This is a genomic window from Streptomyces sp. NPDC018693, from assembly GCF_044391385.1.
Taxonomy (GTDB): Bacteria; Actinomycetota; Actinomycetes; order Streptomycetales; family Streptomycetaceae; genus Streptomyces.
Genome location: NZ_JBIRZZ010000004.1, coordinates 226,857 through 283,723 on the forward strand (window position 1 = coordinate 226,857; position 56,867 = coordinate 283,723).

The following is a 56,867-nucleotide window of genomic DNA, read 5'->3' on the forward strand; positions in this document are numbered from 1 at the left end:
AGCTCAGCGTGACCGGCCGGGCCGAACTGCCCGCCGGCTACCAGTGTTTCGCGGAGGACGGCCCGTAAGCCCAGCTGCTCCGGTGCGACCGGCGGTCCTCACGGGGAGAGTCCGGCCTCGGCGCAGGCGGGCCGGAGCTTTCGGGTGCAGATCTGGTCGACGGTGTACACGCCGTCCTCGACCAGTGTCCGCTCGATGGTGTCGACGGTCACCGCGCTCGGAGTGAGCAGCACGGAGGGGATGCGCCGGGTGGTGGGGCTGTCGATCGTCGTCGTGGCGACGTCGTCGACGTCCTCGCCCCGCCCCAGGGCCACGGCCATGCCGGCGGCCGCGGCGGCCTGCTCCCGGAACGGCTTGTACACCGTCATGTACTGCTCGCCCTTGACGATGCGCCGTACGGCCTCCAGGTCGGCGTCCTGGCCGGTGACCGGGGGAAGGTCGCGCAGACCGGCGCGCTTGAGGGCCGAGATGGCGCCGGCGGCGATGGCGTCGTTGGCCGCCAGCACGCCCTCGATGCGGTACGGGCCCAGGGCGGCGATGGCGGCGGACATGTTGGCGTGCGCGCTGTCCGTGCTCCAGCCGCGGGTGTCGTACGACCTGCCGATCGTCACCTTGCCCTCGATGACGGACAGCGCGCCCTCGCGGTACCAGGCCGCGTTGGGGCTGGCCGGATCTCCGTTCAGCATGACAACGGTCCCGCCGGTCGCCTTCTCGCCCATCGCCCTCAGGAGTGCCTCGCCCTGGAGCCGGCCGACCTGCTCGCCGTCGAAGGAGACATAACCCGAGATCGGGCCCTGGGCGAGGCGGTCGTAGGCGACGACGGGCACGCCCGTCTCGCGTGCCTCCTGGATGGAGGAGCGGAGCGCCTTGTTGTCCACGGCGTCGAGGATCAGCACCCGGACCCCCTCGGTGATCATGGAGAGCATCTGCTGGCGCTGCCGCGTCGCGTCGTTCCCGGCGTTGGCGTACTCCAGGGTGCAGCGCGGGCACAGCTGCTTGAGCCGCTCCTCGATCAGCGGCTTGTCGGACTGCTCCCAGCGCGGCAGCTCCCGGCTCGGGAGCAGCAGGCCGACGGCGAAGCCGTCCTGGTCCGCCCCGCCGTCGTCCGGCCCGCCGTCCTCGGCACAGGCCGTCAGAAGCGTCATGACGAGCCCGGCGACGAGCGCCGCGACGACCTGCCGTGCACGGGTCGGGGTCTTCATGGCCGTTCCTCCCGATCCGTGGCACGAGCGGTCCGTGGCACGCGGATCTCGCTCCACACCTGTTTGCCGCCGGCCACCGGCACCGAGCCGAAGGACTCGGACATCGCCTCCACCAGCAGCAGGCCACGGCCGCCGGTCGCCTCCCAGCCCACGACGACCGGTTTGGCGGGCGCCCGCGGCGAGGAGTCGTTCACGCACACCCGCACCCGGTCCCCGCGCAGGATCAGGTCGAGGCGGACCGGTCCCTGGGTGTGCACCAGGGCGTTGGTGACCAGTTCGGACACGACCAGCAGCACGGCGTCGGCCGCTTCGGCGGCCTGCCACCGCCGCAGCGTGCGCGCGGTGAAGCGGCGGGCGTGCGTGACGGCGTCGGGCAGCCGCCACACCACCCAGCCGGCCCGGGTCGGCCGGGTGCGCATGCCGTCGTAGCGCAGCAGCAACAGCGCCACGTCGTCCTCGCGCCGGCCGATGTCGCCGAGCAGCTCGTCGGCCATCCGCCCGGGATGGGCGGGGTCGGCCGCGGCGAGCGCGCCGCGCGTGCGGTCCATGCCCTCGTCCAGGGGCAGGTCGGCGGCCTCCACCAGGCCGTCGGTGACCAGGGCGAGCACCGTGCCGGGGGTCAGTGTCACCGCGGTCATGGGGAACTCCGCCTCGGCGAGGATGCCCAGCGGGAGCCCGCCCTCGACCTGCACCTCCTCGGCTCTGCCGTCGGGATGGCGCACCAGCGGGGCGAGGTGCCCGGCCCGCACGACCAGGGTGGTGCCCTCCTCCATGTCCAGTTCGACATAGCAGCAGGTGGCGAACAGATCGGTCTCCATGCCGACGAGGAGCCGGTTGGCGTGGGAGACCACCACGTCGGGCGGGTGGCCCTCCACCGCGTAGGCCCGGACCGCGGTGCGCATCTGCCCCATGATCGTCGCGGCGGCGGCGCTGTGTCCCTGTACGTCGCCGATGACGAACGCGACCCGGTCCTCGGAGATGACGATGACGTCGTACCAGTCACCGCCGACCTGCAGTCCGCGCCGGGCGGGCAGATAGCGGGCGACGGCCGTCCCGCCGGGCAGTTCGGGCAGGCGCCGGGGAAGCAGGCTGCGCTGAAGCATCGTCGCGAGTTCCTCCTCGGCGTCGTGCGCGTGCGCCCGCTGCAGGGCCTGCCCGACCAGGACCGCGGTCGCGGTCAGCACGGCCCGCTCCTCGGGGGTGAACTCGTGCGGCTGGTCCCAGCCGACCAGACAGACACCGACCGCCCCGCCCTTGGCGGGCAGCGGCAGGACGGCGAGACCTCCGTCGCCGACGCCGGCGAGCCCCGGTTCGAGGGGGGTGCCGGCGGGCCACAGGTCCATCCGCCCGTCGCGCAGCGCCAGCTGAAGGGTGGGCAGGGCGCCGACCGGGGCGTCGGGCCACTCCGTGCGCCACTCGGCACGCCATACCTCCGGCCAGGCGGAGGGCTGCGGCGGGTCGAGCAGCGTGACCACGAGCCGGTCGTCGCGCAGCTCGGCGAGCGCCACCCGGTCGGCGCCCAGCGGCTCCCGCAGCGCGGTGACCGCGATGCGGCCGACGTCACGGACCGTGGTGGCCTCGTCGAGTGCGGCGGTCAGCCACTGGATGCGGGTCACGTCGTCGGAGCTGCGGCGCTGGACCGAGGTCGCCGTGACCACGCCCAGCACCTGCTCCGGCCGGTCGTCGGTGCCCGTCAGCGCCTGGCAGCTCAGGCTCAGCCAGCGGGTCTCGCCCGTGGGGCAGCGGACCCGGAACTCCAGTTCCCGCCGGCCGAAGGCCGGGGTGGTGGGTTCGAGGACCGCCATCAGCGCGTGCATGTCCTCCGGGAGGGCGTTCACCAGCAGGGTGTCGGCCTTGCCGTCGAAGTCGTCCGGTGTGATGCCGACCAGTTCGAGCAGCGTCTCGTCCGCCTGGATGCGGCCCGTGTGCGGGACGAGGACGAAGGAGCCGGTGCGCAGCGTGCGCAGGGCGGGCCCCAGCAGGGAGGCGGGGCGCGCGGACACCAGCAGGCCGGCGACCGAGTCGGCGTACTTCTCCAGGAAGTGGCGCTGCTCGGCCGCGAAGCCGTCGGCGGACGCCCCGACGACGACGAGACAGCCCAGGGGCGTGCCCTCCGCGCCGAGGGGCAGCACGCCGAGTGATGTCTCGCGGGGCGTCGCCGGCCGGCCCTCCGCGCCCGCCATGTCATCCGGCAGGAAGGTGAGTCCCTCGGGGATCAGCCACAGCGGCCGGTTGGTGCGGAACGCCCGCGCGGCAGGGGATCCGCCGGACAGGGGCACACGCTCCGGCAGCCCGTACCGGGAGGCGGGGCCGTGACCCGCCGTCTCCAGCAGCCGAAGCTCGTCCTGCCCGGCGACCGGCACATAGACAGCCGCCAGCACCGCCCCGGCGAAGGTCAGAGCCCGATCACTTCGGGCGTTCTGCCACGTCGACGGCGGTGAACCGGTGTCCGCGGGACCGGGACCGGTCCGGGTACGGCCGTCATGAGGCACGTCCGCAACTACCTCCTGCCCAAGCCCACAGGCGCCGACGGCTGGGATTCGGGGCACCCGGCTACCAGCGTCTCTCATATGGGGCAAAGTGCAATGTATCGCCTTATTTACTGCCCGTACCCGGTGCTGCCGCCACTACCCGGTGCGTTCGCGGATCACCGCGGCCGGTGCCACACTGACGACATAGTCGGACTCCTTCGCGAGGTCCCCGATGAAGACCTGCATACGAGGCGCGGTGATCGCCGTGGCCGCCGTCTCGACGGCCGTCGCCCTGTCGGCCTGCGGGCAGGGTGCCGGCGACGACTCGGGCGGAGCGAACTCCCCGACGATCGGCGTGCTGCTGCCGGACGCCACCACGGCGCGCTGGGAGACACACGACAGGCCCCTGCTCGACCAGAAGATCGAGGAGCTGTGCGACGTCTGCCGGATCAAGCACGCCAACGCCAAGGGCGATGTGGCCATCCAGCAGGAACAGATGCACTCCATGATCACCGAGGGTGTCGACGCCATCGTGCTCGTGGCCGTCGACGCCCGCTCGCTGGGCCCCGCCGTCAGGAGCGCGGACGAGGCGGGCATCCCCGTCATCGCCTACGACCGTCTCGCCGCGGGCCCGGTCTCGGGGTACGTCTCCTTCGACGGCGAGGAGGTCGGCAGGCTCCAGGGGAGGGCTCTGCTGGACGCCCTGGAAGGCCGGGGGGCCGACCCCCAGATCGTCATGATGAACGGTGATCCCATCGACCCGAACGCGGTGGCGTTCAAGAAGGGAGCGCTGTCCGTGCTGGAGGGCAGGGTGAAGATCGGCAAGGCGTACGACACCCGACTGTGGCGGTCGGAGATCGCGCACCGGAACATGACCGGCGCCATCTCCTCCCTCGGGGCCGAGAACATCGACGGGGTGTACGCCGCCAACGACGGCCTCGCCGCCGGCAGCATCTCCGCGCTGAAGGCGCAGAAGGTCGCCCCGCTGCCCCCGGTCACCGGGCAGGACGCCGAACTGGCAGCCGTACGGCGCATCGTCGCCGGTGATCAGTACATGACCGTCTACAAGCCCTTCGGGCCCGAGGCCACCTCCGGCGCCGCGATGGCCGTGGCCGCGGCCCGTGGTGAGAGCCTCGACCAGGTCGCCACGGACACGGTGCGGACCGCCGACGGCGAAGAGGTTCCGGCCGTCCTGCTCACCCCGGTGTCCGTGACGTCCGGCAACATCAAGGAGACCTTGGTCAGGGACGGTGTGTACACCGTCCGGCAGATCTGTCCCTCCCACCTGGCCGCCGCCTGCGACAAGGCCGGACTCACCTGACGGGCCGGTCACGGGAAGCGGGAAGGAGATGGTCGGCGTGCCGACTCCCCCCTTGCTGGCGCTGCGCGGCGTGTGCAAGCGCTTCGGTGTCGTCGACGTCCTCACCGACGTCGAGCTGGAGATCCGCGCCGGGCAGGTGGTGGCGCTGCTGGGGGACAACGGGGCCGGCAAGTCCACCCTGGTGAAGGTGATCTCCGGAGTCGCCCCGGCGGACAAGGGGGTCATCGAGTGGGAGGGGCGGGCGGTCCCCATCCGGCGTCCCCACGACGCCCGGGACCTGGGCATCGCCACCGTCTACCAGGACCTCGCACTCTGCGGGAACCTGGACGTCGTCGGCAATCTCTTCCTCGGCCGGGAGATCAGCCGGTTCGGTTTCCTCGACGAGGTCGAGATGGAGCGTCGCACCCGACAGCTGCTGGGCCGCCTGACCAGGGGCATCCCCGATCTGCGGGCCCCGGTCGTGTCGTTGTCCAGCGGTCAGCGGCAGACCGTCGCCATCGCCCGCTCACTGCTCGGCGGCCCCCGGGTCCTCCTCCTGGACGAACCGACCGCGGCCCTGGGGCTTGAGCAGACCGGTGAGGTCCTGGACCTGGTCGACGAGATGCGCGACCGGGGTCTCGGTGTGCTGCTCATCAGCCACAACATGGGCGATGTGAAGGCGCTCGCCGACCGGGCCGCCGTGCTCAGACTCGGCCGCAACAACGGCTTCTTCGACGTGAACACCACGCCCCAGGAACAGATCATCTCCTCCATCACCGGTGCCACGGAGAACGTGCCCCGGCAGATGAGCCATCGGGACCCGGGATGGTGACCGCGGGATGGTGAAGGGGATGCGCGACAGGCTGGCGGGCGGGGCCGCCGTCCTCCGCCGCAAGCTGGTCGCGGGCGAACCGGGCTCGCTGCCCGTCGTCCTGGTCCTCGCCGCGGTGTGGATCACCTTCCAGTCCCTCAACGAGAACTTCCTGTCACCGCGGAACCTGTCCAACATCAGCGTGGACATCGTGGGCACCGGTCTGATCGCGGTCGGCATCGTGTTCGTCCTGCTCATCGGTGAACTCGATCTGTCGGTCGGCTCTATCAGCGGCCTCGCCGCGGCCGTGTTCGCCGTGCTGAACGTGAACAACGGCGTGCCGGAGTGGCTCGCCGTCATCATCGGCGTGTGCGTGGGGACCACGGCGGGAGCCATCCAGGGCTTCTCCTTCGCCAAGACCCGGGTGCCCGCCTTCGTCATCACCCTCGCGGGGCTGCTCACCTGGAACGGCCTCATGCTCTACATCCTCGGGACCAGCGGCACCGTCAACCTCGACGAGAACGGACTCGTCGCCAAGCTGACCAGCCACTACTTCACCCATGACGCCGTCGCCTACGGTGTGGCGGCACTCGGCACGGGCCTGGTCTTCCTCGTCGCGCACCAGGACCGGCGGCGCCGCAAGGCCATGGACATGCCGCACCGCACGCTGCGCGCCATCATCGTGCGCACCGGGTTCCTCGCGGTGATCGCCTTCACCGCCGCCTACCTGCTCAACCGGTTCCAGGGGCTGCCGCTCGCCCTGCTGATCTTCCTGGTGGTGGTGGCGGGCCTGGACATCGTGCTGCGCCGCACGCACTACGGGCGGCAGGTCTACGCGCTCGGCGGCGGCGTCGAGGCGGCCCGTCGCGCCAGCCTCAGCGTGGTGCGGGTGCAGACGGCCGTGCTCGCCGTCTCGGGCACCCTGGCCGCGCTCGGCGGTCTGTTCCTGGCCTCGCGGATCACCTCGGTGAGCCAGGGATCGGGGCCGGGCGTCCTGCTGCTCAACGCGATCGCGGCGGCCGTCATCGGGGGCACCAGTCTGTTCGGGGGGCGCGGTACGACCTGGTCGGCGGTGCTCGGCATGCTGGTGATCCAGTCGATCGCCTCCGGCATGGTGATCACGGACACCCCCACCGCCGTCCAGTTCATGATCACGGGTGGGGTGCTCTTCGCCGCGATCGTCATCGACGCGCTGGCCCGGCACTCGCAGCAGGCCCACGGGCGGGCCTGACACGACGGGCGGGCACCTCGCCCCTGACCGGGAATCCATGAACGCCGGGCCCCGTCAGGGGCGGGCCAGCGGGTTGGGCAGCGGCAGGTAGCGGGCGGCGGCGCCGTCCGCGCCGGTCCAGCGCAGCAGCAGGTTGGTCTTGGCGGGCAGGGTCGGCGCGGTGAGCAGGGCGGTGGCCTCGGGGAGGTCGTGCCGGGCCAGCTCATGGCGTACGGCGGGCCACGCGTCGAACCCCGGGTGGTGCTCGGTGAGGGCGCCGGCGACCTCGACGAGGTGGTTCACGACCAGGCAGTACACCAGCCGCTCCCAGCCGGCCGCACGGGACACCTCCGGCAGCAGCTTCACGCCCTCCGCGTCGCGGAACAGGGCCTGCGCGGGCAGGCCGTCGGCGTCGACGGCGACCAGGGTGTTCTGCAGGTGCGCCTCCAGGACGACCCCGTGATCCGCGAAGGCGGTGAGGGCGGGCGGTACGACCGCGCGCAGATACGCCGCCCACCAGGCCGCCGGGTCGGCGGTGGCCGGCAGCGGGCTGCCCGCGAAGCCCTCCACCAGCCCGGCCGCGAGCAGCGGCGTGGTGCCGGGCCGGGCGGGGCCGCGCAGCCCGTCGCGGACCAGGACGGCGAGTTCCTCGAAGGCGAAGCGGGCGGTGCGGTAGCCGCGGTCACTGAGCCAGGCCGCGCCGCCGGGGGCCGCCGCGAGGGCGTGCGCGGCGGCCTCGTCCGTACGGCGGAGTCTCAGCAGGTCGTGGCGCCACAGCCGGCGTACGTCATTGGTGATCCGCACATCGAGGCTGAACTTCAGGAACAGGTCGGCGTCGGGTGCGTACACGGTACGGATCGCGGCCGTGGGCCAGGTGCTGAACGTGCTCTCGCCGAGGCGGACGAGGCGGCCGTCGGCGAAGGCGGGCGCCAGGTCGGGGCCGGTCAGGTCGAGCTGCCAGGGGTGGGCGGGCAACAGCCGGTAGCCGGGCGGGGCCGCGCCGAGCGCGTCGAGCGCGGACACATCGCCCTCCTCGACGACCTGATCCTCCCGGACGCCCAGCAGGGCGAGCGGAAACCGGGCGTGCGCCTCGGGCGCGTACGGCAGCCACCCGGCGACCGGACCGCCGCCGCGCGCCTTGGGGGCGGGGTGGTGGGGGTGCCCGGTGACGAGGGCCTGCTCGGACCGCAGATAAAGGTCATCGGGCGGAACGGCACGCGCGCGTGCGGCGAGGATCGCGGTGAGCGCGGCCCTGCTGTCCAGCATCTCGGCGGGCAGCTCATGGTTGGACATCCCCGTGTGACGGCGCAGCTCCTCGGCCACGAACTTGACCAACTCGGCATGCCCGAGCCGACACCACCCACCCCCCGCCCACACCTCCGGCTCAACGGGCCGCCGCGTGCCCCGCACCCGCAACAACCGCCCGGTGCCGGGCAGCCGATACACGCACCGCCCCCCACCCCCGAACCCCACCCCGACTACTCGGGACCGCGCCTCGACACCTTCGAACCCCGCCCCGGCACCTTCCGACCCCACCCCGGCACCCTCACACCGCACCTCGGCACCCTCAGAGCCCACCCCGGCACCTTCCGACCGCGACTCGGCACCCTCAGACCCCACCCCGGCACCGTCGCACCGCACCCCGGCACCTTCCGACCACACCCCGGCACCCCCGAACCGCACCCCGGCACCCTCAGACCGCACCCTGGCACCTTCCGACCGCGCCTCGGCAACCTCAGACCGAGCCCCGGGACCTTCCGCCCCCACCCCAGCGCCCCCGAACCGCACCCCGGCAACCCCGGACCGCACCCCGGGACCTTCCGACCGCGCCCCGGCAACCTCAGACCGCACCCCAGCACCCCCGAACCGCACCCCGGCACCCTCAGACCCCACCCCGGCGCCCTCGCACCGCGCCTCGGCACCCTCGGAACGAGCCCCGGCACCTTCCGACCCCACCCCGGCAGCTACGGACCGCGCATCAGCGGTTCCGAGTCGGGGCGCGGCTCCCGACCGCGCATCGGCGTCCCCCGGCAGCGACACAGCCGCTACCGGCCCCCCGTCCACGGCAAAGCCCGCGCCGCGTGGCCGACCAGCTCCCGACCCCTCATCAGCAGCCCCCGACCGCGACCCGGCGACACCCGACCGCGCATGGGCGGCAGAGCCCGCGCCATGCGGCGCAGCAAGCCCCGACCCCCCGTCGCCGGCCCCCAGCCGCGACCCGCCGGCACCCGACCGCGCGTCGGCAGGGCCCGGGAGTGACCCAGCCGCCGGCGACACCCCCTCAGCGGCCCCCAGCCACTCGCCGGTGGCGTCCGGCAGTGGCTCGGCGACCTCTCGTAGCAGGCAGTTCAGGAGCGGGGCCGTCGCGAGGGTGGCGGCGTCGTCAGGGGGTGGGGGGAGGTCCACGCGTTTCACTCGTTCCCTACGGTTCAGTCAGGCGGAGACGATCAGTATCGCTGGCGTCACGACCCCGCTGCCCTGCCCTACTCGTACCCGAGGAGCCCGCCCGTGCACCGTCCCCCCACCGCCGAGGCCGAGGTGGCCGCCGAACTGGCCGCCCTGCGTCCCGCTCTCGGCCCGCGGTACGCGGCCGCGCTGCCCGGGGCCCGGGCGGGCGTGCTGAGCCGTCTGTGGCGGGCGCTGGCCCATGAGCCCCTGCCGTGGATCGGCGGACGGGAGACCGGCGGGGAGGGCATCACGCTGCGGCTGACCGACGGCCGCCTGCTGCACGGCCCGCGCTGCGACCCGTACGCGACGGCCGACTACGTCACCGCCGTACGGCTCGGCGACGAGGTGTACGAGGACCCGGCGCGACTGATGACAGACCTCCGGGTGCCGCACGGCGCGGGGTTCGCCGCCGAACTGGGCCACAGTGTCGCCTCGTTGGCGCTGTCGCGGGCCGCTCAGCAGGACCCGGTGAAAGAGTGGCCGACGACCGACTGGGAGTGGGAGCGGCGGGTCGTCGACGGGCATCCGTTCCATCCCAACTGCCGTTCCCGGCCCGGCTTCTCGGTGGCCGAGCAGTTCGCCTACGGGCCGGAGCACGGGCCGGTGGTGCGGCTCGGGCTGCTGCCGGTACAGGAGGCGGAGTGCCAGGTGGCGGGCGGATGGCCGGAGGAACTGCGGGACGGGACACGGCTGTTGCTGCCCGTGCATCCGTGGCAGGCCGCGCACGTCCTCAAGCGGCCCTGTGAGGAGGGGATCGCGGCGCATCCGCTGATGTCGCTGCGCACGCTCGCGGTGCCGGACGGGCCGCACGTCAAGACCGCGCTGAGCGCGCGCCTCACCTCCTCGGTGCGGGACATCTCCGTCGCGTCGGTGGTCAACTCGGCGGCGCTGTCCGCGTTCGCGGAGACACTGGCGGCCCGCACCGACGGCCTGCTGCACATCACCCGCACCCTGGGCGCGGCCACGGCCGACTCCCCCGACCTGGGTGCGGTGTGGCGAGAGTCGCCACGCGTGCACGCGGGCCCGGGCGAGCACGTCGTACCGGTGGCCGCTCTCCCCACCACGGGGCTTCCCCGCGACCCCGCTTGGTCGGCGGACTTCGCACGCCTCGCCCTCACCGTCGGGCTGCGGCTGCTGGAGCTGGGCGTGGCGCTGGAGGCGCACGGGCAGAACCTGCTGGTCGTACTGTCCCCGTCGGGCGCGGTACGACGGCTGGTCTACCGCGACCTCGCCGACATCCGGGTCAGTCCGGCCCGCCTCGCCCGCCACGGCATCCCGGTGCCGGAGCTGCCCGCGCGGATCGTGACGGACGACGACACGGCCCTGCGGCGCAAGCTGTTCGGCTCGCTGGTGGGCGGCGCGCTGGCGGCCACGGCAGGCGGCCGGCCGGCGCTGCGGGCGGCGCTGGAGACGGCCGTACGGGAGCTGGCGCGCACACCGGACGTCGTGGCGCTGTGCGAGGAACCGCTCCCGGTGAAGGCGCTGACGCTGATGCGGCTGTCACCGGGAGTGCCCGGGGACCAGTGGACGGTGCTGCCGAATCCGCTGGCGGACACCGCTTCCTGATGCCGTTTCGAGATACTTCCCGACCCGTTTTGGAGCGGGACACCTCTGATCAATAGGATCCGCCGATGATCAGAACACAACGGCTGGCGGCGGGCGTGTGCGCCCTGCTCGCCGCGCTCGCGGCCGGGATCGCCTTCCCGGCCGGGGCGGTCGCCGACGAGACCACCGCCGCCGCGCCGAAGGTCAACCTTCTCCTCGACGTGAGCGGTTCGATGCGGGCGACGGACATCGACGGCAAGTCGCGGATGGCCGCGGCCAAGCAGGCGTTCAACGAGATCCTGGACGCCACGCCGGAGGAGGTCCAGCTCGGCATCCGCACCCTCGGCGCCAACTACCCGGGTGACGACCGGCAGACCGGCTGCAAGGACACCGCGCAGCTGTACCCGGTCGGCCCGCTGGACCGCACCGAGGCCAAGACGGCGGTGGCGACCCTCCAGCCCACCGGCTGGACGCCGATCGGCCCGGCGCTGCTGAAGGCGGCCGACGACCTGGAGGGCGGCACCGGCACCAAGCGGATCGTCCTGATCAGTGACGGTGAGGACACCTGCGCCCCGCTGGACCCCTGCGAGGTGGCCCGGGAGATCGCGGCCAAGGGCATCGGCCTGACCATCGACACCCTGGGCCTGGTGCCCAACACCAAGATGCGCGTGCAGCTCAGCTGTATCGCCGAGGCGACCGGCGGGACGTACACCTCGGTCGAGCACACCGACGAACTCACCGACAAGGTGAACCAGTTGGTGGACCAGGCGGCCAAGCCGGTGGTGACGCCCGTCGCGGTCGACGGCGCGACCTCCTGCGCGAAGGCGCCGACGCTCAAGTCCGGCCTGTACACCGACCGCGAGGAGTTCGGCCAGGAGCGCTGGTACCGGGTGGACGTCGAGCCCGGCCAGGAACTGCGCGCCTCGGTGAGCGTCTCGTCGGACCGCGCGATGAACCCGGACTACGGCGTGCTGCTGCGCGCGATCACCACGCACGGCCGGGAGATCGTACGCGGCGAGGCCGCCGGAAACGGCCGTACGGACGTGATCTCGACCGGTCTGCGCTACCCGCGCCCGGAGAGCGACGACGACGACGCGCCCGCCGAGACGGTGTGCCTGCTGGTGACGAACTCCTTCTCCGCGGCCTCCGGGGTGAAGACCACGCCGGGCATGCCGGTGGAGCTGACCGTGGACGTGGTCGACGGCCCGTCACAGGCGGACGACGTGGCGTCCTTCGGCCTCGGCCGGGGCTGGTGGCTGCTCGGCCTCCTGGTGCTGGTCGGCTTCGTGGCGGGTCTGTTGTGGGGCTGGCTGTCACGCTGGCGTGTCGCGGTCTGGAGGACCAACTGATGCGGATCACACGTGCGTTGGGCGTTGCCCTGCTGACGCTGGGACTCGCGGCGTCGCCCGCCGCGGCCGACTCGTCCCCCTCCCCCAGCCCTTCGGACGACGCGCCCAGGTCGGCGGGCACGTCGTTCCGTACGGCGGCCGAGATCGACCAGGGCGAGACCGCCACGGCGAGCGCCTCCACCGGCGACTACCTGTACTGGTCCTTCCCGGCGGACACGGGTCAGCGGCCCACTGTGAAGGCGACGGTGAAGCTGCCGCAGGCTCACGCCGCCCAGACCTGGCAGATCGACGTCTACGACGGTCTGCGACGCCGCCAGGCGTGCCAGTACGGCGCCCAGACGCGGACCGCGGCGCAGGACGCGTCCGCGGTCGAGCTGGCGTGCGTCCTGCGGACCGTGCGCGCCTGGTCGGAGCCGTGGGCCGACGACCCGCTGCCGGGCACGTACTACGTCCGACTGACCGCGCTGCGCCTCCGGACGAGTGACCTGGGACAGCCCGTCGACGCCGAGATCCGCGTCGACTCCAAGGACATCGGCGGCGCGGCGGCGGTGGACGGCTGGCTGGCGGAGCCCCTGGTGCCGGGTGTCGCGGTCAAGTCGGATGCCGAGGGCGACGATTCCAAGACCTCCGCCGTACTGTCGAGCATCGAGCCGGACGGCGGCTGGTCGTCCGGCTGGTGGTCCGACCGGTGGGTGTGGACGGGGATCGGCGCGGCGCTGGCCGCGCTCGCGGGCATCGGCGGCTACACGCTGACGCGTGGCGCGGGCCGACCCCGGCGGGTGCCTTCAGCGGGCTGAGAGTTCATCGCGGCCCGCCGTGCGCGCGCAGCGTGCGGCGGGCTGATGTGCGTTTGCGGACGGCGTCGCCGTTGTGCACGAGCAGGATCTCCCCGCCCGAACGCGGCAGTGGAATGCCCGGGTCCGGCGGCACCGGCCGCGTATGTCCGACGTGATGCGCCATCAACTCCGCACCGTGGTCGATATGTACGCCGGCGTTCGGGGGTCCTTGGCGGACCGTGTCGGCCACAGCGCTGGCCTGGTACGACCGGTCTCACGAGTGGGCGCTGGAGGCCACAGACGCCAACATGGCGGCCATGAGAGGCTCAGAGCCTCACATGGCCGCGCTGCATCTGCGTGACGGGCAGGGCGCCGTCGGACATCTGACCACCGGTCTCGGGGCGCTGCCGGACGAGTACCGGCGCGACAAGACCTGGTACCGGGCACCGGGAACGCACGACTGAGGAGTCCGGGAGCGGTGCCTGAAGAACCCGACCAGAACCACATGCTGCGGCGGTCCGGCCTCTGTCAGGCTGACGAGCCATGACTGCTCATGAACTGTTGCTCATCGGTGGTGGTGCGGGCGTAGGGAAGACGACCGTCTCATGGGAGGTGTCCGCAGTGCTGCAGGAGACGGGCACTGCGCACTGTCTTGTCGAGGGGGACTACATGGACCAGATTCATCCCGCCCCCGAGGGCGATCCTCACCGCACAGCGATCACCGAACGGAATATTCACCGTCACTCACATCCTGCTCACGGCCGAGGAAGCTACCGTGCGACAGCGGCTCGCCCAGAGGGAAATCGGATCGCAGCTATACGCTCACATCGAGCGAAGCCTGCGGATGGCACGGTATCTGGATGAGGGCGCACCCACGGGCACGGTCCGTATCCCGACGGACGGCCGGCCGGTTCGGGACATCGCCCTACAAGTTCTGCAGGCTGCCGCTTGGTAGAGGCGTGCAGAAGGGTCAGCTGCCTTCCATCCCCGTGGAACGCTCTTTCAGGATCTTGGCCAGCGTGCCCTCGCCGGTTACCTCGACGAGGCCGGCCCGCACCGCCTCCTCCAGGGTCGACTCCCCCCGGCTTACGGCCTCCCAGGTGCCTACGTCCAGTACGAGCCGCGCGTCGGGCTCGCCCGGGGCGGGGCCCTCGCCGTAGACGGGGCCGTCCTCGGCACCCACGTACAGGTGGAAGTCACCTTCGTCCAGGCTGACTTCGACGACTCCGTGCCCCTCGAGCGAGCGCAGCAGGGGCAGGGCGAACCAGTGTGCTCGTACGGCGTCGGTGGGGCGTCGCTCGCCCAGCTCGGCCTGGCCCCACGCGCCCAGGGCCTGCAGGACGGGCAGCAACTGCCGTCCGCGCGGGGTGAGTTCGTAGACGTAGGCGGCGCCCGGCGGTGGCAGCTTGCGGCGGGTGCTCAGGCCGTCCCGTTCCATGTCCTTCAGCCGTGAGGCGAGTACGTCCGTGCTGACGCCCGGCAGGTCGGCGTGCAGGTCCGTGTAGCGGCGCGGGCCGGCGAGCAGCTCCCGGACGATCAGCAGGGTCCAGCGGTCGCCGACGACGTCGAGGGCGCGGGCGGCGGAACAGTACTGGTCGTAGCTTCGGCGAGGTGACATGGCACGCAGTCTAGACATGTCGTTGGACTTTCCAAGCTCACACTTGGTAAAACCAAGCAACCCCAGTTACCGGAGGGACGCATGGAGTTCCGGCAGTCGAACAAGCTCAGCGAGGTCTGTTACGAGATCCGCGGCCCGGTGATCGAGCACGCGAACGCGCTGGAGGAGGCCGGCCACAGCGTGCTGCGCCTCAACACCGGCAACCCGGCGCTGTTCGGCTTCGAAGCGCCGGAGGAGATCCTCCAGGACATGATCCGGATGCTCCCGCAGGCGCACGGATACACCGATTCCCGCGGCATCCTCTCCGCCCGCCGCGCCGTCGCCCAGCGCTACCAGACGCTGGGCCTGAGCGTGGACGTCGACGACGTCTTCCTCGGCAACGGCGTGTCCGAGCTGGTCTCGATGGCCGTACAGGCGCTGGTCGAGGACGGCGACGAGATCCTGATCCCTGCCCCCGACTTCCCGCTCTGGACGGCCGTGACGACCCTCGCGGGCGGCAAGGCGGTCCACTACCTGTGCGACGAGCAGGCGGAGTGGTACCCGGACCTCGCCGACATGGAGTCGAAGATCACCGACCGCACCAAGGCCGTCGTGATCATCAACCCGAACAACCCCACCGGCGCGGTCTACCCCAGGGAGATCGTCGAGGGCATCCTCGACCTGGCCCGGCGCCACGGCCTGATGGTCTTCGCCGACGAGATCTACGACCAGATCCTCTACGACGACGCCGTGCACCACTCGGCCGCCGCGCTCGCCCCCGACCTGGTCGTCCTCACCTTCTGCGGGCTGTCCAAGACCTACCGCGTGGCGGGCTTCCGCTCCGGCTGGCTGGTGGTGACGGGCCCCAAGCAGCACGCCCGCGACTACCTGGAGGGCCTGACCATGCTGGCCTCCATGCGCCTGTGCGCCAACGCGCCCGCCCAGTACGCCATCCAGGCCGCGCTCGGCGGCCGCCAGTCCATCCGCGAACTGACCGCCCCCGGCGGCAGGCTCCGCGAGCAGCGCGACATCGCCTGGGAGAAGCTCAACGAGATCCCCGGCGTGTCCTGCGTGAAGCCGAAGGGCGCCCTCTACGCCTTCCCGCGCATCGACCCCGCGGTCCACAAGATCCACGACGACGAGAAGTTCGTCCTGGACCTGCTGCTGAGGGAGAAGATCCAGGTGGTCCAGGGCACCGGCTTCAACTGGCCGACCCCTGATCACTTCCGCATCCTCACCCTCCCCCACGCGGACGACCTGGAGGCGGCGATCGGCCGGATCGGACGGTTCCTGAGCGGATACCGGCAGTAGCCGGCCCTTCCTCGGCCGCCACCGGGCGCACACTGGAACCAGAAGGCTTCATGCGCCGACCCCGGAGGTAGCCATGAGCACCCTCGAAGAACACGTCGACGTCGCGGTGGCGGTGGACAGGGCCTGGGACAGCCTGCACCGGGTGGAGGACTACGCCCGCTTCATGGCCGGTGTGCGCGACGCCCGTACGGAGGCGGGAGGGCGCGCGCATCTCGACGTCGAGGCGGGCGGCGGGACCCGGGAGGTGGAGGCCGAGGTCTCCGACCGCGCCGGGGAGCGCGTCATGGAATGGCGCACCACGGGCGCCCCCGAACTGAAGGGTTCCTTCTCCCTCCACCCCATCGACCAGGGCCACACCCGGGTCCAGGCCCGCGTCGAGTACGACCCCGACACCGTCCGCGCGACCTTCGGCGGCCCCAGGGGCTTCGCCCAGGCCAACGCGATCGAACGGCTCGTCCGCAGCGATCTGGAGCACTTCAGGGAGTACGCGGAACACGGCCGCTGAGTTGCGCGCCCGAAGGGAGGGTCCCAAGGGAGGGAATGCCCGGCCACCGTCCCCGCTGGCCCTGCTGGCCCTGCTGGCGCGCGGAGGCGACGCTCGACCCGGATTGTGAAGTGGCCTCCTACTGACCGGAGTTCGCCGCCGAGGGCAGGGACCGGCTCATGGACCCGCAGGCTGTGACGGCCGGGTGTCAGTGCCTCGGCGTAGCCTTCCCGGCAGGCAGGGAGGAGCACGCCGTGACGCGACCGCCGACCGCCGCTCAGCGGCGGCTGATCGATGCCGCCGATCCGGTGACCGGGCGGGTGAAGGGGACGCCGGCGCAGTTGGAGGGGCTGGTCAGGCGGGGGCTTGCCTTTCGGCATCCTCGGCCGCCGCACGATCACTTCCTCACGCCCGCCGGGCATCGGGTACGGGACGCGGCGCCGGAACCGGAACCGGAGCCCGCCGGGCGGACAGACGTGTTCGCGGCGCGGGTCGGTGGTGAGGAGGCCGCGCCGGTCGACGCGGCGGCCCGGCTGCGCGAGGTGCGCGGCGCCTGGCAGGGGCTGCTGGAGCTGCGGCGGATGACCAATCCGGACGGGGCCATGGACCGGCCCTGCGGCTGGGAGCGGACGCATCTGGTGCGGGCGGCCGCGCTCGCCCTGGAGGCGGCCGGGCACCGGCCCGCCGGGCCGGAGGGCGAAGGGTACCGCGTGCGGGCGACCCCGCAGCCGGAGGCCGTGGCGGTCGGCGGGCCGGGCGGGGAGTTCCTGCGGGCCTGCGCGGTCACACTGGAGGCGGCGGGGTGGCAGGTGGGCGAGCATCTGGATCACCGGACCGGGCGGGCGTATCTGCTCGCCTCCCCGCGCCGGGCCTGACCGGCATGCCAAGATCGGTGGGTCATACATCGACCGTGATGAGAGGTAGCAGTGAGCGAACCGTTTTCCGTCCGGGTCACCGTCCGCGGGTATGAGACGGACGTCCAGGGCCATCTCAACCAGAGCGTCTACATCAACTATGCGGAGCACGCCCGCTGGTCGCTGCTCCAGGCCGCCGGTGTCAGTCAGGCCAGACTGATCGGCAGTGGTGTCGGACCCGTCGCGCTGGAGACCACCATCCGCTACCAGCGGGAGCTGCTCGCCGGTGACGAGGTGGATGTGACGTGCGTCTTCGAGTGGGGTGAGGGCAAGACTTTCCGCATCCACCAGGTGATCAGCAAGACGGACGGCACCGTCGCGGCCGAGATCACGGCCGTCGGCGGGCTGTTGGATCTGGAGAAGCGGCGGATGGTGGCCCATCCCCAGGGCTACTTCAAGGAACTGGCCACGGATCCCGCGCTGTTCGGGCTGTAGGCCGGCCGGTCAGGCGTCGACCAGCTCCGGGTCGTGCTCGGCGTCGTAGGCGGCGCGGGACTCGGCGATGTAGACCCTGTTGCGCTCGGCCCAGCCGGTCAGGCGTTGCAGGGTCTCGTGCAACTCCTCGGCCACCGGTGTCAGTTCGTACTCCACCTTCGGCGGCACCGTCGGATGCACCGTGCGGGTGATCAGGCCGTCGCGCTCCAGGTTGCGCAGGGTGAGGGTGAGCATGCGGCGGCTGATGCCCTCGATGCCGCGCTCCAACTCGGTGAAGCGGATGGGGCCGTGCGCGGCCGCGACCAGGATCTGCACGCTCCATTTGCCGGAGACCCTGTCAAGAACTTCGCGGACCGGGCACGCGTGCGCGTTCACGACCTGCGAGGTAACACCGGTGTTCCTTCGGGACATCGAACTGCCTCCTTACGCCGCCCTCCATGGTCAACCACGATGAAGCCCGTTACAAGTCGTGCACCTTTGGAGAACGCGGAGGCACCGCCGCCATGACGGCCATCATCGAGTCCCCCACGAGGACACCTCACCGAACGCACCGAACGTACTCCCGTTGGGCGTCGCTCGTCGTCCTGTGCGCGGGGACGCTGATGACGATCCTGGACGGCAACATCGTCACCGTAGCCATGCCCGCCATCCAGAACGACCTCGGTTTCAGCGGGCCGGGGCTGGCCTGGGTCGTCAACGCCTATCTGATCCCGTTCGGCGGGCTGCTGTTGCTGGTGGGCCGGCTCGGTGACCTGGTGGGGCGCAAGCGGATGTTCACGGTGGGCCTCGCGGTGTTCACGGCGGCGTCCGTGCTGTGCGGTGTGGCGAACGACCAGGGCCTGCTGATCGCGGCCCGCGCCGCGCAGGGCGTCGGCGGGGCGATGACCTCGGCGGTGGTCCTGGGCATGCTGGTGTCGCTCTTTCCGGAGCCGCGTGAACAGGCCCGTGCCATCGCGGTGTTCAGCGCGGTCGGCGCGGCGGGCGGTGCGCTCGGCACGTTCCTCGGCGGGGCGCTCACCCAGCTGCTCAACTGGCACTGGATCTTCCTGATCAACCTGCCGATCGGTGTGGTGGCGCTGGTCGCGGCCGTCCGTGTGCTCGCCCCGGACAGCGGCGCCGGGCTCGGCAAGGGCGCGGACTACCCGGGCGCGGCGCTGATCACGAGCGCCCTCATGCTCACGGTGTACGTCATCGTCGGCTCCGCCGGCCGTCCGGCCTCGGCCACCGCCCTCCTCGCCCTGCTCTCCGTCGCCCTGTACGTCACCTTCATCGCCCGGCAGGCGCGGGCCGCCCGCCCTCTCCTGCGGCTGCGGCTGTTCGGCTCGCGGCTGCTCAGCGGCGCCAACGCGGTCCAGGTGCTGATGATCGCGACGATGTACGGCTTCCAGTTCATCGGCGCGCTCTACGTCCAGCGGGTCCTCGGCTACGACGAGCTGACGACCGGCCTGGCCTTCCTGCCCGCCCCGGTGGTGATCGGCACGCTGATGCTGGGCCTGTCGGCGCGGACGGTCGGCCGGTACGGGCCGTACCGGGTGCTGCTCGCCGGGCTGGTCCTGATCAGCGCCGGCATGGCCCTGCTGAGCCGCGCCCCCTCCGACGGCACGTACGTCAGGGACGTCCTGCCGCCCCTGCTCCTGCTGGCCGTCGGCTTCGCCGCGGCGATGCCCGCGCTGACCGGGCTGGCGATGACGGGGGCGCGGGAGGAGGACGCGGGTCTGGCGTCCGGGCTGTTCAACACCACACAGGTGGTGGGCGGTTCGCTCGGTCTCGCGGTGCTGTCGACCCTGGCGGCGAGCCGCACCGACGAACTCGTCGGCCGTGGCACCGAGCTGCTCCCGGCCACGGCCGAGGGCCACCGACTCGCCTTCCGGATCGCCTCGCTGATCGCCCTGGGAGCGCTGGTGCTGGCAGCGGGCGTGCTGCGGAGGAAGGCGGACTGAGCCGGTACCGCACGGCGGTGCGGGTGGGCCTCGCCGGTCCCGCCCGCACCGCCGCGTCACGTCATGTCATGCCTGATCGAAAACCGCCCGGTGTGCCCGCGCCCACTCCCGGTAGCTGCGCGCCGGACGGCCGAGCACCTTCGCCACGTCGTCCGTGACGACCGCGTTGCCGCCCCGGCGCACATAGGCGGTGGCCGTCAGGAACCCGTCGGCGGCGCCGGGTGGTGCCGCTCGGCGACCTGCCGGCCGTGACGGCCCGCCAACTGGGCCGCGAGCTGTGGCAGATGGGCTCGGCGGAGCTGGTGACCCACCTGGCGCACCGGCTCCCCGACCGGCCGGCGGCCGCCCCGGACCGCTCGCGCGCCGCACTGCTGAGGGCCGGTGTCGCCGCGCTGTCGGTCCGGTCGGGCCGCCTTCCCGTCCAGGTGCGGGATGTGGCACGCGACCTCGCGGTCAGTGAGCGCCAACTGCGCTACCTGTTCGCCGAGGGCGTCGGTCTCTGGCCCAAGCACTACGCCCGCATCGACCGCGTACGAGCGGTCCTCGCGCACGCCACCCGCCTCTCCTGGGCCGAGCTGGCCGCAGTGACCGGCTACTACGACCAGTCCCACATGACATCCGATTTCCGCACCCTGATGGGCGTACCACCCCGCTCCTTCTTCACCGGCCGTCGCCCCGACGCCCAGCCCTGCCGGCCGTTCACCCACCGCTGACGTACGACGGCTCCCGGGCTGCTGACGGCGACCTCTTTTCGCAGACCTCTTTTCCGGGGGTAACGGTGACCGTTCCGGAGCGCGCGCACGTACGCGCGCCCCGGAGACGGCCGCCATGGACCCCGATGGGATCCACGGTCACCGGCCGGGAGCCGTCCCTCCCGGCCGGAGTCCTGCGGGCGGCTCAGCCCTCGGCGGAGATCTGCGCCAGCCGCCGCGCCTCCTCGCGCGTGGCGCGCGCGATCGCGTCCTCGTCGGCCGTCAGCAGCCGCCCGTCCTCGACGATCTGACGGCCATTCACGAAGGACGCGGTGACCGGTGCCGCCGCGCCGAAGACCAGCGCGGTCACCGGGTCGGCGATGGACGCGTGGGCGAGGGTGTCCAGCTTCCACAGCACCAGGTCGGCGAGCTTGCCCGGCTCCAGGGAGCCGATCTCGGTGGCGCGGCCCAGCACCTGGGCGCCGCCGTACGTGCCGAGGCGCAGTGCCTGACGGGCGTTCAGCGCGGCCTCGCGGTGCGCGCCGAGGCGGTTGATGAGCAGGGCGTTGCGCAGCTCGGTGTGCAGTTCGCCGGACTCGTTGGACGCGGTGCCGTCGACGCCGAGGCCGACCGGGACGCCGGCCGCGAGCATGTCGGGGACGCGGGCGATGCCGGCCGCGAGGCGGGCGTTGGAGGAGGGGCAGTGGGCGACGCCGGTCTTCGTGCGGGCGAAGGCGGCGATGTCGGAGTCGTTCATGTGGACGCAGTGCGCCATCCACACGTCCTCGCCGAGCCAGCCGGTGGACTCGAAGTAGTCGGTGGGGCCCATGCCGAACAGCTCGTGGCAGAACTTCTCCTCCTCGACCGTCTCCGAGCCGTGGGTGTGCAGCCGCACCCCGAGGCGACGCGCCAACTCGGCGCCCTCTCGGAGGAGTTCGGTGGAGACGGAGAAGGGCGAGCAGGGCGCGACGGCGACCTGGGTCATGGCGTCGAAGGAGGCGTCGTGGTGCTGCTTGACGGTCTCCTCGGTGGCGGCCAGGGCGCCTTCGAGGGTCTCGACGGCGAAGTCCGGGGGCAGGCCGCCGTCCTTGACGCTGCGGTCCATGGAGCCGCGGGCCAGGGTGAAGCGGACGCCCATGTCGCGGGCGGCGCGGATGATCGCGCCGGACAGGTCGCCGGAGCCCCGCGGGAAGACGTAGTGGTGGTCCATGGCGGTGGTGACGCCGCCGCGGGCCATCATCGCCAGCGAGCCCTGGGCGGCCGCGCGGACCATCGGCTCGTCGATGCGCGCCCAGGTCGGGTAGAGCGCGACGAGCCAGTTGAAGAGGTTGTGGTCGGTGGCCAGGCCCCGGGTGATCCACTGGTAGAAGTGGTGGTGGGTGTTGATCAGGCCGGGGGTGACGAGGTGCCCGGTGGCGTCGATGCGGCGTACGACGTTCTCCAGGCCCTCGGGGGCCTTGCCCGCGCCGAGCGACTCGATGCGGTTGTCCGCGATGACGATGTGACCGGTGGCGTACTCGGTGTCGTTCGCGTCCACCGTCGCGACCGCAGCGTTCTCGATGACGATGCGCTGGGCTGCTGCCATGATTCGTCCCTTTTCAAGGAGATGTGCTGGGTGGAGAGGGCACGGCAGGACCCTGGGGGATTTGAGTGCCGCGGCCGGTGGGGATCCCTCCGGCCGCGGGTGCCGAGATTCAGGTGTGGCCTACAGGTTGGTCATGTCGACCGGGATGAGCTGCTCGGCGCCGTCCCGCAGGATGGTGGCCTCGATCAGGCCGTAGGGGCGGTCGGCGGCGTAGTAGACGGCGCCGTCCTTGGCCTCGTTGTCGATCCCGAAGGGCGACAGGTCCGAGCGGAAGTGGTGCTTGTTGGGCATCGAGAAGCGGATCTCGTCGACCTCGTCGCGGGAGTTCAGCACCCGTACGCCCATCTCGAAGAGGGTCTGCTGGAGCGAGTACGAGTAGGTTTCGGCGAACGCCTGCAGCGCGTGCTCGCGCACCCCGTCGTAGGAGCGGTCCCAGTCGGGGGCGTGCGAGTCGACGCCGTCCCAGTTGTGCCGCCACCAGGTGGAGACGGTGGTGGCGAGGATGCGGTCGTAGTCCTCCTGGAGGGTGGTGTACTTGTCCTTCAGGAAGCCCCAGAACTCGGAGTTGGTCGAGTTCATGACGGTCAGGTCCTTGAAGCCGGAGAGCACCTGGATGCCGTGGCCGTCGTAGGTGATCTGCGCGACGCGGGTTTCCTGGCCCTTGCGGACGAAGGAGTGGGCGATCTGGTCCGCGCCGTCGAGGCGGGCGCCGTCCCGCGAGGTCTCGATCCGCTCCCAGGCGTACTCCTCGACGCGGATGCGGGCCCGGTGGATGGGCTCGTTGTCGTCGACGAAGTGGCGGGCGAGCTTGATGCCGAAGTCCTCGGCGCTCTGGATGCCGTGCTCCTTCGCGAAGGCGTACACCGTGTTCTTGGTGGTGTCGGTCGGCAGGACGTTGGCGTTGGCACCGCTGCGGTGGACCTCCTCCATGTCGCCGGAGAGGGCGACGGAGACGTTGAGGTCCTTGATGTGGTGGGTGTCGCCGTCACGCGTGATCTTGACGACGCGGTTCTCTGCCTTGCCGTACTGGTTCTGTCCCAGGACGAAACGGGTCATGTGTCGGTCAGCTCCCTCGGTAAACGGAGTAGCCGAACGGGTTGAGCAGCAGCGGAACGTGGTAGTGCTCGCCGGGCACCACCGCGAAGGCGATGGTGACCTCGGGGAAGAACACCGGCCGGCCGTTCTCGCTGTCCCGAAGCGCGGGGGCGTCCTGCTGGGCCGCGGCTTGCTTGTGGGTGAAGTACGTCTCGGTGTCGAAGCGGAGTCGTACGTGGGTGGTTCCTTCCGGCAGGGCCGGCAGGTCCTTGCACCGCCCGTCCGCGTCGGTCGCGGAGCCGCCGAGCGCCTGCCAGTCCGCGCCCCGGCCGCCACGGGCGGAGAGCTGGACGGCGACGCCCTCGGCGGGGCGGCCGAGGCTGGTGTCCAGGACGTGGGTGGACACGGATGCGGTGGTGCTGGTGCTCATGGGGTCAGGCTTCCTCTTCGACGAGCCGTGCCAAACGGATCCGGTTGATCTTGCCCAGCTCGGTGCGGACGATCTCCCGCTCCTGCTCCGGCGCGTTCCCGATCCGCTCCTTGACCGCGTCCCGCATCTGCTCGGCGCTTCTGCCGGTGGCGCAGATGAGGAAGACATGGCCGAACCGCTCCTGATACGCCAGGTTCAGTTCGAGCATCTCCGCCTTGAGCTCCTCGGAGGCGTCGGCCATGCCGCGCTGTTCGCGGGCGGAGGTCGGGTCGCCGGGCTTGGGGCGGCCGATCGGCGGGTGCCCGGCCATCGCCTCCTGAAGGTCCGCCGTGGACAGTTCGGCCATGGCGGCGTCGCTCGTGGCGTAGAGGGCGTCAGCGGTGGCGTAGGGGCGGGCGGCGAGCAGCCGGTTCGCCCATGCGGTGGAGGCACACGCCTCGTGGAGGGCGGCGAAGGCCGCGGACTCCTCCAGGTCGTTGAAGCGGGCCAGGCCCGGGGGCGTGGAAGTCGAAGTCACGGGTGCCTCCGTGGCCGTCTCGGCCTTCGTGCTGAACGGGCTGCGGTCAGCTAACGCCCCAGCGCGACCTTCCGTCAACACTTTGTTGAAAATTCGGGGTAACAAACCCCGGGCACTCAGCCCTCTTTCTCCCGGTTGAGGTAGTTGTAGACCGTGAAGCGGCTGACGCCGAGGGCGCTCGCCACGGTCTCCACGCCATGCCGCACGGTGAAGGCGCCGCGCGCCTCCAGTATCCGTACGACCTCCTGCTTGGACTTGCGGTCGAGATCGGCGAGGGGCTTGCCCTTCCGGCGCTCCATGGCGGCCAGGATGTGGTCCAGGGAGTCCGCGAGCTGCGGCAGGCGTACGGCGACGACATCGGCGCCCTCCCAGGAGAGCACCACGTCCTCGGGGCCGGCCTCGTCCGGCGGGAGCATCATCCCGCCCATGGCGTCGACCAGCGGTTTCACCGCCGTGATGAAGGGCTCGTCGCCGGTGCCGGTCACGCGTCCTCCTCGATGACGTTGACCTGCAGCGACACCCGGGTGGCGCCGGCCTCCAGGGTCTTGCGCAGCAACGCGTCCACGGCGGTCAGGACGGCGTCGGCACCCCCCTCGGCGGTGTTGCCGAACGGGCCGACGTCCACCGCGTCCAGCTCGGCCGCCTCGACGACCTCACGGGCCACCAGCGCGTGCGCGGGCGCCTCGTCCAGGTCGAAGGGCTCGGTCGTGAACTCCACTCTCAATCGCACGTGCTCAACCTAACTCGACATCTCTGCGACGGAATCTCCACGGAGGAATCTCTGCGACGGAATCTCCGCGACGGACCCGGGTCCTGTCGCCGTAGAGCAGACGAGGAGACCACACAGGGAGGGGCTGCGCAGGTGGCAGGGCACCAAGCGATCAGAGGGGCGAGGGGTACGGCGGCCGCGGTGGCCGCGATGGCGGCGCTGACCGCGTCGCAGGCGCCCGCGGCGATGCCGGCGCGGGCGGCCGCCGCCGAGCAGGTCCGGCAGGCGTCCGCCGAGCAGGGGCCGAGCGTGTCCGGCGACAGCCCGTACCGCACGGAGTTGCCGCCGCTGGGCCTGGAGGGGACGGCACCGGTGGCACGCGGGGCGCTGCCGGAGACCGTGTTCGCCGCCTACCGGCGCGCCGAGGAGGAGCTGGCGCGGACCGCGCCCGGCTGCGGACTGCGCTGGCAGTTGCTGGCCGCGATCGGGCAGGTGGAGTCGGGGCAGGCGCGGGGCGGCCGGGTGACGGCGGACGGTACGGCGGTGCCGTCGATCCTCGGGCCCCGGCTGACCGGCGGGCCCTACGCGGTCATCCGGGACACGGACGGCGGCGCGTACGACGGTGACACGGAGTACGACCGGGCGGTCGGCCCGATGCAGTTCATCCCGTCGACCTGGGCCCGTTGGGGCACGGACGGCAACGGCGACGGGCGGACCGACCCGGACAACATCTTCGACGCGGCGCTCGCCGCCGGCCGCTATCTGTGCGCGGGCGGCCGCAACCTCGCCGACCCGGCCGACCTGGACCGGGCGATCCTCGGCTACAACCAGTCATCCGCCTATCTGCGCACGGTGCGGGCCTGGTACACGTACTTCCTGGAGGGGCACCTGGTGGTGCCGGACCGCGGCGCCGGGTCGGACCTGCCCGCTGAGCGGCCGTCGCCCTCCCGGCCAGAGTCCCCGAAACCGTCCCCGAAGCCGACGGGCCCGCGCCCGGGCGCCTCCTCGTCCCCCACACCGTCCGCCACCTCCTCTCCTACGACGGCCCCCGCGCCCGAGGAGAACGACGAGCCGCCGCTCCCCTTCCCGTCGCCGCCCGTGGAGCTGCCTCTGCCCTCCGCCGGGCAGCTGACCGGCAACGGAGCGAACACGATCGGAGCCGCCCCCTCCACAACCGCCGCTACCGGGCGGTAATGTCGCCACCCGCCGGAAGCACAGGACCGGTGGGTGAGCGCGAAGGGGCACTCATGGCGACGGACACCTCGGCCGGCTTCTCCGCCGGCTTCTCCGCCGAGGCGGACCACGACCGCTGGCAGCGCATGTGGAGCCACCGCGAGCAACTGCTCAAGGTGGCCCGGCGGCGGTCGATGACCTTGGAGGACGCCGAGGACGCCGTGCACGAGGCGATGCTGCGCGCCGCCGAGCGCCCGGACCTCGACGACGAGCGGCTCGGCGCCTGGCTGACGACCGTGACCATGCGGCTGTGCGTCGACCGGTACCGGCAGGTCAACCGCGAGGCCGAGGTGCACACCAGCCCGACCCTCGTCGCCCCCGGTCCGGTGCCCGTCGAGGAGGCGGTGTGCGACCGGGCAGAGGCGAAGTGGCTGGCGGTGCGCAGTGGGGAGCTGCCCGCACGGCAGGCCGAGGCGCTGCGGCTGAAGTCGCAGGACCTCGACGTCGGCCAGGTCGCCGTCCGGATGGGGCTGAGCTACCGGACCGTCGAGTCGCTGCTGGCCCGGGCCCGGCGGACACTGCGGCAGTCCCTGGCGGCCACGCTGGGCTTCGCGCTGTTCCTCATCGGGTGGGGGCGTCCCCGCGGGGCCGGCAGGACGCAGGCGGTGGCGGTGGCCTCGGCGACGGCGACCCTGGCGGTGGCGGGCTTCGTACTGCCCCACGCGCTCGACGCGGGCGGCGGCGGTGGCGCCGGCACGGGCGTCGGCGGTACGGCGTCGCAGCCGACTGCCGGCTCCCCGAGCACCGAGGCACCACGCCCGGAGCCCGAGCCGAAGAACTCGCCGGCCCCGGCCCCCACCGCCTCGGTCGGATCCGTCGCCTCACCCCCGACCAGCACACTGCTGCCGCTGTCCGTGCCGGAGCTGCCGGACGTGCCGGAGGTCCTGGTGTCCCCGCTGCCCCTGCCGGCCACACCGGAGGTGCCGGAGCTTTCGGGTGTCCCCGACGTACCGGAGCTACCGGTCGAGGCCACCGCACCGCCGGTCACCCCCGTGGCCTCGGTTGCCCCCTCCGTCCCCACGCCGACCTCCCTGCCGTAGAGCGCCCGCGTAACCCGCTCGAAAAAAAATCCGCCACTTCGGCGACGGACGCCCGTCCCCTCCCCGTAGAGCAGATGTCGGAGCTGCTCCACGGGCTGAAGGGTGAACCGGATGGGTGTCGAGATCTGTGTGGAAGGGCTGACCAAGTCCTTCGGCCACCAGGTCATCTGGCAGGACGTCTCGCTGACGCTGCCCGCCGGGGAGGTCTCGGTCATGCTCGGGCCCTCGGGGACGGGCAAGTCGGTGTTTCTCAAGACGCTCGTGGGGCTGCTGAGGCCGGACCGTGGCTCGATCACGATCCAGGGCCGGGACATCACGAAACTGCGTGAGCACGACCTGTACGAGGTCAGGAAGCTATTCGGCGTGCTCTTCCAGGACGGCGCGCTGTTCGGGTCCATGAACCTCTACGACAACATCGCCTTCCCGCTGCGTGAGCACACCCGCAGGTCCGAGAGCGAGATCCGGCGGATCGTGCTGGAGAAGATGGACATGGTCGGCCTGATCGGCGCCGAGCGGAAGCTGCCCGGTGAGATCTCCGGCGGAATGCGCAAGCGGGCGGGGCTGGCCCGGGCGCTGGTCCTCGATCCGGAGATCATCCTGTTCGACGAGCCGGACTCGGGCCTCGACCCCGTCCGCGTCGCGTATCTCAACCAGCTGATCGTCGACCTCAACGCGCAGACCGGCGCGACCTTCCTGATCGTCACCCATGACATCGCCTCGGCCCGCCAGGTCCCGGACAACATCGGACTGCTGTTCCGGCGGGAGCTGGTGATGTTCGGGCCGAGGAAGGAACTGCTGACGAGTGACGAGCCCGTCGTCCGGCAGTTCCTCAACGGGCGGATGCAGGGGCCCATCGGCATGGCCGAGGAGAAGGACGCGGCGCAGGTCGAGCAGGAGCTGGCGCAGGTCACCGAGGGGCCGGACCGCCAGGAGCTCACCCCGCGCCTGTTGCCCGGTCCCGGCATCACCCGCCCGCCCCGCTGGGAGGCCATCGCGAAAGACGAGGAGAAGAAGAAGAAGGAGGAGGTGGCCGGGGCATGAGCCTGTCGCCCGTCGGAGCGCTGCGGCACTCCGGCAATCTCTTCGCGCTGGCCCTGGACGTCGTCCGGACGATCCCCCGACGGCCCTTCCAGACACGGGAGTTCATCCAGCAGGCGTGGTTCGTCGCGAGCGTGACCATCCTGCCGACGGCGCTCGTCTCGATCCCCTTCGGCGCGGTCATCGCCTTGCAGATCGGCAGTCTGACCAGGCAGTTGGGCGCCCAGTCCTTCTCCGGTGCCGCCTCCGTGCTCGCCGTGCTGCGCGAAGCCTCGCCGATCGTCACCGCGCTGCTGATCGCGGGCGCGGGCGGCACCGCGATCTGCGCCGATCTGGGGGCACGCAAGATCCGGGAGGAGATCGACGCGATGCAGGTGCTCGGCATCGATCCGATCCACCGGCTGGTCGTGCCGCGCGTCCTCGCCTCGATGGTCGTCGCCGTGCTCCTCAACGGCCTGGTGTCGGTGGTGGGCGTCGCGGGCGGCTATTTCTTCAACGTCGTCCTCCAGAACGGCACGCCCGGCGCCTATCTCGCCTCCTTCACCACCCTCGCCCAGCTGTCCGACCTGTGGGCGGCCGAGCTGAAGGCGCTGGTGTTCGGGGCGATCGCCGGGATCGTCGCCTCGTACAAGGGGCTGACCGCGAAGGGCGGCCCCAAGGGCGTCGGCGACGCGGTCAACCAGTCGGTGGTGATCACCTTCATGTTGCTGTTCGTGACCAACTTCGTGATGACCGCGGTGTACTTCCAGGTCGTCCCGCAGAGGGGTTGACCGATGACACCGTCAGAACTCCTGAGACGCCCCCTCCGCTCCCTGGAGGAGCTGGGCTCCCAACTCGTCTTCTACGGGCGTTCCCTGGGGTGGACGCCCCGCACGCTGCGCCGCTACAAGAAGGAGGTGCTGCGGCTGCTCGCCGAGGTGAGCTTCGGCCGGGGCGCGCTCGCCGTGGTCGGCGGCACGGTCGGGGTGATCGCCTTCCTGTCCTTCTTCACCGGCACCGAGGTCGGCCTCCAGGGCTACGCGGCCCTGAACCAGCTCGGCACCTCCAACTTCGTCGCGTTCCTGTCGGCGTACTTCAACACCCGTGAGATCGCCCCGCTGGTGGCCGGGTTGGCGCTGTCCGCGACGGTCGGCGCCGGCTTCACCGCCCAGCTCGGCGCGATGCGGATCAGCGAGGAGACGGACGCGCTGGAGGTCATGGGCGTGCCGTCGCTGCCGTTCCTGGTGACGACACGGATGATCGCCGGGTTCGTGGCGGTGATCCCGCTGTACGTGATCGGCCTGCTGTCGTCGTATCTGGCCGCCCGCACCATCACCACGGGCTACTACGGGCAGTCGACGGGCACCTACGACCACTACTTCCACCAGTATCTGCCGCCCGTGGACGTGCTCTGGTCCTTCGGCAAGGTGATCGTCTTCGCGGTCCTGATCATCCTGGTGCACTGCTACTACGGCTACTACGCGAGCGGCGGCCCGGCGGGCGTCGGGGTCGCGGTGGGACGTGCGGTGCGGACGTCGATCGTGGCGATCAACGTCGTCGACTTCTTCCTGTCGTTGGCGATCTGGGGCGCCAACACCACCGTTCGGATCGCGGGGTGAGGCCGGTGCGCGTGCTGAGACTGCGGCTGTACGGGGTGGTCTTCCTCACCGTGCTGGCGCTGCTGCTGTCGCTCGCCGTGGCCGTGTACCGGCAGGCGTTCACGCCGGTCGTACGGGTCACGCTGGAGGCCGACCGCCTCGGCAACCAGCTCGACCCGCGCGCCGACGTCAAGCTGCGCGGCCTGCTGGTGGGTGAGGTGCGCGCCGTGCGGGCGGACGGGGAGAAGGCCACCCTGGATCTGGCGCTGAAGCCGGAGCACGTCCGGCTCATCCCCTCGGACGTGCACGCGCGGCTGCTGCCCAAGACGCTGTTCGGCGAGAAGTACGTCGATCTCGTGCCGCCGAAGGGTTCGACGGCGCGGCCACTGCGCGCCGGTGACGTGATCACACAGGACCGCACGACGGTCGGCATCGAGCTGCAGCAGCTGATGAACGACCTGCTGCCGCTGCTGCGTGCCGTGCGGCCGGGTGAACTGAGCGCCACGCTCTCGGCGTTCGCCACCGCGCTGGAGGGCCGCGGCGACCGGATCGGCGACAACCTGGTCCGTGTCGAGGACTATCTGCGCCGCCTCAACCCGCACCTGCCGTCCCTGAAGGAGGACATCACGCGGTTCGCCGATGTCGCCGAGGTGTACGGCGACGCGGCGCCCGACCTGCTGCGGATCCTGCGCGCCACGGTCACCACCAGCCGCACGATCGTGGAGAAGAAGGACCGGCTGGCCGCCGCGCTGCGCACCACCGCGACCACGGCCGGCACCGCCGAGGACCTCCTCGCCGCCGAGGGCGAGCGGCTGATCACGCTGGGCCGGGTCTCCCGCCCCACGCTGGAGCTGTTCGCCCGCTACTCCCCCGAGTACCCCTGCCTTTTCCAGGGTCTGGTGCGGCAGGAGAAGGCGTCGGAGGAGGCGTTCCGGGGCGGGAAGATGCGCATCACCCTGGAGGTCGTCCGGCCGCAGGGCGCCTATCAGCCCGGCGAGGAGCCCCGCTACGGCGAACGGTCGGGGCCGAACTGCCGGGGCCTGCCGCATCCGCACGTGCCCGCGCCGAAACCCCATCTCGACGACGGTACGTCGCCCGGCTCTTCGGGCGGCGGTCTTCCCGGAGGTCTGCCCGTGTCCGCCACCCAGGCCGAGCAGCGGGCGGTCGGCTCGCTCGTGGCCCCTGTCCTGGGCGTGCCCGCCGACGAGGTGCCGCCCGTCGCGACCCTGCTGTTCGGGCCGCTGGCCCGGGGGACGGCGGTGAGCGTCGTATGAGAGGCACCGCGGCTCCACTGATCAAGTTCAGCCTGTTCGCGCTGGTGACCGTCGCCGCGACGGCCCTGCTCGCCGCGACCATCGTCAACATCACCTTCGCGCCGAAGCACACCTACCGCGCGGTGTTCAGCGATGTCACCGGGCTCCAGGAGGGTGACGACATCCGGGTGGCCGGGGTGCGGGTCGGTGAGGTGGAGGGCATCCGGATCAAGGACCGGACACTGGCCGAGGTCACTTTCACCGTCGCCGAGGACCGGCCGCTGCTCGCGGGCACCCGCGCGGTCGTCCGCTACCGCAACCTGGTCGGACAGCGGTACATCGCGCTGACCGAGGGCACCGGCGACGGCACCCGGCTGCGGCCGGGCGGCACCATCCCGCTGTCCCGCACCCAGCCCGCCCTCGACCTCAACGCGCTGCTGAACGGCTTCAAGCCGCTGTTCGCCGCGCTCAGCCCCGAGGACGTCAACCAGCTCGCCACCGAGATCATCAAGACCCTCCAGGGGGAGGGCGGCACGGTGAACAGCCTGCTCGCACACACCGCGTCGCTCACCACGACGCTCGCGGACCGCGACCGGCTGGTCGGCTCCGTGATCGACAACCTCAACACCGTGCTGGAGACGCTCGACCGGCGCGGCACCCGGTTCGGAGAGCTGCTGACGCAGCTGCGCCGGGTGATCTCGGGGCTGTCCGCCGACCGCGTGCCCATCGGCCAGTCGCTGGTGAGCATCGGCGACCTGACGGCGGCCGCCTCGGGGCTGCTGAAGGACGCGCGGCCGCCGCTGAAGGACGACATCGCCGGGCTGAGCGAGCTGACCGGAACGCTGAACAGGAACGAGAAGACGGTGGAGGGCGTGCTCCAGCGACTGCCGAACAAGCTCAACGAGCTGACGGGGACGGCGTCCTACGGCTCGTGGTTCAACTTCTACCTCTGCGACTTCGACGGCCGGATCGTGCTGCCGAAGACACGGGAGGTGCTCACTCCTGAGCTGCACGTGGCGCGGGCGAGGTGCGGCGCATGAGACTCGTACGACGCGGGCGGCGCCCGGAGCCGCTGATGAAGGTGCGGGTCCTGCCGCCGAAGCTGCCCCGGATCCGGATGCCTCGTGTGAAGCCCTTCCGGGAGCGGAACCCGGTCCTGGTCGGTGCCGTCGGCCTCACCACCCTCGCCCTGCTGGCCGTCGCCGCCTTCAACGCCGACGACCTGCCGCTGATCGGCGGCGGGGAGACGTACAGCGCGGCCTTCTCGGAGGCCGGCGGGCTGGGGCCGGGCGACGAGGTGCGGATCGCCGGGGTGAAGGTCGGCGAGGTCGAGGAGGTCGACCTGGACGGCGACCACGTCAAGGTCACCTTCGAGGTCGACGACGAGGCGGCGTTCGGCGCGGACACCGGCGCGTCGATCCGGGTGAAGACCATCCTCGGCGCCAAGTACCTCGCCCTGCACCCGAAGGGTCCGGGGCGGCTGGAGCCGGGCGCGGAGATACCGCTGGCGCGCACGGTGTCGGCGTACGACGTCGTACAGGCGTTCAGCGATCTGACGACCACCACGGAGGAGGTCGACACCGAGCGGCTGGCGAAGGCGCTGGACACGATCTCCACCACCTTCGAGGACTCACCGGACGAAGTGCGGGCGTCCATCGAGGGGTTGTCGAGGATCTCGCAGACCGTCGCCTCCCGCGACCAGGCGCTGCGCGGGCTGCTCGACCGCGCGCACGGGGTCACGGGTGTGCTGGCCGATCACACCAAGGACTTCACCACGCTGGTCGAGGACGGCGACAAGCTGTTCCAGGAGATCAGCCGGCGGCGTGCGGCGATCCACACGCTGCTCACCAGCTCCGCCCAGCTGGGCATCGAGCTGTCCGGCCTGGTCTCTGAAAACCGCGAGCAGATCGGGCCCGCCCTGAAGAACCTCAACACGTTCGTCAGCATGCTCGAACGCAACCAGGCGAGCCTCGACCGCAGCGTCCAGCTGCTCGCTCCCTATGTGCGGGTCTTCACCAACACCCTCGGCAACGGGCGGTGGTTCGACTCGTACGTCCAGAACCTGGTCGCCGCTCCGGTGGTGCCGCGCACGGGAGGCTCCCGATGACCCGAACGATCCGACGCATCAGAAGGCCCGCGGTGCTGGTCGTCGCGCTCGCCCTCGTCGCCGTACTGGCCGTCGCGCTGTGGCCGCGCTCGGAGACGGTCCGGGTCACCGCGTACTTCCCGCGCACGGTCGGCGTCTACCCGGGCTCGGACGTGCGGGTGCTCGGTGTGCGTATCGGGGAGGTGAAGGAGATCACGCCGGAGGGTGGCCGGGTGCGGGTGGTGCTGGAGTACGAAGAGGGGCGGAAGGTGCCGGCCGACGCGCAGGCCGCGATCATCAACTCCTCGGTGGTCAGCGACCGTTACGTGCAGCTGCTGCCGGTGTACCGGAAGGGCCCGGTGCTGCGGGACGGCGCGGTGATCCCCGAGTCGCGCACCGCCGTGCCCGTGGAGCTGGACCGGGTCTTCGACAGTCTGCACACCACGGCCGAGGCGCTCGGCCCGGAGGGCGCCAACAAGGACGGCGCGTTGTCCCGGCTGCTCGGGGTGAGCGCGGACAACCTTCAGGGGCAGGGCGAGAACCTCCACCAGACGGTCGAGGACCTCTCGCGGGCGGTGACCACCCTGTCCGACGGGCGGGGCGATCTGTTCGGCACGATCGAGAACCTCCAGGTGTTCACGGCCGCGCTGGCCGCCGACGACCAGAGCGTGCGGTCGTTCAACACCAGCCTCACCACGGTCGCGGAGCAGCTCGCCGGGGAGCGCGACGACCTCGCGGCGGCGCTGAAGCATCTGGCGGCCGCGCTCGGCGACGTGTCCGCGTTCGTGAAGGACAACAAGCGGTCGCTGACCGACAACGTGGCGGGCCTGAGCAGGGTCACCAAGGTGCTGGTCACCCAACGCGCCGCTCTGGAGGAGCTGTTGACGGTTGCCCCGACGGGCCTGTCGAACCTGCAGAACGCCTACAACCCGTCCTCCGGCACCCTCGACACCCGCAACAACCCGCAGGATCCGCAGGACCCGGCCTCCCTGCTGTGCTCCCTGCTGAAGACCACCGGGGAGAAGAGCGCCGACTGCGGTGAGCTGCGGGACCTGTTCGCCACCCTGCCCGAGGTGCCGGCGGTGCCCGCGGCCGTGGGCACGGTCGACCGGACTCTCGGCGGAATCCTGGAGGTGCGCGCATGACGGCTCCCCGCACCGGCCGGGTGGCGGCATGGACGGCGATCGGTTCCCTGCTGCTCACCGGCTGCGAGTTCCACGGCTGGTACGACATCCCGCTGCCCGGCGGCGCCGCGGCGGACGGCCGCGCCTTCCGCGTCACGGTCGAGTTCCGGGACGTCCTCGACCTGGTGCCGCAGTCCACGGTCAAGGTCAACGACGTCACCGTCGGCGCCGTCGAGAAGGTGGAGCTCGACGGCTGGCACGCGCGCGTACGGCTGCGGATCGCCGACTCGGTGAAGCTGCCCGCCAACGCGGTCGCGGGCCTGCGCCAGACCAGCATGCTCGGCGAGAAGTACGTCGCCCTGTCCGCACCGGACGGCGCCGACCCCGTCGGACGGCTCCGCGACGGCGATGTGATCCCGCTGTCCCGCAGCGGCCGCAACCCGGAGATCGAGGAGGTGCTGTCCGCCCTGTCCGCGCTGCTCAACGGCGGTGGGGTGGCCCAGCTCAAGACGATCACCGTGGAGCTGAACAACGCCCTGGAGGGCCGCGAGGACCGGGTCGGGGCCCTGCTGAAGGAACTCGACACGTTCCTCGGCGGCCTCGACGAGCAGCGCACGGAGATCGTCCGCGCCCTGGAGGGCATCGACCGGCTGGCCGTACGGCTCGGCGCGGAGAAGGAGACGATCGCCCAGGCCGTGCAGGAGCTGCCGCCGGCACTGAAGATCCTCGCCGACCAGCGCCACGACCTGACGACCATGCTCACCGCGCTCGCCGACCTCGGCAGGACCGGCACCCAGGTGGTCAACGCCTCCCGGGACGACACCGTCGCCAACCTCAAGGCGCTCCGGCCGATCCTCCAACAGCTCGTCAAGGCGGGCGGCGACCTGCCCAACTCCCTTGAACTGCTCACCACTTACCCGTTCCCGCGCAATGTGGTGGACGCCATCCACGGTGACTACGTCAACCTGGCGGTCACGGCCGACCTGGATCTGACGGGTATCTACGGGAATCTGTCCGACGAGCCCGAAGAGCCGGTGGAGCCGAGGGAGCCCGGTGGCGCCCTGCCGGACGCTCCAAAGATCCCTGACGACCTCCCCGAGGTGCCCGGCGTCCCGCTGCCCACCACCCCGTCGGCGCCCGCCGTCCCCTCCCCGCCCACCGAGGGCGGTGGCGACCTGCTCTGCCCGCCGATCTGCACCGCCGCCCACGGCGGAACCGGCGACGGGCGCCGCTTCCCGCCGGGCGTGAACCTCGCGCTCGCCGAGCTGATGCTGAAGGGGATACAGCCGTGATCACCCGTACGGTCAAGGCCCAGCTGGCCGCGTTCGCCGCCCTGACCGCCGTCGGGGTGTCGTACGTCGGCGTCAACTACACCGGACTGGCGGACGCCGTCCTCGACCGCGGCTACACCGTGCGGGCCGACTTCGCCGCCTCCGGGGGCGTCTTCCCGGGCGCGGAGGTCACCTATCGCGGGGTGCCCGTGGGCCGCGTCGGCGAGCTGCGGCTGACCGGCGACGGGGTGTCGGTGGCGCTGGAGATCGACGACGGCGCGCCGCGCATCCCGGCGGACAGCGTGGCCGTGGTCGCGCACCGGTCGGCGGTCGGCGAGCAGTACGTCGATCTGCAACCGCGCCGCGCCGACGGCCCGTACCTGAGGGACGGCAGTCCGATCCCGCGCGACCGCACCCGGGTGCCCCTGCCCACCACCGACCTGGTGCTCAGCCTGGACCGGCTGGTGAACTCCGTGGACAGGGAGGAACTGCGCACGACCGTGGACGAGTTGGGCAAGGCGTTCGCCGGTACGGGACCGGCGCTGAGCCGTCTGGTGGACTCCGGCAACGCGCTGGTCGAGTCGGCGTCCGAGGCGCTCCCGGAGACGGTCGCGCTGATCGAGGACGCGCGCACGGTCCTCAGGACGCAGGCCGACCAGGGCTCGTCCATCAAGTCCTTCGCGCGTGATCTGGCGCTGCTCGCCGAGCAGTTGAAGGCGAGCGACGGCGATCTGCGGGGGCTGGTCGACAACGCGCCGCCCGCCGCGCGGGAGATCGACTCCCTGCTGAGATCGGCGCGGCCCCATCTGTCGGTGCTGCTGGCCAACCTCATCAGCGGCGGCCAGGTGACGCTGGCCCGGCTGCCCGGTGTGGAGCAGGCCATGGTCACCTTCCCGCTGACCGTCTCGGGCAGCTACACCGTCGTGCCCGGGGACGGCACGACCCACTTCGGGCTGGTGATCAACGCCGACGAGCCGCCGCCGTGCACCCGCGGCTACGGCACCCGGTGGCGGGACCCGGCCGACACTTCCGCCCGCGCGGCGAACACCGACGCGCGGTGCACGGAGCCACGCGGCAGCGCCACCTCGGTGCGCGGCGCGCAGAACGCCCCCGGCGGCAGGGCCGGTTCGGGCTACGCGTCCGTCGAGATCGGCTCGACGGGCGGCGAACAGGCGGCGTTCGGAAAGGAGTCGTGGCAATGGCTGCTCGTCGGACCGATGGCATGAACCGGGGCCGGTGGCGGGTCGGACCGCTGACCGCCGGGGTGGCCGTCGCCCTTGTCCTCGCGACCGTGGTGTCCGGCTGGCTGGGGCTACGACTGTCGGAGCAGCGCGCGACGGAGCAGCGCCGCCAGGACATCCTCGCGGCGGCCCGCCAGTCGGCGCTGAACTTCACCTCGCTCGACTACCGGCACTACGCCCGGGACAGCGAGAACGTCCTGAAGGGTGCCACCGGCGACTTCAAGAAGGAGTTCGCGGCGCAGACCACCGAGCTGACCCAGCTGGTCGCGCGGAACAAGTCGGTGTCCGAGGGGCAGATCCTCGACGCGGGCATCGTGCGGTCCGACGCACGCTCGGCGCAGGTGCTCGTCGTCGCCGACAGCAAGGTGACGAACACCGCCGTGCCGCAGGGCGAGGCGCGGACGTACCGGCTGCGGCTCGACCTGGTGCTGGAGGGCGGCCGCTGGCTGACCTCCGACGTCGAGTTCGTCGGTTGACCGGTTCGGCCGACCAGTGAGGAGACAGACCGTGTCGTATCCGACCACCCGAGGCCGTGGTGCCGGCTCCCCCGCGCGACCCCGCACCCTGACCGCGGCCGCCCGCGCGGCGGCCAAGCGCAGCACCCAGCGGCCCGAGCATGCCGAGGAAGGACGCCTGTCCGCTCGTACCGTCGGGGTCGAACCGCCGGACGGGCGGGACGGCTGGGACGACCCGCCGGAGCCGGCGCCGCAGGACCCCGCCGAACCCCGGAAGGGTCGTCGCCGGGTCCGAGCCGTGCTCCTGTGCGCCCTCCTCGCGGCGGTCCTGGTCGCCGTCGGCTTCCTCGGCCGGGAGTACCGGGAGGGCCGGCGGACGGAAGCCGCCCGGGTGCAGGCGCTCGCCGCCGCGCGCAAGGCGGCGCCGGTCGTCCTGTCGTACGACCACCGGCATCTGGACCGTGACTTCGCCCGGGCCCGCGCCTGGCTGACCGGGGACTTCCGCGAGGAGTACGGCAGGACCACGAAGGCGGTGGTCGGACCGACCGCCACGAAGTACCGCGGGGTGGTGAAGGCGACGGTGGCGACGGCCTCGGTGGTGTCGGCCGCGCCGGACGAGGCGGTCGTCCTGCTGTTCGTCAACCAGGTCACCCAGAGCACGCAGGTGGTGGGCTCCCGGCTGGATCTGAACCGGGTGCGGATGACGCTGACGCGCACCGCCGACGGCTGGAAGGTGAGTGCCGTGGACGCGCTCTGACCAGCGCCGGAACCGTTCTGCAGAAGTGCCCCCGCGCAGCCCGCGCGGGGGCACTTTTGCGCGCGCGCTCTTGACAGCCCTCCCCGACCACAGGCAATCTTCCATTAAGCAGAAACAAGCTTCCACAATACGGAATGACACCTGGAAGGGAGCGCGGGATCCATGGGATTCGCAGAGCAGCGCTTCACCGTCAACCTGTCGATCCTCTTCACGGAACTCCCGCTCCTGGAGCGCCCCGCGGCCGCCGCCGCGGCCGGCTTCACCGCGGTCGAGCTGTGGTGGCCCTGGGTCGACTCGCCCACCCCCGAGCGGGCCGAGCTCGACGCCCTGAAGAAAGCGATCGAGGACGCCGGCGTCCGGCTCACCGGCCTGAACTTCTACGCCGGCCGGCTGCCCGGCCCGGACCGCGGCGCGCTGTCGGTCCCGGGCGAGGAGTCGGAGCGGTTCCGCGCCAACATCGACGTGGTCGCCGACTTCGCGCGGTCACTGGGCTGCAAGGCGCTCAACGCGCTCTACGGCAACCGCGTCGAGGGCGTCGACCCGGCCGAGCAGGACGCGCTCGCGCTGGAGAACCTGACCCTGGCCGCCCGGGCCGCCGACCGGATCGGCGCGATCCTGCTGGTCGAGGCGCTGAACAAGCCCGAGTCGCCGCTGTACCCGCTGGTGAGCACGTCGGCCGCGGTCGGTGTCGTCGACAAGGTGAACGCCGCGACCGGCCTCGGCAACGCGCGCTTCCTGATGGACCTCTACCACCTGTCCATGAACGGCGAGGACCTGCCGTCGGCGATCGAGGAGTACGCGGCGAGGACCGGCCACGTCCAGATCGCCGACAACCCCGGCCGCGGCGCCCCGGGCACGGGCTCCCTCCCGCTGGAGGACCTCCTGGGCCGGCTGCGGAAGGCCGGTTACGACGGCCGGGTCGGCCTCGAGTACAAGCCGGGCGACCGCCCGAGCGCCGAGGCGTTCGACTGGCTGTCCCGCTGACCCCTTGCACTGAGAAAGGCACCCCCGATGAGTCTCGCAGCCCCTTCCCACCCGACCCGCCCGGCGATCGCGTGGATCGGCCTCGGCATCATGGGCTCCCCCATGTCCGAGAACCTGCTCAAGGCGGGTTACTCCGTCACCGGCTACACGTTGGAGCAGGACAAGCTGGACCGCCTGGCCGCCGCCGGGGGCACCGCGGCCGGTTCGATCGCCGAGGCCGTGCGGGACGCCGATGTGATCATCACGATGGTGCCGGCGTCGCCGCAGGTCGAGGCCGTCGCGTACGGCCCGGACGGCATCCTTGAGAACGCGCGCTCCGGCGCCCTGCTGATCGACATGTCCTCGATCACCCCGCAGACCTCGATCGACCTGGCGGCGGCCGCCCACGACAAGGACATCAGGGTGTTGGACGCCCCGGTCTCCGGCGGTGAGGCCGGCGCCATCGAGGCGGTGCTGTCCATCATGGTCGGCGGCGCGCAGACCGACTTCGACTTCGCCAAGCCGATCTTCGGGGCGCTGGGCAGGACCATCGTGCTGTGCGGCCCGCACGGCTCGGGTCAGACCGTGAAGGCCGCCAACCAGCTGATCGTCGCCGTGAACATCCAGGCGTGCGCGGAGGCCGTGGTCTTCCTGGAGAAGTCGGGCGTGGACCTGAAGGCGGCGCTGGAGGTACTGGGCGGGGGGCTCGCGGGCTCCACGGTCCTGACCCGCAAGAAGGACAACTTCCTGAACCGGGACTTCAAGCCGGGCTTCCGGATCGATCTGCACCACAAGGACATGGGCATCGTCACGGACGCCGCCCGGTCGGTCGGGGCCGCCCTGCCGGTCGGCACGACGGTCGCCCAGCTGGTGGCGTCGCTGCGCGCCCAGGGTGACGGCGGCCTGGACCACTCGGCCCTGCTGCGGGCCGTGGAACGCCTGTCCGGCGCCCAGCTCTGAGACCTCCGGGTGGCGCCGCCGCCGACATGTCCTGTCGCGCCCGAGCGGCGGCGCCACCCGGAACCGACCCGCCGCCACCCAGCGATCCCGATGAGGGGTGATCGCGCGGTACGGCGGGCAGGCGAGGACCGCGGCGGCGTGCGAGCCAGTGCGGTGGTGAAGGACCCGGAACTCCCTTCTCGACCTGAGGGAAGGCGTCCCGGCTCCGTCGCAACCGCCGCGGTCCCAGCCCTCCACATAAAGAGACCCCGTCCGGCGGCGCGAACGTACTGAGTCGCGCCCAGCCTCGCGCCGCCGGACGGCCACACGACACCGAGCGCTCCTAAGCCGGCCCGACACCGGCGAGGGAGCGCTCGGCACTGTCCAACAGCTCCTTGTACGTGAGCACTTCGACCCGGGTGACATGCGAGTTGAAGGTCCGCAGAACCTCACTGACCTCCTCCTCCGGGACCTCGGGATGCAGGCCCGGGTGCCCGACGAGGACCAGGGCGCTCGCCCGCCGGGTCTCGATGCCGAACTCCTCGCGGATGCGCTCGCGTTGCTCGTCGAGGCCGACGAGGTAGTTGACGGCCTGCCCGACGGCCTCGTGCACGGGGGCGGCGGGCACCCAGGCGTTGCGGTGCCGCTTGATCAGGGGCTTGCCCAGGCTCATGGACCGCTTCAACTCGACGATGTGCAGCGCGCCGTCGGCCCGTATCAGCGGGATGTCCACCTCGTCGCCGGGCACCAGCCTGCGGTGCACGGCCTCCCCGACGAAACGGCCGCCGAAGATCCAGTGGTTGCCTTCGAGGGCGTGCTGGAGGTCCGCCTCCGTGGCCGTCCGGTCCTCCACCACCGTCCGCAGCGCGTCCAGGCCGGCGGCGCGGCGCCGCAGCTCGGCGGCCTGGAGTATCAACTGCCCCTGGTCGTCGGCGGCGAGGAGCGCCAGCGCCTCGGGCGAGGCGACGATCCGCCGGGCTGCCCCCGCCGGGTCCTCCACCTCGACACGATCGCTCCTCAGCAGGCGCTCCACCCACAGCGAGATCTCGGCCATGCCGCGCGGAATCACATAGCGCCCCGGCCGGTCCTCCGGCGCCTGCAAGAACTTGGAGTCCGCTCCCTGGGCCCGGAAGTGCTTCAGCGTCTCCTCGGCACTCGCCCCCGGGTTCTCCCGCAGGTATGTCTCGCCCGCCGCGACCATCCACTCGTGCATCGCCCGCACACTGCTCGCCGCGAAGTCACGCAACCGCTCCCTTCGGGCCCCGTCCTGGAAGATCCGGTAGCGCTCCTCGAAGTCGTGGCGCAGGATGCGGCCCTCGGCGTAGTCGATGGAGTCCTGCACCAGCCGCACGACATGCCACTCCCCCGCGCCCGCCGCCTCGCCCCGGGCCGCCTCCAGCAGCCGTACGAGTTCCTTGCCCTCTCTGCGTCTGCCCTTGCTCCCGCTGTGCATATAGGCGGAGACGGCGGCCAGGGCGGCCCGCACCGCCTCCTCGGCCGTCTCCTTCTCCACCTGCTGGAGCTGCCGTTCCAGTGTCATGTCGCTGCGCGTCGCCATGACGCGGATTGTGGACCATGCCTGTGACACTCCCCGGTGTGTACGGCAGGGGTCGTAGCGTGCGTACGTCAACCTCAAATGAAGCTCTGAAGACGGGTCCGAAGGCTTCAACTGGCCTGTGGGGAGGGCACATTGTTGTCACGTGGGGCCCGCCGGCACGGGGGCGGCGGGTCCCGCGGCGGCCGATCCGGCACCATGCGGAACCCGGAGCGTCCAACGGGGGTCCCGGCAGGCCGAACGTGACAAAGGGGCGGTTCGACCGATGGGTCGGACCGCCCCTTCGCCCGGGTGCCGTCGCGTCAGTGCTTCGTCAGCGTCCTGATGGCCGTCGGCGCGTGCGCCGGCTCGGTCGCGATCTCCTCGAACTCCACGACGTCGGAGATGTCGTTCGTGGTCGACATGGAGATGTCGGTGACGCGCTCCAGGATCGCCTCGACGACCACCGGGACCTGGTAGTCCTGCGCCAGCTTCTTCGCCTGCTCGAAGGCCGCGCCCAGTTCGTCCGGGTCGGTGACCCGGATCGCCTTGCAGCCCAGGCCCTCGGCGACCTTGACGTGGTCGACGCCGTAGACACCCAGCTCGGGCGCGTTGATGTTCTCGAACTCCAGCTTGACCTGGAAGTCGATGTCGAACGCCCGCTGCGCCTGGCGGATCAGCCCCAGGTAGGAGTTGTTGACCAGGACATGGACGTACGGGATCTTGTGCTGCGCGCCGACCGCCAGCTCCTCGATCATGAACTGGAAGTCGTAGTCCCCGGAGAGGGCGACGACCTGTGCCTCCGGGTCGGCCTTGGCCACGCCCAGCGCGGCCGGGACGGTCCAGCCGAGAGGGCCCGCCTGGCCGCAGTTGATCCAGTGCCGCGGCCGGTAGACGTGAAGCATCTGGGCGCCGGCGATCTGCGAGAGGCCGATGGTGGTGACGTACCGCGTCTGAGGGCCGAACGCCTTGTTCATCTCCTCGTAGACGCGCTGCGGCTTGATCGGGATGTCGTCGAAGTGCGTACGACGCTGGAGCGTGGCCTTCTTCTCCTGCGCCGAGGCCGCCCACGCCGAGCGGTCGGGCAGCGCGCCGGCCGCCTTCAACTCCCGTGCCACCTCCACGAACAGCTCCAGGGCCGCCTTCGCGTCGGAGGCGATGCCGTAGTCGGGGGCGAAGATCCTGCCGATCTGGGTGGGCTCGATGTCGACGTGGACGAAGGTCCGGCCGGCCGTGTAGACGTCCAGCCTGCCGGTGTGGCGGTTGGCCCAGCGGTTGCCGATGCCGAGGACGAAGTCCGACTCCAGGAAGGTCGCGTTGCCGTAGCGGTGCGAGGTCTGCAGGCCGACCATGCCGGCGTTCAGCTCGTGGTCGTCGGGGATGGCACCCCAGCCCATGAGGGTCGGGACGACCGGAGTACCCGTCAACTCGGCGAACTCGACGAGGAGTTCGGCCGCGTCGGCGTTGATGACGCCACCACCGGCGACGATCAGCGGCCGCTCGGCCGCGTTGAGCATCCCGATCGCCTTCTCGATCTGGGCGCGGGTGGCGGCCGGCTTGTAGACCGGGAGCGGCTCGTACGTCTCCGGGTCGAACTCGATCTCCGTCATCTGGACGTCGATCGGCAGGTCGATCAGCACCGGGCCGGGGCGGCCGGAGCGCATCAGGTGGAACGCCTGCTGGAAGACGCCGGGGACCTGCGCGGCCTCCAGGACGGTCACCGCCGTCTTCGTGACCGGCTTGGCGATCGAGGCGATGTCGACGGCCTGGAAGTCCTCCTTGTGGATCACCGCGGTCGGGGCCTGGCCGGTGATGCACAGGATCGGGATCGAGTCGCCGGTGGCGGAGTACAGGCCGGTGATCATGTCGGTGCCGGCCGGGCCCGAGGTGCCGATGCAGACGCCGATGTTGCCCGGGTGGGTGCGGGTGTAGCCCTCGGCCATGTGGGAGGCGCCCTCCACATGCCGGGCGAGGGTGTGGTTGATGCCGCCGGAGGCTTTGAGCGCCGCGTAGAAGGGGTTGATCGCCGCGCCCGGGACGCCGAACGCGGCGGTGACGCCCTCACGCTTGAGGATCTCAACTGCCGCACGGGCAGCGGTCATTCGAGCCATGGAGTACTCCTGCTTCGGCCGTCCGATTTCCGCATAGTGGAAAATATTTTCTACTATCTGGAAGCAATGTAGGTGGGTGGGTGAAGGGCGTCAAGCGTCGGACAAACCGGGGGCGGGTGGAGCACGATGGGGCCCATGCCCGAGAGCGTGCCGGTGCGCTGCCCGGCCTGCCGGAGCGAGCGCGTGTACACCGCGCCGTCCTACCCGTGCGCGTGCGGCGCCCCGATCACTCCGGTGCTGGATCGCCGTACGGCACCGGCGCCCGTCCTCCACCGCGCCTGGGAGGAGGAGTGGATCAGGCTGCGCTGCCCGGCGTGCGCCCGCGTCACCCAGTGGCCACGGCCGGAGCTGGGCTGCGGCTGCGGGGCGGTCCTGCGGATCCCGGTCCAGGGGAGCGGGGGCGAGACAGAGAAGCCCCACCCGCCCCCGCGCCGCATCCCCCCGCGCACCGCCCGCGACGCGGTCACCGCCACCGTGCTGTATCTCCACCGGCTCGGGCACCGCGACGTCCGGCGGGCGGACCAGCGCCCGCCCTCGGGGATCGCGCTCGCCGCGCGCGGGCTGTTCGTGCAGGTGGATCCGAGTCGGTGGCCGGCCTCGTCGCGGGACGTGGAGTGTCTGTGGCTGACCGCGATGGCGGACTCCGCCTCCTGTGTCCACTTCTCGCTCGCCGGGTACACCGACGAGGCCCGCGCCCGCGCCGCCCTGCTGGGCGTGCCGCTGTTCGTGCTGGGTCCGACGGGCACCCCGGTGCCGGTCAACGACCACGCCGCCGTGTTCGCCTCCTCCGCCGGCTGACGTCCCCTACCGCGTACGACCGCGCCGGCTCCCGGGGACGCGGGAGCCGGCGCGGCACTGCGGAGAGACGGAGGTGCTACGGGTTGACGCACTCCACCGAGCCGACGGGATGGTCGATGCCCGTCGAGGTGGCGACGAAGCCGAAGGTGACACTGCCGTCCGGCGCGATGGTCCGGTTGTGGTCGACGTTCCTGACCGTGACCGTGCCGTCGGAGCCGGTGCTGAGCGAACCGTTCCAGACACTGCTGATCCTGGTGCCGGCCCCCGGCTGCCAGCGCACGGCCCAGCCGTCACGCGGTGCCGTGCTGTGGTTCATGACCTCGACGGACCCCTGGAAGCCGCCGTTCCAGGAGTTGGTCACCGAGTAGACGGCCATGCACCCGGTGTGCGGGTCGGTGGGCGTCGGTGTGGGGGTGGGCGTCGGGGTCGGGGTGCCGACCGAGCCGCGGATGCCCGTCACCTCGCCGTTGCCGCCGTCGAAGACGATGTCGGAGCAGGAGAAGAAGTTCTCCTGACTGTCCGAACGCACCCACTGGATGAGCATGACCGCGTCACCGGAGCGGCCCGAGGGCAGCCGCAGATCCCAGTGGTAGTGACCCGACTCGGTGCCCGGCGAACCGGACTGCGGCGGGTCGGTGACCGTCTGGACCAGCTCCAGGTCGCCCCAGCCGAGCGGCTGCGTGGGCGAGTAGCCGGGCTTGGACACGTACACCCGGAAGTCTCCCGGGTGCGCGGCCCAGTTGCTGTACCTGACCTTGATCGTCGCCCCGGAGGTGAGGTGCGTACGGGGCCAGTCGGCGCGGGCGGCGTTGTAGCCGGTGAAGTTGTACGGGGAGCGGTCGCCGGCGCTGCACAGCTTGCCGTCCGGCACATAGCCGGGGCCGCGGCCGCCCGCGTGGGAGTCGAGCACGGCGAACCAGTTGTACAACGACGTCGCACCGCTCTCGGCGAGCGCGGCCCGGCACGCCGGGTTCGTCGGGTCCAGCGCTCCGGTGCTGGTCCGGGCGTCCAGATAGCAGAGGTAGGTACGCGATCCGGGCGTCATCGCCACCCCGTGCGCCTGTGCGCTGCCCTGCCCGAGCAGGGCCAGGCCGAGGCCGCCGAGCAGGGTGGCCAGCACCGCGAGTAAGGACAGTGAGCGTTTGCTGCTTCGAGCCATGGTGTCTCCTGAGTTCTCTCCGGTGATCTCCTGTGATCTCTGTGCGCGACGGGTGGTGTCGGTTTCCTCGGAAGCCCTCGGTCGGTCAGGCCGGCGGCGTGCCCCAGGCCAGGTCGGCCGCCAGGTAGGCGGGGATCCTCGGGGCGTCGGCGTAGGCGGGGGCGGCGGGGGCGCGGCTGTGGTCGCCGGTCTCGTCGAACGCGGACCAGTCGGACTTGCTCATCCGCAGCTGGACATCGCCGGTGTCCGTCCCGGCGGCCAGCGTGCCGCCCGAGAAGCCGATCTCCAGGTAGGCGTCCGCGCCCGCGACCGGTGTGCCGAGCGGGACCACCCGCAGCGTGACGTTGGCGCACCCGACGGCCGCGTAGTCGCACCAGGCGTGCACGGTGGGCGAGCCGCCGTCCCGGGTGAAGTAGTAGCGGGCGGTGACCCGGGTCAGGTCCAGCGCGGCGCCGCCGGTGTTGACGATCCGCAGCATGGGGCGGATCGCGTTGTCCGTGGCCGAGCCGTCGGCGTTGCGGTAGGTGACCTTGAGGCCGCCGACCGGGTCCGGTCCGCCGCCGCCCGTCTCGGTGGTGACGGTCAGCGCGGCCGAGGCCGCGGAGACATTCCCGGCGGCGTCGCGGGCCCGCACGGTGTAGGCGTACGACGTGGCGGCGCTCAGCCCGGTGTCCGTGAACGTCGTCCCGGCGGACGATCCCACCCTGGTGCCGTCGCGGTACACGTCGTAGCCGGTGACGCCCACGTCGTCGGTGGCCGCCGCCCAGGACAGGGAGACGCTGCTCGCGGTCCTCGCGGTCGCCGTCAGGCCCGCCGGCGCGGTCGGGGCCGTGATGTCGTCCGGGTCACCCGGGCCGCCGCCGCCGACGGGCACGGCCGGGTGGGCGTTGCGGACCAGCATCGCGAACTGGGCGTGGAACCAGTGCCCGGCCAGGGGCGCGCCGGGCAGGGCGCCGGTCCTGTTGCCGCCCGCGTTGGGTGCGACGTACGTCGGGTCGCACATGGGGTCCAGGTGCTTGCCCTCGTCGTTGGGGATCTCCTCGCTCGCCCCGTCCGACTCGCCCGGCGGCTTCACCCACAGAAAGGCGTCGAGGTGGGAGTCGGGGTAGCCGGCGGGCGCGGCCTGCGGCGGCCGCCCGAGTCCCGCCCCGTCGGTGTTGCACCACAGGCCGCGGTGGGTGCGGCGGTCCACCTTGGACTCGGTGACATGGGTGTCGAGGACCGTGCTGGTGCTCTCGGCGGTCGGGCGGCCGGGGCCGCCCCAGCCGTTGCGGGACGTGTCGACGATCATGCCCGTGGCGGCGGGCCAGCCGGCCGCGACGAGCGCGCGGTGCACGGTCGCGGTGAAGTCCGACTCGTCGAAGTGCGGGTTCCACTCGTAGAACCTGCCCGACCGGATCTGGCCGCCGCCGACGGTCTTGTTCGGGTCGGCCAGGAACGGCTCTTCCAGCGGCGTGTAGTTGGAGACGTTGGTGACGAGGCCGTCGACGCTGCTCAGTCCGGCCCGGGTGCCCTTGGCGACGTCCGTGTAGAGCTGGACGGTCGGGCCGAGGTTGGTGTCCCAGCCGAGCCAGCCCGAGTGGGCGAAGTCGAGGTACGTGTAGACGTTGGGGATGGCGTGCAGCTGGTCCAGGGCGTACCGGACGGCCCGCACCTGGATCCCGCTCGCCCTGGCGGCGGCGCACTCCGGGTCGGAGGTGTTGGTCACCAGGTTCGGCAGCCCGTCCGGCTCGATGACGGTCGTGATGCGGATGTCCTGGTACTTGGGGTTCTTGAGGACCGCGGTGATGGCGTCGATGTACTCGCTCCGGTAGCGCTGCAACCCGGTCTCGGTGAGCGGGAGTTCACCGTTGGAGGCGAGCGCGGCGCAGTCCCGGCCCGGCAGGTCGTACACGACGAAGGTGGCGGTGATCGGCTGCCCGGGCCTCTTCTGCGCCAGCGCCAGGTCGAGATGGTCGGCGAGGCTCTTGCGGCCGGCGTTGGCGTCACCGCCGTGGACGGCGGCGATACGGTCCAGCCAGACCGCCGTCGGATAGCTCTTGACCGTCTCCATCTTCGCGCGGAGCGTGGGATCGGAGGTCCGTGCGATGGAACTGTCGACGAGCTCCGCGTAGTCGGGGTTGACGTAGGCGGTGGCTCCGGCGAACGGGTTGTCCACATGCGCCTCGGCCGCCGCGGCTTGCGGCGTGGACAGCTGGGTCGCCGCGCCCAGCAGCAGGATGCTCAGCGCGGTGGCCGGCACGGCCGACCGTCTGGGGCGCGGCCCGTGCGGGCGATCTGCCGTGCGTCGGGTCCGGTCTGTCATGCGCTCTCCTCGAAGGGGGGTGGCGGATCGGGGTGACCGGTGGGAAGGCCGCGTCAGGCTGCCGTGCAGCGCGGGGTGGGCGAGCCCGGGGTGCCGCTCGCGGTGAAGCCGAACGAGGTGGTGGCACCGGCGGCCAGGGAGCCGTTGGAGGTGGTGTCGCGGACGGTGATCCGGCCGTCGGTGACCGTGTGGACGCCGTTCCAGAGGCTGGTGACGGTCGTGCCGCCGAGGTCCCAGTCGACGGCCCAGCCGGTGATCGGGCCGGTGCCGGTGTTCCTGACGGTGATCTCCGCCTGGTGGCCGCCCGGCCAGGAGTTGACGAGCCGGTACTCGGCGGTGCACGCCTTCGCCGGACCGGGATCCGGGTCGGGATCGGGGTCGGGGCCCGGGTTCACGTCGTAGGTCAGTCCGTGGCCGTACGGGAAGAGCGGGCTCTTGCCGTCGCCGTCGTTGATCGGCTGCTGGGACGCGCTGCGCATCCAGGTCATGGGCAGCCTGCCGGTCGGGGCGTGATCGCCGAACAGCACGTCCGCCACCCCGGCGCCCTCGGTACCGGGCAGCCATGCGGCCAACAGCGCCCGCCAGTCGGGAAGTTGAGGGGCGATGTCCAGCGGACGGCCGGAGACCAGGACCACGACGACGGGGACGCCGCTCGCCTTCAGCCGGGCCAGGGTTCCGAGGTCCTCCTGGTCGAGCCCCATGCCGCCGGGCCGGTCGCCGCGCATCTCGGCGTACGGGGTCTCGCCCACGACGGCCACGGCGGCCGTGTAACTGCCGTCGATGCCGTTGCCGTGGCGGTCGTAGGTGACCCGGGAGGGGTCGGTGGCGGCGGCGCGGATGCCCTGGAGGACGGTGGTGCCCTCGGTGACGGGCCCGCTGCGGCCCTGCCAGCCCAGTGTCCAGCCGCCGCTCTGGTTGCCGATGTCGTCGGCGGACTTCCCGGCGACGAACAGCTTGCCCGTCTTCGGCAGCGGCAGGACGCCGCCGTCGTTCTTCAGCAGCACCTGCGAGGCCCGTACGGCCTGGCGGGCGAGGGCGCGGTGGGCCGCCGAACCGACCGTGGAGGTGTACGAGCGGTCGGTCAACGGCCGTTCGAACAAGCCTAGTTGGAACTTCTTGGTGAGGATGCGGCGGTTGGCGTCGTCGATCCGGGCGAGCGGGATCCGCCCGGCGGTGACCTCGCCGCGCAGCAGGGTGAGGAACTTCCGGTAGTCGTGCGGGACCATCACCATGTCGACGCCCGCGTTGACGGCGGTGGCGATCTCGGCGCCGGTGAAGCCGCTCTGTCCGTCGAGCTGGTCGACCGCGGCCCAGTCGGAGACGACGAAGCCGCTGAAGCCGAGCTCGCCCTTGAGGACGTCGGTGACCAGGTACCTGTGCGCGTGCGAGCGCATCCCGTTCCAGCTGCTGTACGACAGCATCACCGAGCCCACACCGCGCCGGACCGCCTCCTGGAAGGGCGGCAGGTGGATCGCGCGCAGCTCGGCCTCGGAGAGCCGGGTGTCGCCCTGGTCGACACCGCCGGTGGTGCCGCCGTCGCCGAGGTAGTGCTTGGCGGTGGTGAGCACGGAGGCCGGGTCGGCGCCCAGGGTGTCGCCCTGCATGCCGGTGATGAACGAGGTCATGGCGGTGGGCAGTTCGGGGGTCTCGCCGAACGACTCGTACGTACGCCCCCATCGGTCGTTGCGGGCCACGCACAGACAGGGAGCGAAGGACCAGTCGATGCCGGTGCCGGCCACCTCCTCGGCGACCGCGCGTCCGACGCGCCGCACCAGGGCCGGGTCGCGGGTGGCGCCGAGGCCGATGTTGTGCGGGAAGATCGTGGCACCCCGCACCGCGTTGTGGCCGTGCACCGCGTCGATGCCGTAGATCACCGGGATGCCGAGCGGGGTGCCGAGGGCGGTGCGCTGGAGCGAGTCATAGGTGTCGGCCCAGGTCCGGGCGTTGTTGGGGCTGACCGTGGAGTCGCCGCCGGAGAGCACCGAGCCGATGCGGTAGGTGGCGAGGTCGGACTGCGGGGCCAGGGCGTCCTTCTCGATCTGCGTCATCTGGCCGAGCTTGTCGTCGAGCGTCATCCGGCCCAGCAGGTCGTCGACACGCTGCGGCACGGGGAGCGAGGGGTCCTGGTGGGGAAGGGCGGCGGCGGAGACGGTGGACAGGCCGGTCGGGGCGGTCCGGTCGGGCGGGGCCGCCGCGGTCGACCCGGACACGGCGAGGGCCGCGGCGCACAGCGCGGCGACGATCGCCGAGCGTCGGGTGGGGGGTGCTGGGCGCAGTGTCATGGCGGGTGCCTTTCCGGATGCGGGCCGGAGGGGCTGGACAGGGGGTGTCGGAGAACTGAACGAGCCGGCGCCTTCCTGGTGCGGGCCGAAGCGGCGGGCAGGCCGCGGGCCGACGCGGCGGACAGATCGAGCGCCCGAGCGGCAGCCGGGCCACCGGCCGATCAACCATGCGGACTCCGCGCCGGAGCGGCGGCCCGACCGCCGGCCGATCAACCACGCGGACTCCGCGCCGGAGCGGCGGACCGACCGCCGGCCGATCAACCACGCGGATCCGCGCACGGAGCGGCGGACCGACCGTGGCCGCGGAGGCGGGCGGACCGCCGGATGCAGGGACGGGGTGGTGCGCTCCGGGGTCCGCCCTTTCGGCGGAGGGCGGAGCCCGGAGCGGGACAGTGCGCCGCCGGTCAGGCGACGGAACAGGCGGTGCCGTTCAGGGTGAAGCCGGTCGGTGCGGCGAAGCCGCCGCTGTAGGTGCCCTGGAAGCCGAAGCTCTGGCCGGCGCCGGGCTCGATGCGCGCGTTGTGCGCGACCGGGCTGGCCGTGACAGCGCCGGACGCCCCGGACAGGGTCGCGTTCCAGGCGCTGGTGATCCGCTGCCCCGACGGCAGGGTGAAGCCGAGCCGCCAGCCGTCGACGGCGGCGGTACCGGTGTTCTTCACGGTCACATCGGCGGTGAAGCCGCCCTGCCAGACGTTGGGCGTGTACGACACCTGGCAGGCCGCCGCCGGACCGCCCGGGCCACCGGGCCCCCCGCCGCCGGTGTTCACGGCGGAGGAGAAGGAGTGCACCGCCAGCCCGGTGCCGTTCTGCCACGGCTCGAACCCGGCCTGAACACTCGTCAGATACCAGTCGCTTCGGGCCATTCCACGGGCGACGGCCTGATCGACGAAGTCCTTCACGTCGAAGCTCCAGCTCGCGATCGCCGACGGGGCGACGAAGGAGATCACGTCGTTGGAGCCGTTGCTGCCGGTCCACACCTGCCAGCTGCGCCCGCCGACGGTGGCGTTGCCGACCGGAGACCCGATCGGCTGGACCGGGCCCACCCGGTTGAACCAGATCATGATCTCGGTCCGGTTGACCCCGTCGGTGCGGGGCGTCGGGTCCAGCCAGATGTCGTACGAGGCGTTGAACACGGCGTCGGAGACATAGCCGTACGAGATGCTGCTGGGCGCGCTGGAGATGGAGCTGATCCGCGCGGGGAGGTTCGTGTCCGGCGAACAGTTGGTGTAGTGGCAGCCGTTGAAGAGCGACGGGTACGACTTCGGGGCGCCGTCGGTGGGCACCGAGCCGTCGGCCCGGGTGAGCCGGAAGCCCGTGTCGGTGGCGGTGACGCACTGCTGGGCGCTGGTGCCCCAGCGGTTGTTCTGGACGACATAGCGCCCCTGGATCACGGTCGATCCGTACTGCTCGCAGATCAGGGTGTCGGCCTGGGCCGGCGCTCCGACGGCGAGGAGCGCGGCCAGCGTGGCGAGAGCGGTGAGCAGCGCGCCGGCCAGGGCGCGCACGGTGCGCAGGGGATGCGGCGACGATCGCATGCGGGGGGCCTCTCTGGCGAGGGAACCGGACTCGACAGGACGTGCTGCTGCGGGTTTCGGGAGCGCTCCCAATCGCCCACCCATGGGAGCGCTCCCACCCCACCGGTTGCGGTCGCGACTGTAGGAGTGCGCGCATGCCCCTGACAACCCTGTGCGCACGAATCCATCGAATGAATTTCGAAGCCCCAGGTCAGCGCGGCGAGGTGACGCAACTGGCGCAACTGGCCTGTTTTTGACGGAGATTGGGAGCGCTCCCGAAGCGCTCCGTCATGCCGAGTCGCGGATGACCAGCCGGGTGCGCAGGATGACATGGCGCCAGGCGACCTGGGGCTGCTCCATCTCCTCCAGCAGCAGCCGCACCATGGTCCGGCCGATCTCCTCCATGGGCTGGCGGACCGTGGTCAGCCGGGGCTCGGTGTGCTCGGCGAGCGGGAAGTCGTCGAAGCCGATCACCGCCACGTCGTCGGGCACCCGGCGGCCCGCCGCGCGCAGCACGGCCAGCGCGCCCGCGGCCATGGTGTCCGAGGCGGTGAGCACCGCGTCCACGTCCGGGTGCCGTTCGAGGAGTTCGGCCATCGCGCCCCGCCCGCTCGCCTCGGTGAAGTCCCCCTCGACGGTCCAGGAGGCGTCCGTCCTCAGCCCTGCGTCGGCGAGGGCCTGCCGGTAGCCACGCAGCCGGCACTGGGCGACGTACATGTCGAGCGGCCCGGTGACGCACCCGATCGCCCGCCGGCCGCCGCGCACCAGATGGGCGACCGCGTCCCGGGCGCCGCCCACGTTGTCCGCGTCGACGTAGGTGATCTGCTCGTCGCCGGAGCGGCGGCCCAGCAGCACGGTGGGGAGCCCGGCGTCGGCGAGCATGTCCGGCAGCCGGTCCTCGGCGCGTACGGACATCAGCAGCACGCCGTCCACCCGGCCGCCGCGCGCGTACTCGACGAACCGCTTCCGCTCGGTGTCCGTGCGCACGAGGGTGAGCAGCAGCTGTACGGAGGTGTCGGTCAGGGCGTCGCCGACGGAGCGGACCGTCTCCGAGAAGAACGGCTCCCCGAACAGCCGCCAGTCCTGGTCCGTCATCACCAGCGCCACCGCGTCGGCCCGCCGCCCGGCCAGCGACCGCGCCGCCAGGTTGGGCACGTAGCCGAGCTCGGCGATGGCCCGCTGCACGGCGCGGCGCGTGGACTCCCTGACCCCCGCCTCGTTGTTGACGACCCGTGAGACAGTGCCCCGCCCGACACCGGCGAGTGCGGCCACCTGCTCCAGCGTGGGCGTCGTACCGGACTGCCGCTTGACCATGTTCACCCCCAAGGCCACCTGATCCTACGGCCGTTGACGCCGTTGATCGAAGTCCCTGAGGGACGGGCACGGTCAGGCGGGGTGGTGTCCCCTGGAGTGGTGCAGCAGCGATCACTTCTCGCGACTTGCTGGTACCACATCGCGCTACCACACCGCTCTGGTGCACCGGGACACGATCCGCACACCGGACCGGCGGTCGACGGCGGTCACCCCCAGCCCTGGCAGCCAGCCAACCCATTTTATGCTCACGCCCATGGCACTCGAATGGGAACAGATCATCGTCGACTCCTCCGACCCCATCGCCCTCGGGCGCTGGTGGGCCGAAGCTCTCGGCTGGATAGTGGTCGACGAATCCGAGGAGATCATCGAGTCCGGCCTGAGCCGGACCAGATGCCGGGGCTGCTCTTCGTGCCTGTCCCCGAGGGCAAGACGTCGAAGAACCGGCTCCACCCCGACTTCCGCCCCGACGACCAGGAGGCCGAGGTCGCCTGGCTGCTCTCCCTCGGTGCCCGGCGCGCCGACACCGTGCAGGACGAGCAGCACTGGGTGACCCTCCTCGACCCGGAGGGCAACGAATTCTGTGTCCTGGGTGAGCGGAAGGGCTGAGCGGGGCCGGGCAGCCGTTCGGGTGGAGGTGCCGGACGGTTTCGCCCACCCGTGGCTGACCCAGCCGCAGCGTCCGCCTCCCGCACCGACGGGACGTCAGCGTGCTCGACGCACGGGGCACATTCGACCCATCGCCGGGTGACCAAGTGGTCGAGCTTTCGACCGTGAGGCGGACGTCGGCAGGTACCTCCGCATACGCGTGGCTCATGACGCCGGCCATCACCCCGTCACCCGCTCATGGAATCGCTCCCGCAGTTGGGCCAACCGGCCCTGGCAGAAGGCGCGTACGTCGTCCGGGGTGGGCGGGTCGGTGGGGTCGTGCGGGATGACGCAGGCCAGGACCTCCTCGCCGTACTTCTCGTGCGGTACGCCGACGACCTCTGATCTTGGGGTGGCCGTAGAGGAACTCCTCGATCTCGCGGGGGTAGATGTTCTCCCCGCCCCGGATGATCATGTCCTTGATGCGGCCGACGATCTCGACGTAGCCGTCCTCCCGCATGACGGCCAGGTCCCCGGTGTGCATCCAGCGGCCCGCGTCGACGGCCTCGGCGGTCTTCTGGCGACGCCGCTCGTGAGCAGCGCGCACGCCAGCCCGTCGACGTCGGCGGCGAATTGGACGTAGGTCCAGCGCCGTCCGGAGGGTACGTCGGCGAGCGCCTCGCGGTCCGGCCAGCTGGCGACGGCCCGGTCGAGGTTCGCGCCGATGGTGTCGCCGAGCAGTGCGGTCGGGCCGGCGCCGTGAGCGTAGGAGTTCACTTGAGGTCCTCCTCGCGGTACTCGCCGTCCGAGCCCACCGCGGTGGCCTCGCGCAGCTCGATGCGGCGGATCTTGCCGGAGACGGTCTTGGGCAGGGGGGCGAACTCGATGCGCCGGATGCGCTTGTAGGGGGCGAGGGTCTCCCGGGAGTGTTCGAAGAGCACCTTCGCGGTGTCCGGGCCGGGCTCCCAGCCCCCGGCGAGCACGACGTACGCCTTCGGCACGGCGAGCCGCAGCTCGTCGGGGGCGGGCACGACGGCGGCCTCGGCGACGGCCTCGTGCTCCAGCAGGGCGCTCTCCAGCTCGAAGGGGCTGATCTTGTAGTCGGACGCCTTGAAGACGTCGTCGGCTCGGCCCACGTAGGTGATGTAGTCGTCCTCGTCGCGGGCCCCGATGTCGCCGGTGCGGTAGTAGCCGCCGGCCATCGCCTCCGCCGTGCGGTCGGCGTCGCCGTGGTAGCCGGTCATCAGGCCGACCGGGCGGAAGGCCAGGTCGAGGGCGATCTCGCCCTCGGTGGCGCCGGGGGCGCCGGTGACCGGGTCGAGGAGTTCGACGCGGTAGCCGGGGCTGGGGCGGCCCATGGAGCCGGTCTTCAGGGGCTGGCCGGGGGTGTTGGCGACCTGCACGGCCGTCTCCGTCTGCCCGAAGCCGTCGCGGATGGTGACGCCCCAGGCCCTGCGCACCTGCTCGATGACCTCGGGGTTGAGGGGCTCCCCGGCCGCGACGGCCTCGCGGGGCGGGGTGGCGAGCTGGGTGAGGTCGGCCTGGATGAGCATGCGCCAGACGGTGGGCGGCGCGCAGAACGTGGTGACGCCCGCGCGGTCCATCTCCGCCATCAGCCGGGCCGCGTCGAAGCGCGTGTAGTTGTGGATGAAGACGGTCGCCTCGGCGTTCCAGGGGGCGAAGAGGTTGGACCAGGCGTGCTTGGCCCAGCCGGGTGAGGAGATGTTGAGGTGGACGTCGCCCGGCTGGAGGCCGATCCAGTACATGGTGGCGAGGTGGCCGATGGGGTACGAGGCGTGGGTGTGCTCGACCAGCTTGGGGCGGGCGGTGGTGCCGGAGGTGAAGTAGAGCATCAGCGGGTCGTCGGCGAGGGTCTGCCCGTCGGGGGTGAAGTCGGCGGGGGCGTCGTAGGCGTCCTCGTACGGCCGCCAGCCCTCGGGGGCGCCGCCGACGGCGATCCGGGTGTAGTCCCCGGGTACGTCGTCGAACTTGGCGGTGTCCTCGGCGCGGACGATCACCTGCCGCACCCGGCCCCGCTCGACGCGGTCGCGCAGGTCGGCGGGGCCGAGCAGCGGGGTGGCGGGGATGACGACGGCGCGCAGCTTCATCGCGGCGAGCGCGGTCTCCCACAGCTCGGCCTGGTTGCCGAGCATGACCAGGATCCGGTCCTCTGCGACGACGCCGTGCTCGCGCAGGCGGTTCGCGACGCGGTTGGAGCGCTCGGCCATCTCGGCGAACGTGAGGCGGGTCTCGCAGCCGTCCTCCTCGACGATGTGCAGGGCGGTGCGGTCGTTGCCCCGCGCGATGACGTCGAACCAGTCGAGGGCCCAGTTGAACCTGTCGGGCCGGGGCCACTCGAAGCCCTCGCAGGCGGTGTCGTAGTCCTCGCGGTGGGCCAGCAGGAAGTCACGCGCCCTGCGGAAGCGCTCCGTCGCCGTAACCATCTGTGCTCCTTCTCTACCGGACCATTGCCGGGCGGTCTCTGGCATCGTGTAATCCGTGATGCACGTCTCACTACCCCCGAACGGGGGTGTGCGCGGCGTACGGGCCGCGGGAAAGGGCGAACGAGTGGCAGCGGACGCGTCCGGAACGGCGGAGATACGCGGCGCGCTGGCGCGGCTGCGGCGGACGACGGGCCTGCCGGTGGCCTTCGGCGGGCTGGCGGAGTCCGGGCAGCGGCGGATGCGGATCAGCGAGTTCAGCGGCGCGGCGACGGATGCCCTGCGCGGACTGGCGGTGACCTCCGGCAGCGGCCTCGGGGGCCGGACGCTCGCCCTGGCCCGCCCGTGCGCGGTGACGGACTACTCCCTCTCCCGGCAGATCAGCCACGAGTACGACACCGCGGTGGCCCAGGAGGGGCTGCGCTCGGTGGTGGCGGTGCCGTTGGTGGTACGACGCCGGGTGCGGGGCGTGCTGTACGGCGCCCTGCGCACGGCCCAGCCGCTGGGTGACCGTACGATCCGCGCGGCGGTGGACGTGGCGCGGGACGTCGAGCAGGCGCTGGTGGTCCAGGACGAGCTGAATTCCCTGCTGACGGCGGCGGGCCGGAGTGCCTCGCAGGCCGCGGGAGGGGGTGCTGCGCCGACCGGGGGTGGGGCCGTCACGCCGGCCGACTGGGAGCAGGTCCGCGAGGCGCACGCGGCGCTGCGCGCCCTGGCCCCGCGCATCACGGACCCGGCGCTGCGGGCGCAGCTGCTGGACGCGTGCGGTCTGCTGACCGCGGGAGGCGGCGCGACCGACGTGGTCCTGGCCCCGCGCGAACTCGATGTGCTGTCGTGCGTGGCGTCGGGGGCGACGAACGCGGCCACGGCCGACCGTCTGGGCCTCCGCCCCGAAACGGTCAAGGGCTACCTCCGCTCCGCCATGCGCAAGCTCGACGCCCACACCCGCGGCGAGGCGGTCGCAACCGCCCGCCGAACGGGGCTCCTGCCGTAGCCGGGAGCCTGTCCGGCTGATCGGGCGGCTACGAGCGGTCGGCGGGGGCTTCAGCCGTTCGGCCACGGCGGCTGCGGACGGAGCTGCCCGGG

At 71.8% G+C, this 56,867-nt stretch carries 49 protein-coding genes and 3 pseudogenes; 32 read left to right on the forward strand and 20 right to left on the reverse strand.

The genetic code is table 11. From position 1 onward, the window contains the following. Positions 1–98: 98 nt before the first annotated feature. Together ACH5AC_RS13025 and ACH5AC_RS13030 are read right to left on the reverse strand one after the other, a co-directional pair. Positions 99–1,202 (reverse strand): substrate-binding domain-containing protein, encoded by a 1,104-nt coding sequence (locus tag ACH5AC_RS13025; RefSeq protein WP_398861814.1) that lies wholly within the window; start codon positions 1,200–1,202, stop codon positions 99–101. Beyond that, positions 1,199–3,583, reverse strand: coding sequence for a SpoIIE family protein phosphatase (locus tag ACH5AC_RS13030; RefSeq protein ID WP_398861815.1), 2,385 nt, complete (start codon positions 3,581–3,583; stop codon positions 1,199–1,201). Before ACH5AC_RS13030 ends, ACH5AC_RS13025 begins: the two co-directional genes overlap by 4 nt. A gap of 322 nt (positions 3,584–3,905) precedes the next feature. Between ACH5AC_RS13030 and ACH5AC_RS13035 the strand changes: the two genes are divergently transcribed. Genes ACH5AC_RS13035 through ACH5AC_RS13045 form a run of 3 tightly spaced genes read left to right on the forward strand, consistent with a single transcriptional unit; the run spans position 3,906 to position 7,015 of the window. Next, positions 3,906–4,994, forward strand: coding sequence for a substrate-binding domain-containing protein (locus tag ACH5AC_RS13035; protein WP_398861816.1), 1,089 nt, complete (start codon positions 3,906–3,908; stop codon positions 4,992–4,994). A 37-nt stretch (positions 4,995–5,031) separates the two neighbouring features. Then, the gene (locus tag ACH5AC_RS13040) at positions 5,032–5,805 is read left to right on the forward strand and encodes an ATP-binding cassette domain-containing protein (RefSeq protein ID WP_398861817.1); all 774 of its coding nucleotides are present in this window, start codon (positions 5,032–5,034) and stop codon (positions 5,803–5,805) included. Positions 5,806–5,824: 19 nt separating this feature from the next. Next, positions 5,825–7,015: a sugar ABC transporter permease gene (locus ACH5AC_RS13045; RefSeq protein WP_398861818.1), complete on the forward strand. Its 1,191-nt coding sequence runs from the start codon at positions 5,825–5,827 to the stop codon at positions 7,013–7,015. A 54-nt stretch (positions 7,016–7,069) separates the two neighbouring features. Here ACH5AC_RS13045 and ACH5AC_RS13050 read toward each other — a convergent pair. Next, positions 7,070–8,452: pseudogene (locus ACH5AC_RS13050) on the reverse strand (IucA/IucC family protein); the annotation flags it as partial. Positions 8,453–9,502: 1,050 nt separating this feature from the next. Between ACH5AC_RS13050 and ACH5AC_RS13055 the strand changes: the two are divergent. From ACH5AC_RS13055 to ACH5AC_RS13075, 5 genes and pseudogenes are all read left to right on the forward strand, one after another. Beyond that, complete coding sequence (locus tag ACH5AC_RS13055; protein WP_398861819.1) at positions 9,503–11,008, forward strand: IucA/IucC family protein; 1,506 nt, start codon at positions 9,503–9,505, stop codon at positions 11,006–11,008. 65 nt (positions 11,009–11,073) lie between these two features. After that, positions 11,074–12,336: a VWA domain-containing protein gene (locus ACH5AC_RS13060; RefSeq protein WP_398861820.1), complete on the forward strand. Its 1,263-nt coding sequence runs from the start codon at positions 11,074–11,076 to the stop codon at positions 12,334–12,336. Next, positions 12,336–13,133, forward strand: a complete 798-nt coding sequence (locus tag ACH5AC_RS13065) for a hypothetical protein (protein ID WP_398861821.1) — start codon at positions 12,336–12,338, stop codon at positions 13,131–13,133. The genes ACH5AC_RS13060 and ACH5AC_RS13065 overlap by 1 nt, the downstream gene beginning before the upstream one ends. Positions 13,134–13,429: 296 nt before the next feature. Beyond that, positions 13,430–13,576 (forward strand): hypothetical protein, encoded by a 147-nt coding sequence (locus ACH5AC_RS13070; protein ID WP_398861822.1) that lies wholly within the window; start codon positions 13,430–13,432, stop codon positions 13,574–13,576. Between the two features lie 79 nt (positions 13,577–13,655). Further along, positions 13,656–14,067, forward strand: a pseudogene (locus ACH5AC_RS13075) (hypothetical protein). A gap of 15 nt (positions 14,068–14,082) precedes the next feature. On the opposite strand, the gene ACH5AC_RS13080 reads toward ACH5AC_RS13075, so the two are convergent. Then, on the reverse strand, positions 14,083–14,730 hold the full coding sequence (locus ACH5AC_RS13080; protein ID WP_398861823.1) for a winged helix-turn-helix transcriptional regulator: 648 nt from the start codon (positions 14,728–14,730) through the stop codon (positions 14,083–14,085). 81 nt (positions 14,731–14,811) lie between these two features. Here ACH5AC_RS13080 and ACH5AC_RS13085 point away from each other — a divergent pair, with 81 nt between their 5' ends. From ACH5AC_RS13085 to ACH5AC_RS13100, 4 genes are all read left to right on the forward strand, one after another. Then, positions 14,812–16,020: a pyridoxal phosphate-dependent aminotransferase gene (locus ACH5AC_RS13085; protein WP_398861824.1), complete on the forward strand. Its 1,209-nt coding sequence runs from the start codon at positions 14,812–14,814 to the stop codon at positions 16,018–16,020. Positions 16,021–16,093: 73 nt separating this feature from the next. Then, positions 16,094–16,525, forward strand: a complete 432-nt coding sequence (locus ACH5AC_RS13090) for an SRPBCC family protein (RefSeq protein ID WP_398861825.1) — start codon at positions 16,094–16,096, stop codon at positions 16,523–16,525. Positions 16,526–16,758: 233 nt separating this feature from the next. Beyond that, entirely contained in the window at positions 16,759–17,379 is a 621-nt protein-coding gene (locus ACH5AC_RS13095) for a hypothetical protein (protein ID WP_398861826.1), read from the forward strand. Positions 17,380–17,430: 51 nt separating this feature from the next. After that, the gene (locus tag ACH5AC_RS13100) at positions 17,431–17,853 is read left to right on the forward strand and encodes an acyl-CoA thioesterase (RefSeq protein WP_398861827.1); all 423 of its coding nucleotides are present in this window, start codon (positions 17,431–17,433) and stop codon (positions 17,851–17,853) included. A 9-nt stretch (positions 17,854–17,862) separates the two neighbouring features. Here ACH5AC_RS13100 and ACH5AC_RS13105 read toward each other — a convergent pair whose 3' ends face one another. Beyond that, positions 17,863–18,264 carry a winged helix-turn-helix transcriptional regulator gene (locus ACH5AC_RS13105; protein WP_398861828.1) on the reverse strand — a complete coding sequence of 134 codons (402 nt, stop codon included), beginning with the start codon at positions 18,262–18,264 and terminating at the stop codon, positions 17,863–17,865. Between the two features lie 92 nt (positions 18,265–18,356). Between ACH5AC_RS13105 and ACH5AC_RS13110 the strand changes: the two genes are divergently transcribed. Continuing rightward, on the forward strand, positions 18,357–19,793 hold the full coding sequence (locus tag ACH5AC_RS13110) for an MFS transporter (protein ID WP_398861829.1): 1,437 nt from the start codon (positions 18,357–18,359) through the stop codon (positions 19,791–19,793). A gap of 224 nt (positions 19,794–20,017) precedes the next feature. After that, a complete protein-coding gene (locus ACH5AC_RS13115) occupies positions 20,018–20,506 on the forward strand; it encodes a helix-turn-helix domain-containing protein (protein WP_398861830.1) in 489 nt (162 codons plus the stop codon). A gap of 184 nt (positions 20,507–20,690) precedes the next feature. Here ACH5AC_RS13115 and ACH5AC_RS13120 read toward each other — a convergent pair whose 3' ends face one another. The 6 genes from ACH5AC_RS13120 to ACH5AC_RS13145 form a co-directional block, all read right to left on the reverse strand. Next, the gene (locus ACH5AC_RS13120; RefSeq protein ID WP_398861831.1) at positions 20,691–22,070 is read right to left on the reverse strand and encodes an 8-oxoguanine deaminase; all 1,380 of its coding nucleotides are present in this window, start codon (positions 22,068–22,070) and stop codon (positions 20,691–20,693) included. 120 nt (positions 22,071–22,190) lie between these two features. Then, positions 22,191–23,126, reverse strand: coding sequence for a factor-independent urate hydroxylase (gene pucL, locus ACH5AC_RS13125; protein WP_398861832.1), 936 nt, complete (start codon positions 23,124–23,126; stop codon positions 22,191–22,193). Positions 23,127–23,133: 7 nt separating this feature from the next. After that, entirely contained in the window at positions 23,134–23,535 is a 402-nt protein-coding gene (gene uraH / locus ACH5AC_RS13130) for a hydroxyisourate hydrolase (RefSeq protein ID WP_398861833.1), read from the reverse strand. Between the two features lie 4 nt (positions 23,536–23,539). Next, positions 23,540–24,052: a 2-oxo-4-hydroxy-4-carboxy-5-ureidoimidazoline decarboxylase gene (gene uraD / locus ACH5AC_RS13135; protein WP_398861834.1), complete on the reverse strand. Its 513-nt coding sequence runs from the start codon at positions 24,050–24,052 to the stop codon at positions 23,540–23,542. A gap of 116 nt (positions 24,053–24,168) precedes the next feature. Beyond that, a complete protein-coding gene (locus tag ACH5AC_RS13140; RefSeq protein WP_398861835.1) occupies positions 24,169–24,537 on the reverse strand; it encodes a helix-turn-helix domain-containing protein in 369 nt (122 codons plus the stop codon). Next, positions 24,534–24,782: a hypothetical protein gene (locus ACH5AC_RS13145; protein ID WP_398861836.1), complete on the reverse strand. Its 249-nt coding sequence runs from the start codon at positions 24,780–24,782 to the stop codon at positions 24,534–24,536. Before ACH5AC_RS13145 ends, ACH5AC_RS13140 begins: the two co-directional genes overlap by 4 nt. Positions 24,783–24,971: 189 nt before the next feature. Here ACH5AC_RS13145 and ACH5AC_RS13150 point away from each other — a divergent pair, with 189 nt between their 5' ends. The 15 genes from ACH5AC_RS13150 (at position 24,972) to ACH5AC_RS13220 (ending at position 39,759) form a co-directional block, all read left to right on the forward strand. Next, complete coding sequence (locus ACH5AC_RS13150; RefSeq protein ID WP_398862206.1) at positions 24,972–25,955, forward strand: lytic transglycosylase domain-containing protein; 984 nt, start codon at positions 24,972–24,974, stop codon at positions 25,953–25,955. A 53-nt stretch (positions 25,956–26,008) separates the two neighbouring features. Further along, positions 26,009–27,034, forward strand: a complete 1,026-nt coding sequence (locus tag ACH5AC_RS13155; protein WP_398861837.1) for a sigma-70 family RNA polymerase sigma factor — start codon at positions 26,009–26,011, stop codon at positions 27,032–27,034. 111 nt (positions 27,035–27,145) lie between these two features. Beyond that, positions 27,146–28,075 (forward strand): ABC transporter ATP-binding protein, encoded by a 930-nt coding sequence (locus ACH5AC_RS13160; RefSeq protein ID WP_398861838.1) that lies wholly within the window; start codon positions 27,146–27,148, stop codon positions 28,073–28,075. Then, positions 28,072–28,842 (forward strand): MlaE family ABC transporter permease, encoded by a 771-nt coding sequence (locus ACH5AC_RS13165; protein WP_398861839.1) that lies wholly within the window; start codon positions 28,072–28,074, stop codon positions 28,840–28,842. Before ACH5AC_RS13160 ends, ACH5AC_RS13165 begins: the two co-directional genes overlap by 4 nt. 3 nt (positions 28,843–28,845) lie before the next feature. Continuing rightward, complete coding sequence (locus tag ACH5AC_RS13170) at positions 28,846–29,670, forward strand: MlaE family ABC transporter permease (RefSeq protein WP_398861840.1); 825 nt, start codon at positions 28,846–28,848, stop codon at positions 29,668–29,670. Between the two features lie 5 nt (positions 29,671–29,675). Next, the gene (locus ACH5AC_RS13175; RefSeq protein WP_398861841.1) at positions 29,676–30,923 is read left to right on the forward strand and encodes an MCE family protein; all 1,248 of its coding nucleotides are present in this window, start codon (positions 29,676–29,678) and stop codon (positions 30,921–30,923) included. Continuing rightward, entirely contained in the window at positions 30,920–31,942 is a 1,023-nt protein-coding gene (locus ACH5AC_RS13180; protein WP_398861842.1) for an MCE family protein, read from the forward strand. The genes ACH5AC_RS13175 and ACH5AC_RS13180 overlap by 4 nt, the downstream gene beginning before the upstream one ends. 35 nt (positions 31,943–31,977) lie before the next feature. Beyond that, positions 31,978–33,009 carry an MCE family protein gene (locus tag ACH5AC_RS13185; protein ID WP_398862208.1) on the forward strand — a complete coding sequence of 344 codons (1,032 nt, stop codon included), beginning with the start codon at positions 31,978–31,980 and terminating at the stop codon, positions 33,007–33,009. Next, positions 33,006–34,133, forward strand: a complete 1,128-nt coding sequence (locus ACH5AC_RS13190) for an MCE family protein (protein ID WP_398861843.1) — start codon at positions 33,006–33,008, stop codon at positions 34,131–34,133. The genes ACH5AC_RS13185 and ACH5AC_RS13190 overlap by 4 nt, the downstream gene beginning before the upstream one ends. Then, positions 34,130–35,404 carry an MCE family protein gene (locus ACH5AC_RS13195; RefSeq protein ID WP_398861844.1) on the forward strand — a complete coding sequence of 425 codons (1,275 nt, stop codon included), beginning with the start codon at positions 34,130–34,132 and terminating at the stop codon, positions 35,402–35,404. Before ACH5AC_RS13190 ends, ACH5AC_RS13195 begins: the two co-directional genes overlap by 4 nt. Next, a complete protein-coding gene (locus tag ACH5AC_RS13200) occupies positions 35,401–36,609 on the forward strand; it encodes an MCE family protein (RefSeq protein WP_398861845.1) in 1,209 nt (402 codons plus the stop codon). The genes ACH5AC_RS13195 and ACH5AC_RS13200 overlap by 4 nt, the downstream gene beginning before the upstream one ends. Next, positions 36,582–37,100, forward strand: a complete 519-nt coding sequence (locus tag ACH5AC_RS13205; protein ID WP_398861846.1) for a hypothetical protein — start codon at positions 36,582–36,584, stop codon at positions 37,098–37,100. The genes ACH5AC_RS13200 and ACH5AC_RS13205 overlap by 28 nt, the downstream gene beginning before the upstream one ends. A gap of 31 nt (positions 37,101–37,131) precedes the next feature. Next, on the forward strand, positions 37,132–37,836 hold the full coding sequence (locus ACH5AC_RS13210) for a hypothetical protein (protein ID WP_398861847.1): 705 nt from the start codon (positions 37,132–37,134) through the stop codon (positions 37,834–37,836). 162 nt (positions 37,837–37,998) lie between these two features. Further along, positions 37,999–38,820: a TIM barrel protein gene (locus ACH5AC_RS13215; protein ID WP_398861848.1), complete on the forward strand. Its 822-nt coding sequence runs from the start codon at positions 37,999–38,001 to the stop codon at positions 38,818–38,820. Positions 38,821–38,847: 27 nt separating this feature from the next. After that, on the forward strand, positions 38,848–39,759 hold the full coding sequence (locus tag ACH5AC_RS13220) for a 2-hydroxy-3-oxopropionate reductase (protein ID WP_398861849.1): 912 nt from the start codon (positions 38,848–38,850) through the stop codon (positions 39,757–39,759). Between the two features lie 322 nt (positions 39,760–40,081). Here ACH5AC_RS13220 and ACH5AC_RS13225 read toward each other — a convergent pair whose 3' ends face one another. Continuing rightward, a complete protein-coding gene (locus ACH5AC_RS13225; protein WP_398861850.1) occupies positions 40,082–41,296 on the reverse strand; it encodes a Shedu anti-phage system protein SduA domain-containing protein in 1,215 nt (404 codons plus the stop codon). 299 nt (positions 41,297–41,595) lie between these two features. Then, entirely contained in the window at positions 41,596–43,383 is a 1,788-nt protein-coding gene (gcl, locus tag ACH5AC_RS13230) for a glyoxylate carboligase (protein ID WP_398861851.1), read from the reverse strand. A 126-nt stretch (positions 43,384–43,509) separates the two neighbouring features. Here gcl and ACH5AC_RS13235 point away from each other — a divergent pair, with 126 nt between their 5' ends. Continuing rightward, on the forward strand, positions 43,510–44,181 hold the full coding sequence (locus ACH5AC_RS13235) for a hypothetical protein (RefSeq protein WP_398861852.1): 672 nt from the start codon (positions 43,510–43,512) through the stop codon (positions 44,179–44,181). Positions 44,182–44,257: 76 nt separating this feature from the next. On the opposite strand, the gene ACH5AC_RS13240 is transcribed toward ACH5AC_RS13235, so the two are convergent. From ACH5AC_RS13240 to ACH5AC_RS13260, 5 genes are all read right to left on the reverse strand, one after another. Continuing rightward, positions 44,258–45,340, reverse strand: coding sequence for a lytic polysaccharide monooxygenase (locus ACH5AC_RS13240; RefSeq protein WP_398861853.1), 1,083 nt, complete (start codon positions 45,338–45,340; stop codon positions 44,258–44,260). 85 nt (positions 45,341–45,425) lie between these two features. Next, a complete protein-coding gene (locus tag ACH5AC_RS13245) occupies positions 45,426–47,645 on the reverse strand; it encodes a glycoside hydrolase family 6 protein (RefSeq protein ID WP_398861854.1) in 2,220 nt (739 codons plus the stop codon). A 53-nt stretch (positions 47,646–47,698) separates the two neighbouring features. Continuing rightward, the gene (locus ACH5AC_RS13250; protein ID WP_398861855.1) at positions 47,699–49,927 is read right to left on the reverse strand and encodes a glycoside hydrolase family 3 N-terminal domain-containing protein; all 2,229 of its coding nucleotides are present in this window, start codon (positions 49,925–49,927) and stop codon (positions 47,699–47,701) included. Positions 49,928–50,331: 404 nt separating this feature from the next. Next, complete coding sequence (locus ACH5AC_RS13255) at positions 50,332–51,462, reverse strand: cellulose binding domain-containing protein (RefSeq protein ID WP_398861856.1); 1,131 nt, start codon at positions 51,460–51,462, stop codon at positions 50,332–50,334. A 267-nt stretch (positions 51,463–51,729) separates the two neighbouring features. Then, positions 51,730–52,755, reverse strand: a complete 1,026-nt coding sequence (locus tag ACH5AC_RS13260) for a LacI family DNA-binding transcriptional regulator (protein WP_398862209.1) — start codon at positions 52,753–52,755, stop codon at positions 51,730–51,732. 264 nt (positions 52,756–53,019) lie between these two features. Here ACH5AC_RS13260 and ACH5AC_RS13265 point away from each other — a divergent pair, with 264 nt between their 5' ends. Further along, positions 53,020–53,361 (forward strand): VOC family protein, encoded by a 342-nt coding sequence (locus ACH5AC_RS13265; RefSeq protein WP_398861857.1) that lies wholly within the window; start codon positions 53,020–53,022, stop codon positions 53,359–53,361. 219 nt (positions 53,362–53,580) lie between these two features. On the opposite strand, the pseudogene ACH5AC_RS13270 reads toward ACH5AC_RS13265, so the two are convergent. Together ACH5AC_RS13270 and ACH5AC_RS13275 are read right to left on the reverse strand one after the other, a co-directional pair. Continuing rightward, positions 53,581–53,920: pseudogene (locus ACH5AC_RS13270) on the reverse strand (AMP-binding protein); the annotation flags it as partial. A 193-nt stretch (positions 53,921–54,113) separates the two neighbouring features. After that, complete coding sequence (locus ACH5AC_RS13275) at positions 54,114–55,784, reverse strand: AMP-binding protein (protein WP_398861858.1); 1,671 nt, start codon at positions 55,782–55,784, stop codon at positions 54,114–54,116. A gap of 124 nt (positions 55,785–55,908) precedes the next feature. On the opposite strand from ACH5AC_RS13275, the gene ACH5AC_RS13280 reads away from it, so the two are divergent. Beyond that, positions 55,909–56,775: a response regulator transcription factor gene (locus tag ACH5AC_RS13280; protein WP_398861859.1), complete on the forward strand. Its 867-nt coding sequence runs from the start codon at positions 55,909–55,911 to the stop codon at positions 56,773–56,775. Positions 56,776–56,867 lie beyond the last annotated feature (92 nt).

Excerpts from the sequence above, each read along its gene's own strand:
- ACH5AC_RS13240 (WP_398861853.1), bottom strand. The coding sequence starts at position 45,340 with ATGGCTCGAAGCAGCAAACGCTCACTGTCCTTACTCGCGGTGCTGGCC.
- ACH5AC_RS13275 (WP_398861858.1), bottom strand. The coding sequence starts at position 55,784 with ATGGTTACGGCGACGGAGCGCTTCCGCAGGGCGCGTGACTTCCTGCTG.
- ACH5AC_RS13220 (WP_398861849.1), top strand. The coding sequence starts at position 38,848 with ATGAGTCTCGCAGCCCCTTCCCACCCGACCCGCCCGGCGATCGCGTGG.
- ACH5AC_RS13045 (WP_398861818.1), top strand. The coding sequence starts at position 5,825 with ATGCGCGACAGGCTGGCGGGCGGGGCCGCCGTCCTCCGCCGCAAGCTG.
- ACH5AC_RS13035 (WP_398861816.1), top strand. The coding sequence starts at position 3,906 with ATGAAGACCTGCATACGAGGCGCGGTGATCGCCGTGGCCGCCGTCTCG.
- ACH5AC_RS13105 (WP_398861828.1), bottom strand. The coding sequence starts at position 18,264 with ATGTCCCGAAGGAACACCGGTGTTACCTCGCAGGTCGTGAACGCGCAC.
- ACH5AC_RS13090 (WP_398861825.1), top strand. The coding sequence starts at position 16,094 with ATGAGCACCCTCGAAGAACACGTCGACGTCGCGGTGGCGGTGGACAGG.
- ACH5AC_RS13155 (WP_398861837.1), top strand. The coding sequence starts at position 26,009 with ATGGCGACGGACACCTCGGCCGGCTTCTCCGCCGGCTTCTCCGCCGAG.
- ACH5AC_RS13025 (WP_398861814.1), bottom strand. The coding sequence starts at position 1,202 with ATGAAGACCCCGACCCGTGCACGGCAGGTCGTCGCGGCGCTCGTCGCC.
- ACH5AC_RS13110 (WP_398861829.1), top strand. The coding sequence starts at position 18,357 with ATGACGGCCATCATCGAGTCCCCCACGAGGACACCTCACCGAACGCAC.
- ACH5AC_RS13150 (WP_398862206.1), top strand. The coding sequence starts at position 24,972 with ATGGCGGCGCTGACCGCGTCGCAGGCGCCCGCGGCGATGCCGGCGCGG.
- ACH5AC_RS13065 (WP_398861821.1), top strand. The coding sequence starts at position 12,336 with ATGCGGATCACACGTGCGTTGGGCGTTGCCCTGCTGACGCTGGGACTC.
- ACH5AC_RS13190 (WP_398861843.1), top strand. The coding sequence starts at position 33,006 with ATGACCCGAACGATCCGACGCATCAGAAGGCCCGCGGTGCTGGTCGTC.
- ACH5AC_RS13120 (WP_398861831.1), bottom strand. The coding sequence starts at position 22,070 with ATGGCAGCAGCCCAGCGCATCGTCATCGAGAACGCTGCGGTCGCGACG.
- ACH5AC_RS13060 (WP_398861820.1), top strand. The coding sequence starts at position 11,074 with ATGATCAGAACACAACGGCTGGCGGCGGGCGTGTGCGCCCTGCTCGCC.
- pucL (WP_398861832.1), bottom strand. The coding sequence starts at position 23,126 with ATGACCCGTTTCGTCCTGGGACAGAACCAGTACGGCAAGGCAGAGAAC.
- ACH5AC_RS13180 (WP_398861842.1), top strand. The coding sequence starts at position 30,920 with ATGAGAGGCACCGCGGCTCCACTGATCAAGTTCAGCCTGTTCGCGCTG.
- ACH5AC_RS13225 (WP_398861850.1), bottom strand. The coding sequence starts at position 41,296 with ATGGCGACGCGCAGCGACATGACACTGGAACGGCAGCTCCAGCAGGTG.
- ACH5AC_RS13205 (WP_398861846.1), top strand. The coding sequence starts at position 36,582 with ATGGCTGCTCGTCGGACCGATGGCATGAACCGGGGCCGGTGGCGGGTC.
- uraH (WP_398861833.1), bottom strand. The coding sequence starts at position 23,535 with ATGAGCACCAGCACCACCGCATCCGTGTCCACCCACGTCCTGGACACC.
- ACH5AC_RS13235 (WP_398861852.1), top strand. The coding sequence starts at position 43,510 with ATGGGGCCCATGCCCGAGAGCGTGCCGGTGCGCTGCCCGGCCTGCCGG.
- ACH5AC_RS13260 (WP_398862209.1), bottom strand. The coding sequence starts at position 52,755 with ATGGTCAAGCGGCAGTCCGGTACGACGCCCACGCTGGAGCAGGTGGCC.
- ACH5AC_RS13215 (WP_398861848.1), top strand. The coding sequence starts at position 37,999 with ATGGGATTCGCAGAGCAGCGCTTCACCGTCAACCTGTCGATCCTCTTC.
- ACH5AC_RS13070 (WP_398861822.1), top strand. The coding sequence starts at position 13,430 with ATGAGAGGCTCAGAGCCTCACATGGCCGCGCTGCATCTGCGTGACGGG.
- ACH5AC_RS13085 (WP_398861824.1), top strand. The coding sequence starts at position 14,812 with ATGGAGTTCCGGCAGTCGAACAAGCTCAGCGAGGTCTGTTACGAGATC.
- ACH5AC_RS13195 (WP_398861844.1), top strand. The coding sequence starts at position 34,130 with ATGACGGCTCCCCGCACCGGCCGGGTGGCGGCATGGACGGCGATCGGT.
- ACH5AC_RS13080 (WP_398861823.1), bottom strand. The coding sequence starts at position 14,730 with ATGTCACCTCGCCGAAGCTACGACCAGTACTGTTCCGCCGCCCGCGCC.
- ACH5AC_RS13160 (WP_398861838.1), top strand. The coding sequence starts at position 27,146 with ATGGGTGTCGAGATCTGTGTGGAAGGGCTGACCAAGTCCTTCGGCCAC.
- ACH5AC_RS13185 (WP_398862208.1), top strand. The coding sequence starts at position 31,978 with ATGAAGGTGCGGGTCCTGCCGCCGAAGCTGCCCCGGATCCGGATGCCT.
- ACH5AC_RS13255 (WP_398861856.1), bottom strand. The coding sequence starts at position 51,462 with ATGCGATCGTCGCCGCATCCCCTGCGCACCGTGCGCGCCCTGGCCGGC.
- ACH5AC_RS13265 (WP_398861857.1), top strand. The coding sequence starts at position 53,020 with ATGGGAACAGATCATCGTCGACTCCTCCGACCCCATCGCCCTCGGGCG.
- gcl (WP_398861851.1), bottom strand. The coding sequence starts at position 43,383 with ATGGCTCGAATGACCGCTGCCCGTGCGGCAGTTGAGATCCTCAAGCGT.
- ACH5AC_RS13165 (WP_398861839.1), top strand. The coding sequence starts at position 28,072 with ATGAGCCTGTCGCCCGTCGGAGCGCTGCGGCACTCCGGCAATCTCTTC.
- ACH5AC_RS13245 (WP_398861854.1), bottom strand. The coding sequence starts at position 47,645 with ATGACAGACCGGACCCGACGCACGGCAGATCGCCCGCACGGGCCGCGC.
- ACH5AC_RS13170 (WP_398861840.1), top strand. The coding sequence starts at position 28,846 with ATGACACCGTCAGAACTCCTGAGACGCCCCCTCCGCTCCCTGGAGGAG.
- ACH5AC_RS13250 (WP_398861855.1), bottom strand. The coding sequence starts at position 49,927 with ATGACACTGCGCCCAGCACCCCCCACCCGACGCTCGGCGATCGTCGCC.